A 57671-nucleotide genomic window follows, 5' to 3' on the forward strand; every position below is an offset into this window, starting at 1 on the left:
CCTCCGTACCTTCGGAAGAAGGAGGCCCTGCATCTGGGCAACCAGTTGCAGGGGGCACAGGCCAGGGGGTAGCGACTGTTTAGCAAAAACACAGGACTCTGCTAAGTCGGCTTCAAGACGACGTATAGGGTCTGACGCCTGCCCGGTGCCTGAAGGTTAAGTGGAGGGGTGCAAGCTCCGAAACGAAGCCCAGGTAAACGGCGGCCGTAACTATAACGGTCCTAAGGTAGCGAAATTCCTTGTCGGGTAAGTTCCGACCTGCACGAATGGCGTAACGACTTCCCCACTGTCTCCAGGAGATGCTCAGCGAAATTGAATTCTCCGTGAAGATGCGGAGTACCCGCGGTTAGACGGAAAGACCCCGTGCACCTTTACTGCAGCTTCAGAGTGGCATTAGGAAAGAACTGTGTAGCATAGGTGGGAGGCTTTGAAGCATTGGCGCCAGCCGATGTGGAGCCATAGGTGAAATACCACCCTGTTGTTTTCTGATGTCTAACCTCGATCCATGAAACTGGATCAGGGACCCTCTGTGGCGGGTAGTTTGACTGGGGCGGTCGCCTCCTAAAGAGTAACGGAGGCGCGCGATGGTAGGCTCAGGACGGTTGGAAACCGTCTGCGAGAGTGCAATGGCATAAGCCTGCCTGACTGCGAGACTGACGAGTCGAGCAGAGACGAAAGTCGGTCATAGTGATCCGGTGGTCCCGAGTGGAAGGGCCATCGCTCAACGGATAAAAGGTACGCCGGGGATAACAGGCTGATGATTCCCAAGAGCTCATATCGACGGAATCGTTTGGCACCTCGATGTCGGCTCATCACATCCTGGGGCTGGAGCAGGTCCCAAGGGTTTGGCTGTTCGCCAATTAAAGTGGTACGTGAGCTGGGTTCAGAACGTCGTGAGACAGTTTGGTCCCTATCTGCCGTGGGCGTCGAAATTTGAGAGGAGTTGACCCTAGTACGAGAGGACCGGGTTGAACATACCTCTGGTGTACCTGTCGTGGCGCCAGCCGCGCAGCAGGGTAGCTATGTATGGACGGGATAACCGCTGAAAGCATCTAAGCGGGAAGCCTCCCTCAAGATAAGATTTCACAGAGCCGTGGAAGACCACCACGTTGATAGATCGGATGTAGAAGTGCGGTAACGCATGGAGCTAACCGATACTAATTGCTCTATTCGCGCTTGAAGAGTCCCACCATCAACGACAATCCTGAAGGGGTTGTCCGATGATGTGGATGATATGAAACAGCCATATTGCACGGGCATCGATTGAACCCTTTTTGACCTACGCCGGCTTCATTGCTTGGTGACCATGGCGTCAGTGACCCACCCGATCCCATCTCGAACTCGGCCGTGAAACCTGACAGCGCCGATGGTACTGTGGCTTAAGCCCCGGAAGAGTAGGACGTCGCCAGGCATTGCAGCCGGCGTATGGTCGAAGAAACCCATTCACATGTCGGTGGCGCACGCCACCTGCCCAATTGGCGCGGGATGGAGCAGCCCGGTAGCTCGTCAGGCTCATAACCTGAAGGTCGTAGGTTCAAATCCTACTCCCGCAACCAATAAACGCCCGCTTTCTCAATGAGATGGCGGGCTTTTTCGTGTCTGGAACGGAGCCCTTCGGCCCCCCTGAATGGCGGCTTTGGGGTCGAAAGCGGCCGTTCCCCATCTTCGTCATTCCCGCGAACCCCGGCACACCTTTGTTATAACTCGGTCGGTGCCCGGTTGCGCGTTGTCATTCACGAAGTCGAGAATGCCCATCAGCGAGCCATGCAGCGTGGCATGAACCTCGCCGCGCGCCTCACCCGCATGCAGCACGATCTTGCCGACGAGCGAGCGGATGTCGGTTGACGCATCGAGCCGTGCGTGCGGGTCGTGGAGCGTTTCGGTAAGTCTGGCGACCTTGCGCTTGTAGATCTCGGCGATGCCGGGATGGACATCGGGGATGCCAGCGGGCGCCTCGGCCAGCCGCACGGTGATTTCGGCCTTCTCGCGTTCGAGTTCGGCCATGCGCGCTTTCATGGAGGGCTGATAAAGTCCGTCCTCGATCGCCGCCATGATCCCCGCGATGGCCTTGTCGATCTTTGCCAGTGCACGGCTGTCGGCATCGGCCTGGATGCGGCGCTCGCGGTTCTCGTGGTTGATATGCGTCGCATAGGCGGCGACGGCCGCGTCGATCTTGTCAGCCGATACCAGCCGGTCGGCGATGCCCGCGAGCGCCCGACGCTCCAGTTCCTCGCGCCGGATCGTCCGGCTGTTGGAGCAGGTGCGGCTGCGATAATGGCCGACGCAGCCATAGCGGTCGCTGACGACGATGGCGAAGGTACTGCCGCACGCGCCGCATTCGAGCAGACCCGAGAGCAGATAGGCTGGACGCCGCTTGCCATGCAGCGCCCGCGCCTGCGCCGCTGCCTTGATGCCCTTGTTCCGCGCGGCAAGCGCTTCCTGTTGGCGCTTGGCCGCCTCCCATAGCTCGTCGCTGACGATGCGCAGTTCGGGCACCGCTTTTCGCACCCACTCGGATTCGGGGTTGAGCCGGGTGACCTGCTTGCCGGTGGTCGGATCTTTCACATAATGTTTGTGATTCCAGACGCGGACGCCGACGTAGAGTTCATTGTTCAGAACGCCGAGACCCCGGCGCGGCGTGCCCCGGATGCTCGTGTCGCGCCACGGCTTTCCCGACGGCCCCGCAATGCCCTCGACATTGAGGTCGCGCGCGATGGCGATGGGACTTTTGCCAGCGGCAAATTCTCGGAAGATGCGCTCGACGATCAGCGCTTGCGTGGGATCGACCTCGCGCTCGCCGCGCACCAGCTCACCTTCGCTGTTGAGGCGCCGGACCATGCGGTAGCCATAGCCGACCGCGCCGGCGGAGAAACCTTTCTCGATCCGCCCCCGCAGACCGCGATGCGTCTTCTTCGAGAGGTCTTTGAGGAACAGCGCGTTCATCGTTCCCTTGAGCCCGACATGCAGCTCAGAGATTTCACCTTCGGCGAGCGTGATCAGCGGCACCCGTGCGAACTGGAGATGCTTGTAAAGCGTCGCGACATCGGCCTGGTCGCGCGATACCCGGTCGAGTGCTTCGGCGACCACGATATCGAACTTGCCGCCCTGCGCATCGGCGAGCAGCTTCTGGACGTCCGGCCGCAGGATCATGCTGTCGCCCGAGATAGCGGCATCTGCGTAGCTCGCGACGATCTGCCATCCCTCGCGTGTCGCGCGCTCGCGGCAGAGCCGCTGCTGGTCGGCGATCGAGGCGGCATTCTGCTGGTCGGAGGAATAGCGGGCATAGAGCGCGGCGCGGATCATGACATCTTCCTTTCGAATGGCGGGGCAAGGCCCCGCACAGCCGGGTAAGACAGTGTCCCGCGCCAACACCCTAAGGTCAATGCGTTGGCGCCTTCGGGCTTTACAGAGGCTCGTTGTCGTTCGCCGCCTTGCGGGCACGGATATGCTCGCGGGCGATGTGGCGACCGATCGCTTCGGCGATACGCGTCAGCGCCGCATCGGCAGCGGCGGGATCGACTACGCCATTATCGTTCGCGGCCACGATGCCATCGCGCGGCGCGTCATCCTCTCGCATGACCGGCCCGCTCCGCATCGCGATTGTCATTGTCGGCGCGGTAGGCAGGCGGATCGGCGATCCAGCGGTTGACCGCGGACTCGTGCCACCCGGCACCGTGAACGCTGATCTTCACCTGCTCTGGAAACGTACCGTCGGCAATCTTGCGATAGAGCGTCGAGCGTGAGAGCCCGGTGCGGGCGAGCACAGTCTGAAGGCGGATGATCCGTTCGGGCACAGGCATGGGGGGTTACTCCTTCGGCTGGGGTTGGCTGGGCTCCCTTGGGGCTAGAATTGGTGATATCGCCGCGCCGAACAACTGCCTCCTCGCGGCGTCTCAGCCTGCGCAGGGTGGGGCGTCGTCTCTTGTCGTTTCCTGGCGTCCGCTGTCGTTTGACGGCGGGGCCACAATTTTTTTCCCATGCCGTCCCAATCACGGATTTGGTGCCGCCTGGGGCAGCAGGCGCTTGCCTCTGTGGCCGCGCGACGCGCGCCGAATCGAGTGGACGGAGCGTTTGCCGATGCAGATTCGCTTTTGGGGATCGCCCAGGTTGTGAGGAGATCATTGCATGACGTCATGCGCCAAGGATCGGCGGAACTGCGCCTCCTGGAAACTACGGTTTCAGCGCATCTGGGCGCGTTTGAAGGAATTCAGCGCACGATGTTCGCCAGCAGCTATTGAACGCCACCCCGCAAATCCATTCTCGTTAGTCCGCGCTTCAGCTTTGCGCCCGATGGCAGTCGTTCCAGTGATCGAAAGCCAATCTCCAAAGCTGACGTCGTTGAGCACCCTCCAGTGAATATTGGAGACTTCAGCTTGGAAGTGATGATCGGACCGCTTCCGCCAGTGCGCACATCCCGTCGACCGATGCACGTGGATACAGTGCGCTTTCTCCCACCAGCGGAAAGTGCCCACTTTTTTCCCAGAAGCTATCTGGTTCAAACCTGAATTTCGCTATCAGCCGTCGGCCAAAGTCCATCTCTGCATGAGAATAAAGCAGCTTTTGCTCCGCGGTTGCGCATTCCGGGTACTCTGCCAGGAGGTAGCCTTCCTGTACATGAGGACGCACCGCTGTCGGCGGGCAGACACTCGCGAGCCGCACTGTCTGGATTCCTGCTTCGGCGCTGGCGGTGATCGCCCCACTTATGTTGGGAATACCCAGAACAAACACGAATGCTTCGCCATTGGCGTTATGCGACGCAAATGACGCTGCAATCCGCAGAGACTGAGTCACGTCGAGAAGAGGCGTTGCGCAGATCTCATAGTGTTGGATCATTGCCCAGCGAAGGATGCGCTGACGTTCCAGCCTATCCCGTCCCAGTAGTCCGCGAGCCTTATATTCGGTAACTAACGCGGCTTCCGCTCGCACAAGTCGCTCAAAGCGTTTGTTCAGCGTGGTCTCCGTTGGCACGTGGCTAGATTTCGCGGCACGCAGAAGGGTAGGCTTCAATGAGGTATAGCCGAGCCTGTTCTTGTGGTCGCCAGTCTGGCCCCTGAACATGAGTACGAAATCGCGGTTCCTAAATTGCAGCTCGGCAACCTTGGTGGCGAGATCAACATAGTTACGGACCAAGTGCGCGCGGCCCTTGCGAATGGCGCTAGTGCTCAATCCAGTCGTACTCTCGGCGCCCTCAGGAAATGTCCAGATTTTCTGATTTCCAATGATCTCCATGCTCGGTCACCCCTCCCGGCGGTTGTGCGCAGCGACTGTTCGATATCGAATCATGCCGCATACCTCTCGCGTGACATAAATGGCGAGCGCAAAGGCATTTTGCCCGAATGCACTCCGATCCGGATCAATTTCTCGTCGACACGGCATCGACACAACAATACAATTGTGTTAATGATACCAGCATTGATCGATTTAGGACCACCGACCCCTTGGCCCGTGCTGCCGCCCGGTATCCACGATACCGACTTTGCGGAAATCGAGGTAGTGTTTGCGACGACACCGCATCGCCAGAAACTTTTCGATGGTCTGAAGCGGGCCGCATCAGCGCTCGCGCAGGTAGGGTGCACAGTCCTCTATATCGATGGCAGCTTCGTTACCGGGAAGGACCATCCTGGTGACTTTGACGCATGTTGGGATCATCGCGGTATGGATCTAACCCGGCTCGATCCGGTGCTTTTGACCTTCGCTAACAAGCGCGCTGCTCAGAAAAAGAAATACTTTGGCGAGATGTTTTGGGCGTTCGGGCCTGGGAACGCTGGCGGCACAAGCTTTCTGGAGCTTTTCCAAAACGACAAGGAGTCGGGGCGACCGAAGGGCATCTTGCGAGTTTCGCTCAAGCCTTCTTCCACAGGTACGACGCCATGATCACGAACGAAAAACAGTATCGAACGACGCGGACGCTCGCCGAAAAGCTTCGTTCGTCGCTCGCAGATCTCGACCGGACAGCGAGCGATCTACCTCCCATTTTGATCAAGGCGCATCGGGAAGCGCTCGACAGTCAGGCGTCCGAGCTCGAAGCGGACATTGCAATGTACGAAGACTTGCGCTCGGGCCGCGTCGCGAATTTCGCCGCGGAGACGTTTCAAGATCTGCCCGACATTCTTATTCGTGCGCGCATCGCCCGCGGCATGACGCAAAAGGATCTCGGGGATTTTATCGGCGTCAAGGAGCAGCAGATCCAGCGCTACGAGGCCGAGCGATACCGTTCGGCCAGCCTGGAACGATTGATCGAAGTCGCTGGCGCCCTCGACGTCGAAATCCGGGGAGAAGTGGCACTTGTTGGCGATGGGCGGTTCAATTCGGTCGACCCCTCCGTCTGGAGCAACTTCCCGATCACCGAAATGTATAAGCGGGGGTGGTTCGAAGATTTTTCGGGCAGTTTAGCCGAAGCCAAGAAGGCAGCTCCACAGCTAGTTCCGAGCTTTCTTGCGGCGACTGGCGCGGATTATCTCATGCCTGCAATGCACCGCAAATCGGTACGGTCAAAAGGGAATGTCCTCGAAGCGGCGTTCACGGCTTGGGAAGCGCGAGTGCGCACGCTTGCCGAACAAAATCCGCCCGAAGCCGAATTCGACCCGAAGTTTATCAGCGACGAGTGGATCGGTGCTCTGCGCGCAATGAGCGTTGAACCCGACGGAGTCAGCCGGACGGTCGATCATCTTCGCGACATCGGCATATCGCTGATCGTCGAACGCCATCTACCCGGCACGCTTCTCGATGGCGCCGCGCTTTGCTCGATCCGGAAGCGTGCCATTGTCGCGATGACGCTTCGCCACGATCGTCTCGACAATTTCTGGTTCACGTTATTCCATGAACTTGGGCACCTGAAATTGCACATCGGCACCGGGAAGTTTGCCGCAATCTTCGATGACACCGAGGCGCCGGCGGATTCAGATGTCGAGGACGAAGCGGACCTGTTTGCGCAGGAGGCTCTGATACCGACCGACAATTGGAAGCTTGCTGCCTCGCGGTTCGCCCGTACAGAACGCTCCGTCCTTGTTGACGCGAAGCGCTTCGGTGTCGGGCCTGCCGTTATCGCGGGGCGCATCCGACGCGAAGCCCGAAATTACACATTGCTTCCAGGCTTAGTCGGGTCGGGCGAAGTGCGTCGCAGGTTCGGACTGTGAGGAAGGCGCGATGATCACGCATCTCGATTATGTCCCCGCCTTGAAATGGCGGCAGGGCGAATATCAAGCGCTACTTCGGCTTAGCGACGCACAGAAATTGCGCGTTGTTCCGCTCATCGAAATCACTCCGCCCGAGTTCGATTTCGAACTGTGGGTGCCTAAGAAGACGATCGACGAGCATTTGGCGACGTTCGCGACACGCCTGAAGGCCAAATGGGGGCCCCGACCCGCGCTTCTCGATTGCGGCCTGGTTGAGCCGGCTATGCGAATGGCGGACGGTACGCATCCGTTGTCTTATCTATATGACCGCGCAGCGACACTTGGCGCCAACCTCATTCCTGTGACCAATTTTGAACGCGACGCCGATTATCAGCGCGCAGTTTGTGAGATTGATGCGGTCGGCGGCACCGGCGCCGCGCTGCGATGCGGTATCGAGGACATGCTCGACCCTGAGTTTGACAAAACCCTCGACGGACTCCTTGGCGAGATCGAAATCAATATTTCGGCGCTCGACATCATTCTCGATCTTCGCTCGCCGGCCTTCGAGCCACAAGCCGATCTCGTCGCCATCGTGATCTCCGCGCTTTCAGGGGCGAGTGCAGCGAGCGAGTGCAGAAGCATCACGCTGATCGCGACCTCCTTTCCCGATTCGATGGGAGCGGTGACGCCGCCTCTTCAGTTCTGGCCCCGCCGAGAGTGGCTGCTGTACAAGGCGGTTCGTGCCGCGCTTCCTGCCGGTTTCCGAACGCCGGGCTTTGGCGATTACGCCATCGCCGGCGCTGAATTTGCGCAAATGGATATGCGCGTCGTTAAGCCGTCGGCTACGATCCGCTACGCCGTCGATGATGGCTGGCTCATTGCGAAGGGGGTCAACGTGCGTGACAACGGATTTGCGCAGTGCCGCACGCTAAGCGGATCAATAACCACTTCGCCGAGCTATCTTGGCATTTCGCACTCGGCGGGCAGTGCCTATATCGACGGATGCCGCGCAGGCACTGAGAAGACCGGCAATCTCACGACATGGCGCTGGGTGGGTACGAACCATCATATCGCGAAAGTCGTGTCCGATCTCGCCACCCTTCACGGGCCTTGAGCGTGTCGCGGACCAGTCGAGACAAGGTTCGCACTGAAACCGATCTTGTGAGAAGCCTGTAGAGCTCGGTTCGGGGTGCCCGCAGTGCTCGCTCGCTCTCTCCGCGGCTGCGTAGCATTGCTACGACTTCATCTCGCCAGAGCAGCCGCGCGATCATCATCGGATCAGTGCCGCGGTTGATATGTTCGCCGCGAACACGCTGAAACGTCACCACGCCGGATTTGGAGCGAGCAGCCACGACCACTCCCCACCAATCAGGTAGGATCTCCTTGGCCGCGCGGAGATGGCGCTCGGCGACGATGAGCGTCGCTTTGTCAACGACCGAACCATAGGCCTCGATCTGCCTCGGCAATCGTACGAGCGTGTCCGCTTCAGCTTTGATTTCGAGACCACGGATATGCCCGTTAATGACAGCAATATCGACGCGACAAGCGCCATGACCGAGACCAAGTTCATCAATGATCAAGGTGTCGTCACAGGCTTCGGCATGGCGCAGCAGCTTGCGGTAGGCCGCCCTTCTGATGTCGCCATCCCGGAGTAACGCTGTTTCCATTCTCTGCTATTGGCGCGCCATTCGCGAAGCCGCAACCGATTTGACCGCCGAAACTGTCAATCAGGTGCTATAGTACGAAAATATGGAGCTTTCCGAGCTTAGTGCCTTATCCCCGTCTAAACCACGAAAGTAGGCTGACTAGCCACAGCTTAATCCGCTTGGACCAGGTGGCTTTGCGTGCATAATAGTTATCGCGGCGAGCGTCTTCCGCCGCGCGGCCGGCGGCAACCTGTTCCGCAGACCACGTTGGCATCCACTCCACGCCGCCATCGGTGATATAATAATGGGCGTCGCAAACATTCCAGTTGCCGATTGAGGGGCGCAGCGTCACACCTTTCGCGCCGACGGTGATGCGGTAGTTCTGGTTGTCGACCGGAAGTTGAATCACATCGCCACAACCGCACGCACAACGATGCGCGCACATTTTGAACTCCTGCGAATAGTAAAGAACGCCTGGTTCGATCTGTGCGGGAAACCGTTCGATTTCAGTCAGCTGATATCTCATGCAGCACCCATCATCTTGGACAGCCCCACGCTGAATAGCGAATTAAACAGTCCTGCGTCGTCTGCATAAAAACCTCGCATCTGCTTGTAGCGGATGACGGCTAGCGCCGCATTCAGGGCATTGAGCTCCGCGATCTGGACAAAGGTACGATACGCGCCTTCGCCTTCGTCCTTGTCGAGCGGAACATCGGCAATGGCGCGGTCATAGGTCATCTCATCAAATAGCGTCGTGCGGACCAGGCCATCGAGACGACCGTTCTCCTTTTCGACACCTATGCCGACGTCGATGAAGGGCACGCCGAGCGTTCGAAGCATTGCGCAAATTTCAGCACGCGATTCACCATCGTCAATGCAGATGAATGCGAAAGTGATATTAGCAAAATGTTCCGCGTCGCAGGCGCCCACGCGCAATTGATGGAAATACAACCGGTGGCGGAATGCATCGTACTTTCGGCGATACAGCGCCGTCTTGGCTTGTCCGAACATATCGAACGGAATCTCGCCAGGAGCTCGGAAACCGTTGTGAACGGCGAATGCGTCGAAATCGAAGGCATCGATCGAATACACCGGCGTCTTTACCATGAAGTCGAGGACGAAACCGCCAGTACCGCCGAGGCCGATAATTGCCACGCGCTCGTTCGCGAGATGGGCATTTAGGTCGGTAATCTCCGCGCGCGCGGAGAACGTGTCCGTGACCTTGAACGGCGACGCATCTTCGGAAACTTCGTAGACTGCGCCTGTGCGCGGCGTGACGCTAAATTTTTGTTCGGCCGGACCAGAGATCAGGGCCACATAATGTTCGATCAAGCCGGTGTAGATTGCAAAGCCCTCCGGCGGCTTATTCGAAAGATGCCAAGGGTATTCTGTGCCGCCGATCGAGACATTGTCGACTTTTGCGGCGCCGAGTGGAATTGGCGTCCCGTCGGCAAAGTGCGGGGCGCTCCCGCTCCAGTACATCTGGTGATTTTTGGGTGCGCCGACCTTGTCCTCCTCGTCCAGCGTAAGGGGAGCCCCAAGGCTCCCCTTCGCCAGTTCACCGGCATGGTTGACGTACCAAACGTCATTAACGACGAGGTGCGCGTTCAGGATCGACAGCGAATACCCGCGGGAAAGCAGGTCTTCGAGACCCTTAAGATTCGCCGGTGCGTTTGACACGGAACCGCATCCCTTCACCGATAACCACCGAACCGCCCTTGCTGAGAGTTCCTTCGGGGTTTGCCTTGGGACCACGCTCGTAGACGATGCTATAGGTGGCGTTGGGGTGCGCGGCGTGATCGGGATACGCGATCTCGACCACCCGGCTATAAGTGATCTTGCCCTTGGGCTCGTCGGAATCGGTCGTGTTGACAGTGATGCGAACCTTGTTCCGGCCATCACCGGGATCGCGATCGCCATTTCCTTTATCTTCGTCTGAACTCATTGGAGAGCCTTCCTATCTCGATACCGATTGCGAATCTGCAATCGGTGAGATAGAAATAGGGGGTCAGATAGAAATTGCAATACTGCAATCGATTCTAATTGTGGAATAGGAGATTCATGGCTGAAAGGTTCGACAACGAAGCCTTCTATGCAGCGCTAAACGCGACGCGACTTAGCCGTCAGCTGACCTGGAAAGACGTGGCTGAGCAGGCGGGAATCTCTGCCTCGACATTAACGCGCATTGGCCAAGGGAAACGCCCGGATATAGATGGCCTTGCTGCGCTGCTGCAATGGTCCGGGCTCAAGGCTGAGACCTTTATTCGAGACGGCGAGATTGCCGAGGCTGAACCACTGGCGCGAGTTACCGCCCTGTTGCGTGCGGACCCCAATCTGAGTCCCGAGAACGCGAAGGTTTTGGAAGATATCGTCGCGGCTACCTATTCGCGATTACGAGGCACATAGAAATGGGGTTTGCACGGGGTTTCAAGGCTCATGCCAATCGGATCGCGTTGGGAATTCGCGAGCAGATGGGTTTGGCACCGATCGATCCGATCGACCCCTTCGCGATATGCGCTCGTTACGAGATTGAAGTTATCCAGATGTCGAGTCTGCCGTGCGATTGCTCAGCTTTCAAATCTGGCGAGCAGAGCCGTTTCTCAGCGATGACGGTGCCATGCGGGATCCGGTCCGCCATTGTGCATAACGACACCCACCATCCGCTGCGGCAACGCAGTAACATTTGCCACGAGTTGGCTCACCTCTTTCTCGGGCATGAGCATGTCCCGCCACTGAACGAAGATGGCGAGCGCGCCCATGACAGCGGAATTGAAGCGGAAGCCAATTTTCTCGGCGGATGTTTGCTCGTGCCTAATGAGGCGGCGCTACACATCCTTTCCAACGGTTTGGCGGCGCGGGCCCAACTGATCTATGGGGTTAGCAGGCCGATGCTCGACTTTCGACTCCGAGTTAGCGGCGCCCATGTAAGATATCAGCGTCGCCAAGGCTTAGGTTAGACGCCATCCAAGCCAAATCTGGGTGCGTCGACTTGAGAGCTAGTTGCTTCGCACGCCTCGTCTTGCGACCCATTGGGCACAGGGATTGTCCGCTTCTCGTGCCTCACCGCCAAAAGCCGACAGACCGTAAACGGCCACTTCCGAAGTATAAGTGGCACGCCGATGATGAGGCGCTTCGTTGATTACTAGTACTCCGAAAGACCGAGCCGGACGTAAACGCGACCGGTTGCGTTGACGCCGCCTGGCTCCACGACGTCGTATTCGAACCACGCCAACCCCTTTGCTGCGTTTAGCCGGCGTAGCATGATATCACCGTTAGATGAGAGCGTTGCGCTCAACTGAGCGGAAAATTTTTCCGGTACACGGATTGCGGTCACCTTGAGCTGTCTGTGGTCAATCCCCACGCCGCCGATCGAATAAACTCCGAGGTCATTACACGCGGGCGAAGAAGTTGGACCGGCTCCGATTTGGCAGCCACCGCTCAGCGCCAGGCTGTTGCCGGCCGCGGTACGGCTAATTGACCGCAAATCGGTAACGGCAACGAGACTGTGCGGCACCACATTCGCGACATACCCTCGATCTTGGATGGTGGGCGAAGGAATCTCTGCAAATTCGCGAAAGGCGGCGAGCAGCCTTTCCGTGGTGATCGCATCTGCATCCGTGGTGTCTGGATATCCCCCCCGAGCAAGGTCTTCGATGACGGGAAGAACCACCAAGCGAAGGCCGTGCTGAATATCGGTCGCATGCTGCGGGGTCGAAAGATACGCGTCCACCGCCGCGCCATATCGCGCCAGTAGAGAAGCGATGGCCCGCTTCGCGTCGGATGAGGTTGTCGACATTCGCGAACTGCGATCCAGAATTGCGCGTATGTCAGTTTCGCCGTTCCAATCCACTCGCCGCGATTTCAGCTGCTCGACGACAGCGCCTAACGTGCCGTCGAAAGTGATAGCCGTATCCGCTTGGCCGTAAGAACCAGTGGGGTTGAGGAAGGCAAAGGCCGCGAGTTTCAAATTTAGCGCCGTCACGCGGCGACCAAGCGCAGCCTCGGCAGGGTCAGACATGGCGGGCACCGCCGCGAAAGTCGCAAGCTCGCGGGCGGACATTCCGAGACCGATATTCGCTGCGACCAGATCATCGTCGATCGAATCCAGCAAACCTGTTACTGGAGAAACCACCGTTGCTCCGACCGGTGCCCTCATTGACGCGTAGGCATAGCCGCTCAGCGTATCGAGACCACCTCCCTCCAGAGCGGCGTCTGGCTCTAACGTGATTTGGTCGCCATTGATGTTGTTGATGGCCGTTGGGCCGAACTGGCCTGAAGCGTTTGCAAAAACGCTGACGTCGAAAAGCCGGGTATTTGCCGTAGCGACAGAATCGTAGAATATCCCGCTCTCATTGGTGTCGAATATCATCTCGCCAAGAACTGGCCCACCCACTCCAGCGTAAAAGGAGGTGCCCACTGGCACGGGAGTTGGGGTCGGAGTAGGTGCAGGGGTTGGCGTCGGGGTAGGTGTGGGAGGAACTGTGACAACATTGCCGCCTCCGGAACTCTCTCCGCCGCCGCATGCCGACAGCATCGCAACTGCCGAAATCGCGGATAGCAGCCGCCCGCTAAATCCATTTCGCATTCTGAAACCACCCCCCTGTATTCATCCACCCATAAGGTCTGTTTCGCCTGCGTCGAGACCGTAAATTTGACTGCGCATCGTGATAGGATTCGCCCACTCTTTTTTGCTAACCTTGGCTTTTCAGAAGGCGATCCTCAAACATCCCACGGCTCCGAACGTCCGCTTCTCTAGGTTCGTCGCCTGGAAGCTGAACGTCAGCAACCGGCCAGTTCCGAAGTGCGCTGATAGGCTGGCGATCCTCGGAATGGACTGGTTATCGACGCCCCCCGCAGAGCGCCGGGCAATCTGTTCTTGCCAAGTGACGGGCATTGCCCGAAGATTCCTGCACGCATGCGAACAGACGTCGATCATCTGCCAGCCGCCAAGCAGCGCGAGCTCGAACGCATCGTCGAAATCATCTTCGACGAGTTCGGTGCCGCGACCGAGAATGCGACCGGGCGCCGCAAGGGCGCCCGCATATTGAAGATCATCCTGTTCGGCAGCTACGCGAGGGATGATTGGGTCGACGCGCGGGCGTCTGCCAACCAGTATAAATCCGATTACGATATTCTCGTCATCGTCAGCCAGAAGGAGCTGACTGATCGCGCCGCCTATTGGGCCAAGGCCGAGGAGCGGCTGATCCGGGCGTATACGATCGAAAAGACGCTGCGCACGCCGGTCAATTTCATCGTCCACTCGCTCCACGAGGTCAACGATGGGCTCGCGCATGGCCGGGTCTTCTTCATGGAGGTCGCGAAGGATGGCATCGCGCTTTACGAGGCTGATGATCGTGAATTGGCGACGCCGAAACCGAAGACTTCGGAGCAAGCTTTGGCGACCGCGAGAGAATATTTTGAGGACGGATTCCCGTCTGCGATGAAGCGGTATGAATTTGCACGGTTTGGAATCGACAAGGGGTATTTGAAGGACGCTGCCTTCGATATGCACCAGACCACCGAGCGTCTTTATGCCTGCCTACTGCTGACGCTGACCTATTACACGCCGTACAACCACAACATCGCATTCCTGCGTTCGCTCGCCGAGGGGCTGGACCGCCGCCTCTATGGCATCTGGCCGGAAGCCAATCGCCGCGAACGCGCAATGTTCCAGAAGTTGAAAGAGGCTTACACCAAGGCCCGCTATTCCAAGCACTACCGGATCAGCGAAGAAGAGCTGACCTGGCTCGGCGAGCGTGTCGAGGAACTCGGCCGCGTCGTCCATCAGGTCTGCACCGACAGGATCACGGAGCTCGAAAAGGCCGTGCGCGAATAGACGCGGGCGGCCGCCCGGCTTGCCGGGACTCCCCGCTTCTGGCATAATCCCGCCCACGGGATGGAATGACTGGCGGCCATCCCGAGGAACGTCCTGCCAGCATCATGCTGGTCCGGCCGAGGGTCGGGCAGTTGCTGTAAGCCGATCGATCGGCACACAGCGGACACCGCTTGCACATTCGCGCGCTGACGCGCGGACCGCCGCTGTGCGAGCTCAACATGCATACCCCCAAAGCTAACGACGTTTACGCGCGCGAAGTCCTGATGGCGCGCGTCGGCCATCTGATCCGCCGCAAGCAGCAGGAGGTCGAACGGATCACGCGCATCCTGCGCGCCTGCTTCGATCCCGATGTGGTGCAGGCGCCCGAGCCGGGCGAAATCCGCCGTATCATCTTGATCGGCCCCTATGCGCGGAAGACTTGGTATGAAGACGACGAGACGATCAACTTTTCCGATTACGAATTCTGGATCGTCGTCAATCATCCGCTGTTCAAGGAAGCGGAATGCTGGACCCGCGCCCGCGAGGTCATCGACAGCGAGCTTGGCAACCGCTGCGCTGTCAGCCTCGAACTCTATTCGAAGGCCGACATCCGCGTCGCCAAGGCCGAGCGCGACACCTTCATCCTCGACCGTATCGAGGCGGGCATCACCCTCTATCGCGCGTCGCGCGATGCGCCGTTATTGCCGCGCGAGCGCAAAGGGGTGCGGTCGTGACCGCCCCGGCTTCGGCGGTCGCCTTCGACGCCTTCTATCGGGCCGAACGAGCGCGGGTGCATGGCTTTTTCCGGCGGAAGGTCGGGCGCGACGAGGCGGCCGATCTGACGCAGGAAGCGTTCATGCGCCTTTATGGCAGCGGCAAGCTCGCGACACTGGAATATCCCCGGGCCTATCTGGCGAAGATTTCGCGCAACAAATGGCTCAACCGGCTACGACAGCAGGAACGGCGTGGCATCCTCTATCCCTTGGACGAGGAACGCGATGCTGCCACGCCGCCCGAACAGGAGCGAAGGTTCGAGGGAAAGGAACTGCGACGCGCCTATTGGCGGGCGCTTCGCCCCTTGTCGCGAAAGACCCGGCGCATCTTTCTGATGCACCGGCTACGCGGCATGACCTACCGGGACATTGCCGACGAACTCGGAATAAGCTGCAAGGCGGTCGAAAATCATATCGGGCGCGCGCTGGCGCGATGCCGCAGAGTCACTGCGCGCCTTACTTGAAGTGGCGTCCGGATACGGGCATGTCCGTAGCTTAGAATAGTAAGGGTCATGCCGCCGGGTCCAAGGAGAACAAAAAATGCAAGATGCCGAAGCGCTCGTCACGCTCACCGCCGACATTGTAGCGGCGCACGTCAGCAACAATAATGTGGCCGTGTCCGATCTGCCGCTGGTCATTAAGACCGTGCACGACGCGCTCGCCGGACTTGGCGAGGCCGACGAGCCCGAAGCCAAACAGGAACCGGCGGTATCGCTCCGCGCGTCGACGAAGCCCGACTACATCATCTGCCTCGAAGACGGCAAGAAGTTCAAAACACTTCGGCGCCACCTGATGACGGACCATGACATGACGCCCGAAGATTATCGTGCGAAGTGGAATCTGTCGCCGGACTATCCGATGGTCGCCCCCAACTATGCCGAGAAGCGCCGCGCGCTCGCGAAGGAGATCGGGCTCGGTAAGAACGGGCGCGGCGGACGACCGCGCAAGAAATAGACGTCAGCTCTCGGCGTCGAACGCGCGCTTCCCGCGCCGCTTCCACAGCGCTGCGGCATGGGCGCGCTCGTCGCTCCTGAGCTTGTTCGCCATCCACAGGAAGGCGCCATAGAGCATCGCGCGATCGTCGTCGGTGAGATCGACGAGCTCGGCTTTGACGACGAGACCGCCCAGCTCAATGAGTTGCCGCGTGCGTTCGCGCCGCTTCACTTGCCATTCGCGCATTCCGATCCGTGCCTTCGTCGCTTCAAGCCGATGCCGCATGGCCGTCAGACGCCGTGTCATTCGCCGCACCACGATCAGGTCGCGACGTAGTTTTGCGCGCGCCGTGCCGAAAGAAGCTCGCGCCCGCCTTGCGCCACCCCTCCTTCACGCTTGTATCCTTGGCCGCGACGGCGCCGAGCAATGCGCCGGCGAGCATGTCGGCATCAAGCGCATCGGCACCGGTCGCAATGACGAGTTCGCCGAGCTGGCGAACGCGGCGTTCCTTGAGGGTCTTCGCTTTGGCTTCGAGCGCCTTCAATTCCGAATCGATATCGCGGGGTTTGCGCATCGCAAAGTCTCCATTCTGTGACAATGCTGCCATGATAGAAGAGCGGCGCCCGTGATGCAGTACTGTTGCCGGGACAGCATGGAACAACCCAGTCCCGCACGAGAATTTATTCGAGAAGGGCGCGCTTATACGTCGTGCCGACGTGCGCTTTGAAGTGTAGATGGATTGTCGTTGTGGCAATCTATCACCTCTCGGTCAAAGTCATCAGTCGCGCCGCCGGACGCAGTGCGGTCGCGGCCGCCGCCTATCGCGCAGGCGAACGGCTGCACGACGAACGGCTCGACCGCGACCATGACTTCACCAACAAGCCCGGCGTCGTCCATTCGGAAATCCTCCTGCCCGAGGGCGCGCCCGAACGCTTGGCGGATCGCGAACAGCTCTGGAACGAGGTCGAGGCGACCGAGGTCCGCAAGGACGCGCAGTTGGCGCGTGAGGTCGAGTTTGCCATTCCGCGCGAGATGACCGAGGCGCAAGGCGTCGAGTTGGCTCGCGATTTCGTGCAATCCGAGTTCGTCGACCGCGGCATGATCGCCGACCTCAATGTGCATTGGGATATTGGCGCCGATGGGCTCGCCAAGCCGCACGCCCATGTCATGCTCACGATGCGCGTGGTGAGCGAAGACGGGTTCGGCGCGAAGGTCCGTGATTGGAACGCGACCGTGCAGGTCGAGCAATGGCGCGAACGGTGGGCCGATCACGTCAACGGGCGGCTCGCCGAACTCGACATCGACGCACGTATCGACCACCGCAGCTATGAAGCGCAGGGCATCGGCCTCGAACCGCAGGACAAGATCGGCCCCGCCGCATCGCGCATGGGGACACGCGGGCTGGAATCCGAGCGGATCGAGGATCACCGCGAGATCGCGCGCGCGAACGGCGACCGGATCATTGCCGAGCCATCGGTCGCGCTCGACGCGATCACCCATAGCCAAGCCACATTCACGAACCGCGACCTCGCGATGTTCGTGCATCGTCACAGCGACGGGAAGGAGCAATATGATCGAGCGATGAGCGCGGTGCGCGCGTCGCCCGACCTGATTGCTCTCGGCAAGGACGGGCGCGGCGAGGAGCGGTTCACCAGCCGCGAGATGATCGAGACCGAGCAGCGGTTGCAGCGCGCCAGCGAATTGATGGCGGAGCGCGAACGGCATCGTGTGTCGGAGAACGACCGGGAGCGCGCGCTTCGCACGGCGGCGGCGAGCGGATTGGACCTGTCGGGCGAGCAGCGCGCGGCGTTCGGCCATGTGACCGACAAGCAGGGCTTGAGCATCGTCATCGGCTATGCGGGAACCGGCAAGAGCGCGATGCTCGGGGTTGCGCGCGAGGCGTGGGAGGATGCCGGGTTCCGTGTGCGCGGCGCGGCGCTGTCGGGCATCGCCGCCGAGGGTCTGGAGAATGGCTCGGGCATCGCCTCGCGCACCATCGCCAGCATGGAACATGGCTGGTCGCAGGGGCGCGATTTGCTCACTTCGCGCGATGTGCTCGTCATCGACGAGGCGGGGATGGTCGGCACGCGGCAAATGGAGCGTGTGTTGGCTCATGCCGCCGACGCCGGCGCGAAGATCGTACTGGTCGGCGACCCGCAGCAGTTGCAGGCGATCGAGGCGGGCGCGGCATTCCGATCGATCCACGAACGGCACGGCGGCGTCGAAATCACCGAGGTACGCCGCCAGCACGAAGGCTGGCAGCAGGACGCCACCCGGCATCTCGCGACGGGGCGAACCGGTGAAGCGATCGGCGCCTACGCCGAGCGGGACAGGGTGTTCGCCGCCGACACGCGCGACGCGGCGCGTGGCGACCTCATCGAACGCTGGGATCGCGACCGGCGGGCGGATTCCGACGCCAGCCGGATCATCCTCACCCATACCAATGCCGAGGTGCGCGAATTGAACGACGCGGCGCGCGAGCTGATGCGCGCGTCGGGCGATCTTGGCGATGAGGTTCGCATCAAGACCGAGCGCGGCGACCGGGATTTTGCTGCCGGCGACCGGATCATGTTCTTGCGTAACGAGCGTAGCCTGGAGGTGAAGAACGGCACGCTTGGGGTCATCGAGCGCGTCGGCGAGCAGAATATGGCGGTGCGCACCGACGACGGGCGGAGTATCGCGTTCGATGTCAAAGCCTATCGCGACCTCGATCACGGCTATGCCGCGACGATCCACAAGGCGCAGGGCATGACGGTCGATCGCACCCATGTGCTCGCGACGCCGGGCATGGATCGGCACGGCGCCTATGTCGCGCTGTCGCGGCATCGCGACGGCACCGCGCTGCATTATGGCCGCGATGACTTCCGGGATCAGGGCAAGCTAGTCCGCGCGCTGTCGCGCGAGCGGGCCAAGGATATGGCGCAGGATTACGCCAAGGCCGATCCCGCGCGCACATTGGCCGAGCGGCGCGGGATCGTGTTCGGCGAGCGTGTCGCCGAGATCGTGCGCAAGGTGCCCGAGAAGGCGCGCGGCATCTTCGACGGTTTGCGGCTTTCGGCCAGCAAGCTGGAACGCGATGCGGCAGCACCCGAGCGCGCGCGCTCGATCTTCGCGGACTTCCGGCCAACGCCTCCGTCACAGCAACCGGAACGGAACGACGGGCTCGCCCGCGACGTGCAGCCATCACGCGCCGGTGGCGTTCGCGGCGCGGTGGAGCGCTATGCAAAAGCGCTCGACGCGGTGCAGCAGACCCGCGCCCAAGGGCTCGATCCAATGCCGCACCAGCGCGCGGCGCTCGACCGGGCGAAGGAGTCGCTCGACACGATCCGGTCCCATGCCTCCGCCGATCTTGGCGCCGCCTTCGAGCGCCAGCCCGAGCTCGTCCGCGAGGCGGCGGAAGGACGCAGCCAGGCCGCGCTAAAGGCAATGAGCAAGGAAACGGAGGTCCGCATCGACCCGTTCCAGCGCGCCGACCGCTTTGTGGAAGGCTGGCAGCAGTTGCAGCGGCAGCGCAAAGAACTGGTTCGCGATGGCGATCTATGCGGTGCGAAACGCGTGGCGCAGAGCATGGCTGGCATGGCGAAGAGCCTCGAACGCGACGCCCAGCTTGAGTCGGTGCTCGGCGGGCGCAGCCGCGAACTCGGGCTCGAGATCAGCCGCGACATTGGCCGCAGCCTGTCGCGCGACCTCGCGAACTCCATCCCCTTCGAGTCCGTCCGCGATCTGGGACGCGGAATGGGCATCGGTCATTAGTCAGGAGAAAACAGATGGACGAACAACGATTGCCGTCGAACGCGCCGGAGCCGGACCCCCGCGAGGAAACCGCGGCCGAAGCGTTCGCGCGGCTCGACGGCCGCGTGGCGGGTCTCGACGGGCGCATCGCGCTCATGGCGCGCGCCGTCGAGCATATGGCGGCCGAGCGGTTCGAGGTCGAGATTCCCGACTATAACCCGACGCTGGAAAAGACCAACGCCTGGCTCGCCAACATCCTGCAGCGGCTGGAGACGATCGAGGCGGCGCCGGCGCTTGACGTCACTCCGGAGACGATGGGAGCCCGCATCGCCGCGGCTGCGCACAAGGCGCGCGAGGACGACGAAGCCAGCATCCGGCGCGTGCGGGAGGATCAGCGCGACTCCGTGCAGGCGCTGCGCCAGATCATCGGCCATGCGCGCACGCAGCAAAGCCAGCGCGAGCATCTCTTGTGGGGCATCGGCGGCGGCATCCTTGCCGGGTGCTTGCTCTGGGCGATCCTGCCCGGCATGATCGCGAGCTCTGTTCCAGAGAACTGGCATTGGCCGGAACGGGCCGCGCGCCGCACGATGGGCGAGGCAACGCTATGGGGTGCGGGCATGCGTCTCATGCACGCCGGGAATCCGGAAGGCTGGCAGGCAATCGTTGATGCCGCCGACATGCGGCAGGCGAACCACGACGCCATCGCCGCGTGCGAAAGGGCGGCGGCCAAAGCCAAGAAGCCGGTTCGCTGCATGATGAGGATCAAAGCGCCTCTTTCAAATCGTCAATAGGCGCCAGAAACGGTAGCAATGTGCCAGCGAGGCGCACTCCGCTAGGTCGTGATACGCGTCGCCTATTCGGGCGGGCTCGTTTCCGCGACCCCCTTGATCGCGTCGAGCAGCTTATCGCCAGCATCGGCGGCGATGGTCTGAACAACGCGCTTGCCGGTGGCTGGATCGGTCTGATGGAAATGAAACTCAACGCCTTTGAGGGGTTTGGAGATAAGATCGGCGATCATCAGTTCGCGATGCCGGTTCTCCGCGTTCGCAAAGGGCGCAACCAGATCGACGAGCCACACCTGATCGCCGGACGTCCACTCTTCGAGTGTTAGCCGGTTCTCAGGCTCGATCATGCCGCGGTCGAGCTTGGCGACCGCCTCGGGGGTGCATTTGGCCCACATCGCAAGGCCTACCGGCTGCTGTCCGTCACGAAACATATAGAATTGCTGATGAATGAGTGCGGGCATGACCAGCCATTCGAGGTCACCGATGCTGAAGGCACGATGCAAGGGTGACTGGGTCAGGAGCCAGGTCATTTCACCAAGCAGATGGCTGACGGTCGGTGGCGGGGTCGTGGCCTCCGCCTTGCCCGATGCCTTCTTTCCCGAAGAATTTGGTTTCCTGTTCATATCGTCCCGATCTCAAGCCACCGCAGCGGCAAGCCAATCATGCGGCGCCATTCCATCATTCGGCAGATTTCGCAAGCTGTCGGCGGAGGCCTCGATACCGAACCGGCTCATCGCCTGTGCCAGATTAGACGCCGCGCGCGCCGCGTCCAATTCGTCGATCGACCGCCGCGCATATGGTCCCGTTGGAAGCCCGGGCGAGCGTGCGGCGATCTTTGCGGCTTCGAAGCCAAGCGCTACGCTGCCGATCGTCGCGGTTGTACCATTCTCACGCTTGAAGGTTGCGGTCGACAGGGCGAGGTTCCGTCCAAGCTTGACGCTGTCCGAGGTTGCGGCATTGCGTAGCCCGATCTCGGCGATGCTGAGCTCGGCAAGCGTCTTGAGCTCACCAACCTGCGAGATACCATCACCGTTTCCGTCGGACCACACTTTGAGTTCGCCGAAGCGCGCGTCGTTCTTGTCGAGCTTGCCGTCCTTGTTGCTGTCGAGTGCGGCAAGGCCTTCCCAGCTATTCTTTGCGTCTTCCTTCTCGGAGAGGAAAGAGAGCTCGGATGCGTGGCTGATCTTTCCATCATTGTCGCGGTCGATGACGAGCATACCGTCGCCGCCCGACGCCCAGCCAGTATCGTCGCGAAGGCCATCGCCGTTCATGTCGAAACGCGCCTTCGATTTGCTCGCCCGCTTGGCTTCAAGCCCGTCTCCGTCAATATCCAGCAATATGGTCGACAGCAGCCCATAATCGCCGTTGCGCGTCGAGATCATTGCCGCTCCGGCGACCTGACCTGCCTCGGCCGCCAACGGCCCCTTCGGATAGCGAGGAACGACCCGGACATTGCCGCCTGAAGCATTCAACCGATAACGTTCGGATTTTCCGCCCCAGCTACTCGTCTGGAATTCCACATCAGGCAGTGCCGTCATGGCTTTGAAGGCGAGGCCGACATCGAGAAGTTCACCATCGCCCCCGCCAACGCGGGTGAAGATGCCCTTATTGTATACGATGTTCTTGCCCGACGTTGCCGTTTCACCAGTTGCGACACCGCTCAAATCAATCGCGGCCACACCGGCCTCGGCCAGGCTCAGCAGCTCTCCGGCGTCAGTCTCGCCATTCGAATTGCTGTCGAACCACAGGCGGAACTCGGCGAAGCGGGCGTCATCGCCATTGAGCACGCCATCCCCGTTGCTGTCGAAGGCGGCGAGGCCCTCCAGGTCGGTTTTCGCTCCCTCCTTGTCGCCGACAAAGGATATTTCCGAAACGTCGTCGATCTTGCCGTTGGCGTTTCTATCGAGAGCGAGAAACGCGTCGCCCTGCTCAATCCATCCCGTCTTATCGGCTATCCCGTCGCCGTTCATATCGAAACGGGTCTTGCTCTCCGCCAGTGTCACGAGACCGGCACCGTCGCCATCGAAATCGAGGACGATCGGCGCTGCGATGTCATCGATATCCGAGGGCGCAAATTTCAGGAACACGTCCCCGACCGCGCCGGTGGTGCCGTCGGTCTTCTCGAAATCGGTCGTCGCGAAGATGACATTGTCCTCCTGATCGGGGTCCTGGCCGGTCAGCGTCATGGAAAGGTTAATGGCGCGAATGCCCCATTCTGTCAGCGACTTGAGTTCCCCGGCCTGGCTCACGCCATCCTGGTTGACGTCGCGCCAGATCAGGAAGTTTCCGAAATCCACGTCACCGGTATCAAAATATCCGTCCTTGTCAGTGTCATAAGCACGCAGGCCTTCGAGGTCGGTCGCGGCTCCCGGCGCATCGCCAACGAAGGATATTTCGCTCGCATCGTCGATTGTCCCGTTGCCGTTACGATCGATGACCAGCATGCCATCGTCGGCCCCCACCCAGCCGGTGCGGTCCGCGATGCCATCAAGATCCATGTCGAAGGCGACAGCCGAATTTTCATAGCCGACCAGTTCGATGCCATCGCCATCGAGATCGAACATGATGGGAAGCACCGTTGAGGTGCCATGCTTGAGGAAGGTGACGGTGAAGGTCGACGTACCGGCCACGCCGGATGCGTCGGTCATGCGCACCGTGACCTGATAGTCGAGCTGGTAGTACCAGCGTCCGCCCAACGTCGGATGGTTCTTGATGCCGCCTTCCCATTCGCCATCGCCCGGTACCGCGAAGGAGAGCTTGCCGTCGGCATAGCCAACCGAGAGAGTCGGATTCCCGGAATTATCGACATCCGAACTGCTCCCCGGCGAGAGATGGGATTCGGTCTTCACGATATTGGTGATGGTATAAGTTTTGGCTGCGGCGCCCGTTTCGGGGTCGGTGCCGTACAGCGTCGCGAAATAGCCCTCACCCTGATCGTCCCGAACGATATAGCGGGGCGACCAGTTGAGTTGCGGTCCCTCGTTCACATCGGTGATGGTCGCGGTGAAGGTTCCGGTCGCGCTATGCGTCCCGTCAGTGGCCTTGATCGACAGCTGCTGCGTCGCCAGCGAATGATCACGGACCGGAACGGTCGTTTCCATCATGCCAAAATAGGGATCATAAACGTAGGATGTCTCGTATCGGGTCGTAACCGCTTCATAATCGACCTCGCCCGCGGTCAGATACAGTCGGCCCGTTGATCCTTCGATAGACCATATTCCATTGGTGGACTTGCCGTCCACGAACGTCCAGGTCATCGGACCGTTTTCAGGATCGGAGAGCATAAGCGAACGCAGATCGTAGTAGGCATTGGTCCCACTGACGACAGGATAATCCGGATAGTCTCCTTCCGCTCGGCTCCCGGCTGCATTTTTGAGCGTATGGGCTTCGTTGATATTCGTGATGTTGATCGTGATCGATTTCGACGCCTGCCGATATCCGGCCGCCCCCGCATTATCACGCGCGATTACGGTATAGGTCCCGCTGGGCGTGCCGGTGTCGTAGTCGAGCGTAACCTTGACCTTGATTTGCCCCGTGGTCGCATCGATCGTGTAGCGGCCGTCGCTGCTCGTTGCGCTCGCGGTCGTTCCGTTCAGGAAATAATAGCGCTGCTGGCCGAAGGCGACGGTCGAGGAATCAAGATCGGTCGCCGTAACCGTCCCGACGACCGTGCCCACCGCCTTGTTTTCGGCTACATAGAACGGACCGGTCGTCGTAATGCTGTTAGCCTCATTGAGATTCCTGATCCCAATGGTGACATTCGTCTGCACCTGATGATAGCCCGCGCCGCCAGCATTATCGCGGGCGATCACCGTATAGGTCGCCGAGGGTGTCCCGGCTTCATAGTTGAGCGCCACCCTCGTCGTGATCTGGCCGGTCGTGGCGTTAATGGTGTAGCGGCCATCGCTGCTCGTCGCGCTCGCGGTCGTTCCGTTGAGAAAATAATAGCGCTGTTGGCCGTATGCGACCGCGGAACTGTCGATATCGCTGGCCGCGACAGTGCCGACCAACGTCCCAACCGCGACATTCTCGTTGACGCCAAAACTGAAGCTTGCACCGATGCTGTTGGCCTCGTTCAGATTCTTGATGCCGATGGTGACGCTGGTCTGCGCCTGCTTGTATCCGGCAGCACCCGCATTATCGCGCGCAATAACCGTGTATGTCGCGCTTGGCGAACCCGCCTCGTAGTTGAGCGCCACCTTCGTCGTTATTTTGCCGGTGGTGGCGTTGATGGTGTAGCGGCCATCGCTGCTCGTCGCGCTCACAGTCGTTCCGTTGAGGAAATAATAGCGCTGCTGGCCATAGGCGACCGCGGAACTGTCGATATCGCTGGCCGCGACAGTGCCGACCAACGTGCCAACCGCGACATTCTCGTTGACCGACATTGAATAGCTGGCGGGCAGGCTGTTCGCTTCATTCACATTTTTGACCGCGATCGTCACGCTGGTCTGCGCCTGCTTGTATCCCGTCACGCCGGCATTGTCGCGCGCGATTACCGTATAGGTACCGCTCGGCGTGCCCGCTTCGTAATTCAGGACGGCATTGGTCGTTATTTTGCCGGTGGTCGCGTTGATTTGGTAGCGCCCGTCCGACGAAATAGCGCTCGCGGTCGTCCCATTCAGGAAATAATAGCGCTGGCTCGCGAATGTTCCGGCTCCATCGGGATCGCTCGCCAGCACCGTGCCAACGGCGGTTCCGATGCCCAAATTCTCATTGACTGCGAAACTGTAACTCGCCGGTAGGCTATTCTGCTCGTTCACATTCGCAACCGCAATCGTAACGGTTGTCTGCGCCTGCTTGTATCCTGCGCCGCCGGCATTGTCGCGGGCGATCACCGTATAAGCCACACTGGTCGTCCCGGCCTCAAAATTGAGGGCGCCGGCGACCTTGATCTGCCCTGTGGTCGCGTTGATCGAATAGCGCCCGTCCGAGGAGGTTCCGCTGGCGGTCGTTCCGTTGAGGAAATAATAGCGCTGCTGGCCATAGGCGACCGCGGAACTGTCCAGATCGCTCGCCTTTACAGTGCCCACTAGCGTGCCAACCGCGACATTCTCGTTGACAGACATCGAATAGCTGCTGGGCAGGCTGTTCGCTTCATTCACATTTTTAACCGCGATCGCAAAGCTGCGATCGATGTAGGCACCGCGCGTATCCGTGATACGGACCGTGATTGAATGGCTGGTGGTTGTCTCGAAGTTCAGCAGGGTTCCGTTCGCGACCATTACGGCCCCTGCGGCATTGACAGCGAAGCGTCCGCCCGCGCTATTGACCATGCTGTAGGTCATGGCATCGTTGTCGGGATCGGTGCCAACGACGGTGCCCACAGCCGTGCCGTTGGCGGCATTTTCGTTCACGCTACCGTTCAGGCTCGCGCCCGTCGGCGGCGCATTGACCGATACAGTCAACTGGACAGCCGCCGATACGGCGGTCTGCCCATTCTCGGTCGCGCGCGCCGTTGCCGTCAAAGTCGGATCGGATGACCATCCTACCGGCGCATTGAGCTTGAGATTGACAAGCTGCGCTTGTGTTAGCTTCCAGGTCGAACTGGCGCTGTCGTAGGTTCCCGCGCTCAGCGTGAGTCCCGAGGGAACGCCGGTGATCCAGATTTCATGGGTTTCGGACCCGTCTCCGTCGGGATAGCTGACGTTGAGTGCCAGCGGAATCCCGCCCGCCTGACCCGAGGTGCCTCCTGCACTTGTGAACTGAGTGATCGTCGGCGTATCGGCCACCGCATTCACGACGATGTTGAATTCCCGGCTCGTCGATATGCCGCCGGCGTCGGTCGCCGTTACGCGAATGCGGGCGGTGCCGTTCGCATTCGCCACCGGGTTGATCGTCATCGTGCGAACGCCGCTCGCGTTCGGGGTGCCGAAGCTGATCCCGGCGTTGGTGACCACATTCGTCCCCGAGATGACCTCCGCCGAGAGCTGTATCTGCGTACCCGGCGTAATGTCATCGGTCGCGGTGACCGAAAAGGACTTCGCGACATCTTCGTTGGTCGCCTGCTGGGCGATCGCGGTCAGCGTGGGCGTGGCATTGGAATTCCAATAGGTTGCCCACATCGCTTTGTAGTTGAGGTCCGCCATCAGCGTGTCGCGCGCCGCAGCGGTTGCCGGCTTGGTCTTGGTCGCCATCAGGCCCACAAGACCTTCAATGTTCAGCGTACGGCTATAGGCCGTGCCTGCAACGATGAAGTCGATCTGATGATTGGCGCGACTGTTCGCGTCGGTGACGCCGTACCAGTTGGTGACCTGGACGCTCGAGGTCGTGCCGATGACGCTAATCTTGAGATCATCGCCGATCCGCTCGAACCAAAGGTCCTGGTCGTTTATGGCGCCCGTCGCATCGTTAAAGCCGATGAGGTCGATGTCATCGCCCGACGGATCATAATTGTTGATCGTGTCGGCCCCGGAGGATCGGGTGACGATATAGAGATCGTTGTCGATGCCGCCGTTGAGGATGTCATCACCGGCTCCGCCGTCGAGCACGTCATCGCCCGCTTCGGCGTTGATCGTATCATTGCCATCGCCGCCGAACAGATAATCGTTCCCCGCGCCGCCAAGGATCAGGTCATTGCCCGCGCCGCCATAAATTACGTCCGAGCCAGCCGAACCCGTGATCGTGTCACCAAAGGCGGAGCCCTGCACCAGTTCGATTCCGCTCAGCGCGTCGCCCTGGGCGTGCCCGCCGCTTCCCGTTCCGGTCGCGAGGTTGACCGTAACCGCGGCATTGGATGCGCTGTAGTCGACGCCGTCGAACCCGTCGCCGCCGATTAGTTGGTCGGCGCCCGCACCGCCATCGAGATAATCGTCTCCAATACCGCCATCGAGAAGGTCGTTGCCGTCGCCGCCGACGAGGCCTGCCTGGGTAAATCCGCGCCAGGAACTGGTCCCCGCCGCGCGAACGCCTTCCGACCCGGCCTCGCCGTACAAAAGATCGTTACCCGCTTCGCCGAACAGGCGATCATCGTCGTTGCCGCCGCGCAGCGTATCATTGCCAGCGCCGCCATAGATCGTGTCCGCCCCAACCTGACCGAGAAGCGTGTCGTCGCCATCCTGGCCCTTAATCAGGTCCGCACCGTCGCCGCCATCTATCTGGTCATTGCCGCTGCCGCCCGACAGCGTGTCGTTCCCGGCAAATCCGCTGATGATATCCCGGCCCGATTGGCCGATAATCGTGTCCGCGCTGCTCGTGCCCTCGAATATATCGTCGATATTAGTGACGGCGATCGCGATCGCACGGCTGATGGTGAAGGGGGTACCCGTCCCATCGGTGCCGGTAACCGTGACGGTCACACTCGCCCCCGCCTCATAGTCGAACGACGCATCCTGCTTGAGACGCAATGTCGAGCCGACGATCTCAAAGCGGCTGTCCGATAGCGCATAGCTATAAGTAGCGTTGGGTAGTCCCGCGGTGTCGGGATCGGTTACCGACAGCGTGCCCAGCGCAATTGCCGGCCTCGTGACCTCGCCCGCGATATGATCGCGTTCCGCAACACTGCCGACCGTTGGAGTCCAGTTGAGGCTGATCGGCGCCTCATTGAGATCGTTGATGCCAATCGTCACCGCAGACTGAGCCTGCTTGTATCCGGCGGCGCCGGCATTGTCGCGCGCGATGACCTGATAGGTCTTCGTCGGCGTTCCTGCCTCAAAATTTAGCGCGGCGGCGACGGTAATCTGGCCGGTCGTCGCATTGATGGCATAGCGGCCATCGCTCGACGTTGCCGAGGCGGTCGTCCCGTCCCAGAAATAATAGCGCTGCGAAGCGAACGCGCCCGACTGGTCAAGGTCGCTCGCCGCGACAGTGCCCACAACCGTTCCGACGGCCACATTTTCGTTCACGGCCATATTGTAAGTGGCCGGAAGGCTGTTGGCTTCATTGACGTTGCTGATGCCGATGGTCACGGCTGTCTGAACCTGATTGAAGCCGGCATCGCCGGCATTGTCGCGCGCGACCACTTGATAGGTTGCCGACGGCGTTCCGGCTTCGAAATCGAGCGCCGCGTTGGTGCTGATAATGCCGCTAATGGCATCTATGGCATAGCGGCCATCGCTGCTGACGGCGCTCACCGCGCCGTCGTCCCAGAAATAATAGCGCTGCTGGGCAAAAGCGGTGCCCGCTCCATCGGTGTCGCTGGCGGCTACCGTTCCGACGGCGGTGCCCAAAGCCACATTTTCATTTACCGACCAGTTGTAGCTTGCCGGCAGGCTATTGGCTTCGTTCGCGTCGACGATGCCGATCGTTACCGTCGTCTGCGCCTGATTATAGCCGACGTTGCCCGCATTGTCCCTGACAATGACCTGGTAAGATTTTGACGGCGAAGGCCCTTCGAAATTCAGGGGGCCATTGACGCTGATCTGTCCGGTCGTCGCGTTGATCGCATAACGGCCATCGTTGCTGATCGCAGATGCTGTGGTGCCGTTCCAGAAATAATAGCGCTGCGCCGCAAACGCACCCGACAGATCGAGGTCGCTGGCCGCAACCAAGCCCACCACTACGCCGACCGCGCTGTTCTCCGCAACCGTCATGGAGTAGGCGGCGGGCAGTCCATTGGCCTCGTTGCGATCGAGGACGGCGACGGTGAAATCCTGCTCGCTGGACGCGCCGTGCTCGTCGGTCACCCGCACCCGGACGACATGCGAGGTCGCCGCCTCGAAATTGATCCCGGACGGATCGGCCAGCGTCAGGGTGCCGTTCGCTGTCATGGCAAACCGCCCGCCGGCATCGTTCACCAGAGAGAAGCTCACCGCATCGCCCTCGATGTCGATGCTTTCAAACAAGCCGATGACCGTTCCAACGGCGAGCGGGGCACCCGGCGCGCTTTCGGCGATCTCGAGCACCGCGCCGTCCTTCACCGCAAGCGATCGCGGCGCGTCGTTCACAGGGGCAACGGTCACATGGACCGGGACTTCCACCGATTGGTTATCCGCATCGGTGACGATTACCACGAAGCTGTCCGAGCCGTTGGCTTCGGCATCGGGCGTATAGGTGAGCGCGCCCGTGACCGGATCGAAGCCCGTAATCGTTCCCGAGGTCGGCCCGGCGCCTTCCTTCAATTGATAGCCGACGATGTTGTTGTCATGATCGATGACGCCATAATTACCGTCGATCGTCACCGCGCTGTCTTCGTTGGTCGTCACTATTCTCGGTTCGGCGGGAGCGATCGGCCGCGCCTTGCCACCCTCGTGCCAATAACGCGCCTGAATCTCCGCGATCTCCGAGGGCACCGCCATCGGCACCTCCACAGAGGCCGCGGTCATGGCGGCAATCAGATTGAGCGTGTCCGGATGGTCGAGGAATATCGCATGGGTGCTCGTCAGCACTTCACGAATCCGGGTGGCCCCGGTCGATGAAAAGAAATTGGCAATGGTGAGGACGGTATCCTCGCCAATCACGCCGATCTTCAGGTTCGAGCCCGACTGGGTCATCCAGATCCGGTCATGGGAGATGCCGGTATCGAAGCTGACGATATTGGCGCCCGACGTATCGGTGATGATATCCGCGCCATCGTTCGATTGCACGAAATAGACGTCGTCGCCGACGCCGCCGTTCAGGATATCGGCGCCCGACCCGCCTGCGAGCAGGTCATTCCCGTCGCCACCCGTTAGTGTGTCGTTGCCGGCCTCGCCGTAGATTTTGTCGTCACCGACACCGCCGTCCAGAACCGTGTCGTTGCCGTCGCTGCCGAAGAGTTGATCGTTGCCCCCGTCTCCGCGCAGTTGGTCGTTCCCGCCGCCGCCAACGACGATGTCATTGTCATCACCGCCCCAGACCTGATCGCTTCCATCTCCGGCGCTGATATTGTCTTCACCTGCACCTCCGCGAATCGTGTCGGCTCCGGCTCCGGAAACGAGCACGTCGTCGCCATCCAGCCCGTCGATGATATTGTCGCCATCGAGGGCGTCGATGCGGTTGGCGCCCGCGTCGCCCGTGATGGTGTCGCCGCCATCTTTGGAACCCACGACATTCTCGATACCGAACAGCGTGTCGCCTTCGGCGTCGCCTCCGGATTGCGCCGCCGTCGTTCCAAGGTCGATCGTCACGGCCGCCGAGTTGACATAGCGCACCGTATCACCGTCCCCGTCGACAGCGTTGGCGCCGCCATCGAGACGGTCCGCACCCGCGCCTCCCTCGAGCACGTCATCGCCGTCTTCACCGTAGAGCGCGTCATCTCCCGCGAGCCCGCTCAAAACGTCGTCACCCACACCGCCGTAGAGTGCATCGACTCCAGCACCCGACTGTCCAACGATCAGGTCATCGGCGCTCGTCCCGTGAAGGGCGGCCGAACTGGCTGCCGACAGAATGCTCGCGAGCGAAACCGCCTGGCCGTCGTTGAACTGCAGCGCCTCCACGCCGCCATAGACGGTGAAATGATTCTTGATGGTAATTTGCGTCGCGGCCGAACCATTGTAGCGAATGATCAGATCGGGACCGCTGGCATTGGCAACCCCGCCCAGCGCACGGATGAACGTCAAATCGGAGAGGCTGACCCCCGCCGCAAATTCGATCGTATCATCGCCGCCGCCGCTTACACTCGTATCGAAGCGGTCGCGCGTGACCTGCTGCCCATTCGTCTTGGCGAAGCCGCCCTTCCAGCCTGCAGTGTTCCATGCCGCCGGTGCCGGCATCGCCGTTCCCGCCGCATAGCTGTACAGCGCATAATCATAAACGAGTTCGCCGTCCGGGCCATGAATCTCCAGGCGCCAATAATATTTCCCGCTGCCGGACGATGCGCCCGTATTCGTCCATGACGTGGTATAGCCATTAGCAAGGACGCCTGAGGCAGTGACCGCTTCGTCGACCGTAAAGGCGCCTTCGCGGATCGTATCCGCGCCGCTGCTCGGCGACCAGATATAGGTGTCCTCGCCGGCCCCGCCCATCAGGAGGTCCGCGCCGCTACCGCCATCGATCGTGTTGTCGCCTTCGTCGCCGCCGATGTTGTCCGCAGCCGACCCGCCGGTGACATTTTCGATCGAATCATATTCGTCGCCGGCTGCGTCGCCGCCGTTGTTCGACGAACGTGACAGGCGCACCCGGATCGCGCTCGCGGCGGATGCATAGGATGCCGTGTCGAGGCCGCTGCCGCCGATGAGAATATCCTTGCCCGAGCCGCCGTCGAGAATGTCGTTGCCGGTACCGCCATAAAGGACATCATTGCCGGATTGGCCGCGCAAAACGTCCGATCCGGAATTGCCAGCGATAATGTCGTTGCCCGCGCCGCCAGCGACAACATCGTCTCCAGCCCCAGCCGTCATCCAGTCGGCGATCGCGCTGCCCGCAAGCGGCGTCGTCAGCGAGCCATCGACGCCATCGGTGCCAGCTACCAGATTTGTCGAGCCCGGCGTGACGTCGAGTATGCCGGTCGCATAAAAGGCAAGCTTCTCGATCTGGCCAGGCGAAAGATACCAGTCCTTGATCGTGATGCTGTCCGTGACGCCCCCGATATTGCTCACATCGAGATCGTCGCTGGCCACCGCCATGACAAGATCGTCACCGGAACGGCAGAGAATGACGTCCTGCAAATTGATTCCGGGCGCGAATTCGATCGTATCGATCCCGCTGTTCGCGGTGATCGCCGCACCGGCAGGCGGATTGAAATATTTGAGCGAACCCGTCACGCTGTCGTAGTCGATCCCGCCAACCCACTGGAAATCGGGCTCGGTAGCGGTCCCGAAATTCTTGCGCAGAACCACACCGCCAGGACCCGTCACTTCGCCGGTCAGCGCGTCGTAGTGATAGCCGCCTGCGGTGTTCCATTGCCCGGCGGAGGTCCAGACATCTTCCCAATGGTCGGAAAAATCGTCGAAATAGGTGTCGCGGCCGTCACCGCGCGAAAATTTGAAAATATCGTCGCCGGCACCGCCAATGACAAGATCGCCATCGCCGCGTCCACCGGAAAGAATGTCGCGATCGCCAGCACCATAGAGATAATCCGCGCCTGCATCGCCTGAGATAGCGTCGGCCCCAGCGCCGCCCAGGAGTTCGTCATTCCCCGTGCCGCCGATAAGCAGATCGCGGCCTTCATCGCCCCACACCAGGTCGTTGCCTGAAGCGCCGTTGCCGACATCGTCGCCGCCGAGCAGGAAGAGCTGATCATCTCCGGCGCCGCCATAGACGAAATCGTTGCCGGCGGTGCCGATCAAGACATCGTCGCCCGATCCCCCCACGATGAAGCTCGTGATGTCGCCCACACGGATTTCCGTTCCGTCAGCGAATTTGAGCCACTCGACCCGCTTGAAGGGGTTCGAGAACCAATCCTTGATGGTGAGCTGAGTTCCGCTGAAACTTTCGAGACCCGTCGCGGGGTCGGTCTGCATCACTTGGATGACGAGATCGTTCCCGGGAACCGCGCTGGTGCCGGACCGCTGCATACGGATGTCGCCAATGCCAATTCCGGCGCCAAACACGACCGCGTCTTCGCCGCCCGACACGACACCCTGTTGCACGCCCGACGTCGCGCCGATCCAGTCGGGCCGAATGGCGCCCGCGGCGAGTGGATTGAGTTTCCACGCTTCGATCGCCGCCATGCGCTGCGTGATCGCATCGCCCGTTCCGTTCGAGACCGGCGCCCCGGTCGCATCGTCTTCGGCGATGTCTGCACCATCGCCGAGGCGGATGAGATACTGGTCGTTGCCGACACCGCCCTTCAGATCGTCGCCATCGCCGGCTCCACCGGTGAGGATGTCATCGCCAGCGCCACCGGTGATCGTGTCGATCCCATCGCCGCCTTCGAGCCAGTCCGAACCCTCGCGGCCGCGTAGAATATCGTTGCCTGCACCGCCGGTGAGGTAGTTACCGTCGCCACCAAGGGCCAAGGCATTGGCGGTTCCCGCATCGAGAACGTCGTCACCATCGCCGCCGAACAGCCAGTCGTCGAGCCGACCACCATAAAGTAGATCGCTTCCGGATCCTCCAATCAAGTTGTCTCCATTGTCAGACGCATAAATCGTATCGCTTCCGGCTCCACCATCTATGCTCGCAGCGATCGCGATCCTCAGGGAGCGATCTTCTCGCGCTGTAACGGTGACGGACGCTCCTGCGGCTGCTCGGCTACGTCCGATTGAAGCAAACGAAGTACCGCTTTCTTCATGAACGACTACATCATCGATCCAAACGAAATTGCGAGGATTATCGCCATCTTCGATGATTCTTCCGGTACCATCGCTCGTTTCAGCGCTTTCCGCGAGGAATTCCAAACCGGCAACTGCGCTCGCTTTCAGATTGATCTCCGCCACGACTCCCAACTCATAGCTTGCCGAATTGGAGGGACGCCTGGGTGATACCGCCGACACGGGCACACGCACGAAAAGCTCTGTCACGCCACCGCTGAAGACTGCAACTTGACTCTCAACCCAATTATCGACGCCATTGGCGCTTACCTCCATACCAACCGACAGCGCGTCGCCGTCGGCAGAAGCAAGCTCTAGAATTGACGAGACGACGCCAGCTACGGATTTCGAAAGCGAAATTCGAAATACCACGTACGAATCGGTTGTAGCGACGTAACTATCGCCGACGATCAGATGTGCTTTAGATCCCTTTTCGGCAATGGTCACTACTCCTTGGCGATCAGCGATAAAGAGGTTCTCAGATTCACCGATTTCTAAAGTGAATTTTTCATCCTTCTCGAATATCTGATCCGAGATTATACCTATTTGCGTCGTCGTCCTTGACGAACCCGTTGAGAATGAGATTTGCTGGACGCCCGCTGAGAAATCGGCCGCGTCCAGAGCAATGTCACTGCGAAATTTGCCATTGACGGTGAGCCCAATGATATTGTCAATATCGCCGCCTCGCGCATCAATGACATCATTGGCGCTGCTCCCCACAACACGATCTTGTGCGCCGGTGGCAATCAAATCTTGAAGTTGGAACTCGCCAAAAGTCAGTTTGCGATATAGCTGTCCCGACGCGGTGTCTTCTGAGAGCTTGAAATCGAATGTGTCATAGCCAAACCCGCTTGTTTCTTTAAGATAGCCGAAACCGCCGAACCAATCGGAGCGCGCTCTCTTATCCAAGCCGAGTTCATGACCTCGGGCCAAGGCAATGGCAAATTCCGCGGCCTCCACGGTCCCGCTAGAGACCGAAGCCAGTGAAATCGTCGCAGGCAAGAAACCAAAAACGGCTTCGAAACTGCTAGCGCTGGCTAGATTTCCGAAAAGCTCCGCATTATCAAATGATGCTTGCCCGGATTTTACACGATCTATATAGTTATAGAATGCGCGCTTTATTATTACGCTTCCTCCCCACACGTTGAAATCGCTATCTGTTAGGGCAGTCTTCAGGCCGAACTCCATTAGTTCGGAAGATGCGTTGGCCCCCGAGAACCGCATCGTGATCGCACTCTTTTCTCGGGTCGAGTAGGGACGGTAAACAAACGCCTTCCCACGCATCCCATAGTTTCCGACTTGGATGCTCTCGGGATTCTCGAGAACGCCACCGAGGTAATTCAAGATCGAATTGACCGAGTCTGCAACTCCCGCCGCGATCGAGCGGGCGCTCTCTTTGCTGCCGCCCTTCTTTGAGTAAACATTTGCCACGGTAAATTGCTGGGTGCGTTCATCCCACTTCACATCAGCGCCGGATCGCGGTGTGCCGCCAAAGATTGAGCCAATTAGTCCGCCAACCATGAAGCCCAGAAAAGCGCCAACCGCAGCGCCAACGGGTCCGCCTGCCCATGAAAGGGAACTTAAGAGCTTGGGGAAGGCCGCTGTGATTAGCTTTGCGCCGAATATCGAACCGGCACTGGCACCGAGCGACGAGCCAATTTGGCCACCTATCGTATCAAACGAGATGATCTCGGAAGCAAGTTTCGTACCTATAAACGAACCAATGCTATTTCCTATTGCTCCCCCAATTCCATCAAAAGCTCCGGTCCCATTTATGATATTCTGGACCATGGTGCTTACGACCGAGCCCGCAGAGGTTTGCAATACCTCTCCCGGGACTCCGTCGATCCCAACCGCGGCAATGAGTTCTGCGATCAAATATGATGAAACCGCCCCGGTAAGGTTGCCCGAAAACTCGACCTCGACGTTACCCAGAATTTCAAGTTCAGAGAGCGGCAATTCGGACCATAGATGACCAACACTAGCCGCCTCAAATATATTTTCTAGCGCGGTTCCGAGAGTGCCCTTCAAAACAACCCCAAGCGCTACGTCCTGCCCGGCAATCCGTTCGCCCAGAATCGAACCAAGCGCATTGCCAAGAGACCCAAACATCTCGGCATCTTCGTGAGCGCGAAGTTCGGATCGATAAATCTCCTCAATCTGCGCCGGCGGAAGTTTCGGACGATAGACACCGTCACCGTCGCGCTCTTCGAGCCCGTTCAGCTCTATGTATTCTTTGTAGATTCTCTCAAGAGTGACCTTGTCACTGATGATCCGTTCGCCGGTCTTTACTCCACGACCGTCGATATACTCCATAACAACGGTGCCATCGATATGGATATTAGTCTTGATCGCTAGATTTTCATCTAAACGAAAAAATTCGTCGTAGATACTGCATCGCGCTTCGTTGTGAACACGTAACCCTTCTGCGACCAATGTTGCATGCGGAGCAACCGTGATTGCAAAGACGACCTCGTCAGCATCCTCAACGATATGTTCCGATACCTCAACGCGTTCGCCGTCAGAATTGATCAAATGGGATCCAACTCTAAAGCTATCAGCTGCTTGAAAGTTTCCATCCGCATTCAATAATTTGTGATCATGCGTGCATCGTAAACCGTTTATTGTCACGATCTTCGAAGCTTTGCGCCTCACAATTCCAGAAACGGTTCCAGTAATTAACGGCCCGAAGGGATTGCCTTCATCATAACAGGAGATAGAATCTCCTACCTGTAGGTTTTCGACACAGACATTCTTACCATTTGCGGAAAGGATTTTTGTGCCCGCGGGGAAGCACGTATTCTCCATCGGCCGACTCCCCGCGCTGTTGCCAGGAAAGTCAAAAGCAAACTGTGAAACCTGTTCGAAAAACTGCTCCCTTGGACCGACGGACAGAACTTCGCCAAGGAATTGCGTCAGAGAGTTTGAACCGCCATCATCAAATTTACCAATTATGCTTGCATAGAATGTCTCGATGTCCTGCCGATTGGGCTCAACTCCTTTTGCTTCGACCATAAACGAGGTGAATTGCCAGAGTAGTCGGTCGAATCGCGCACCCCCCTCCACGCGCTGAATGACGGTCGCTATAGCGTCTCCCTCCGGCCCCCCTCGAAGACTTAATAAAATATCTTTGCTGAATCTGCCGAAAATAGAGTTGTTTTTAAGGAAGGATGAACCGGAAATGATACTCGTTACCGAGTGGAACCCATCCTCCGAAACCAATCTATTTATAAAATCAGGATCCGCGTTAATTGCCGAACGCAGGTATCCGATAGTAGTTTCATCTTGCGCATACTGAGACACGCCATTTCCAGCAAAGATGCCCTGCCTCAATAAACGAAACTGCTCTGGAGTAAAGCCGGATGGCAGATTTCCAGGTCCGAACGCGATACCTCCGCTCCCCAGAGCCGCAATTAATTCCGAGAGATTCGATTGGTTCAAAATTAACATCGAATCGCCAAAACTGGACCATGAGAGATCGCTTAGCCATTCGAGCGCTCTCTCATTGCCACCAGCAATTGCATATGCCGCATCGCGATCGCCGCGCGCTACGGCGTCGAGCAAATCTCCAACCTCGTTTTTTGCGGCATCTTCCCCCAGCGTAATGGCCATTTCCTGAGCGAACGCCTCCAGCCCCTCTCGCAGTCTCTTGGCGGCTTTCGCCGGCCCGATTGCGTTCTCAAGGCCACCGATCAAAGGATTCAATTGCCGAAGGAGGCTGTCGTCATATGAGAACGCTTCCGTGCCCGTGAGCCGAAGCGTTTCAAAGATATAGTCGCTCGCATCGACCGTTTGGAACGGTGTAAGTTCCACACGCCACGCAGCGTTATAGTAGGGGTCCGCTGCTACAGCAGGCGATACAAGCGTCGGATCAGCTACACTCAAGTCTGTTATATAATTAACCGAAGCATCAACCAACGATTGAGAAAGCGGATTTGACATGAAGGTTACAGCGGGCAGGCCGAGGGTTACGCTTGCCAAGTTGGCAATTGTCCCGCCATTAAAAGCACCCATAAGAACGATGCTTGCTCCCGGGTTCGACTGGCGAATTTGCTGCACAAGCGACGCCACATATGTTAGACCTGCCCGTGTAGCTGAATCCAATTCGCCGAGAGCAGAGAAACTTTGATTGGATAAAAAGTTCCCGTGTCCGATATTAATGGTTACAACATTCGGCCTGTCCGTCTGCGCAAATGCAGAAATAACTAAACCGTATCTTCCGGCTAATACATTTGCATCCTGGGACACATGCTGTCGAACGGCGGCCATTGCGCGATTGTAAATGGTATTTATGCTTGCCGGATCGCGATAAGGGTCCAGCATAGAGATGTTGCGTACAAGCGGTTCCCAATTAGGATTTTGAGGGTCTTGTCGGTTTACACGTACGCGTGATCTATCGACAACTTCGCCCATCGCGCGCATATCACGCGTGTCGATTACAAACGTTCCGAGACCTTCACTCATAGAACACCCCCAATATCAAACGCTTGCAAATCTTTATCGACAAATATTATTGAATCTCCGATGTCCTTATCGCTATGATAAATGGCGATCGGATCCATGATACCTAGATCTATTTCTTCCAGATAATGAGAATCCTGTATAAACAATTTTTTGACCGCAGGGAGCGAGCTCAGGTCTACGTTTCGATCACATAGATCTATCGGAAGGTTGCAAGATAAAAGATATCCATCGCCCGATGGCTTAGAAATATCGTATTGAAATATCTTCGAGGAGCTTAACTTCGCTGAGCGCGCTCGGCTGAAGGTCAGCTCAATGCGGATTTTATTATTTTCTCCTGTGATGCCACGGCGCCCCTTGCTGCACCGAATAAATGGGTTGAGCAAACGGCGCCTCACGTCGCTTTCGTGGACTGTCAGCAGGACGTGATCTATGGAGCTTTGAGGGAAAACGCACATTGAATTTCCAGAAAGGCTGCGGGTAGCGCTAACGCCGGCGATCCGGGACCGGATTTCGTTCACCATGGCAGCGTAGCTTTCAGGTGTCAGTGCATTCCCCCGCGCTGTGATCGACAACTCAGCCACGGGTAATGACGCGTATTGCACTTCCATATCATTTTTGAAGAATATAACGTTCTGGCGGTTATCTTGTACATGCGGTGTTGGCTTTGAAACTCCCGATGAGATTTCAAGCCTTATGGGCGACGAGACTTGGGCACCGGCTACCGCGCCCTTCCGAACGAAGAGCGCTTGGCCACTCGTCGGGTCAAGTCTAAATTCGGCGAGGTTGAACGGCCCCGAGATTTCACTCGGTCCAAGATAACGTCCAGAGCCACAAAATGCATTGGGAATGTCGGCCGTCGAAATGACGAAACTTGACTTCTCACCGTTGAAGATGATCGTTCGAAAATTTGGTACAGCAGCGGATTTAAGCCCATTTTTCTGATCATGTATTCGAGGACATCTGTAGTACGCAATAAATGTCTCTCCGGTCCCAGTATCTATTGTGATCTTTGTGTTTGGGCCATTCGCATCAGGAGTGCCGAGTGCCTGAATAGCTCCGAATCCCGTAGCTACTAAGATTGAAGCCGCAGATAATAAATGCCAACCGCGTATCATATATGTGCCTTAAATCTGTGGCCACTCATTTGGAATTCTATGGCTTTGCTAGCCTTCATGTCGTCCAGCTATAGACTTGGTCGCTCACTGTGTCGCTTCCTATCGGATACCAAACTCGAGTTGAGCATATTTATCACCAGATCGCACCCGAGTTGCTAGGGATTGAAGTTCGGAATCAACCGCACCCGCCTTAGCGCTTATTCCCGTGCAATTGGCATTGGCGCAGGCAGATGTTAGCAGCATGGTCGGGACAAAGAGCCCAATCCCTAGCGCCGCATTTTCCAACGTGTCTGAGTTTCTCACCGACGCACCGCCCCCACGATCCTGAATATTAATAAGAAGCCGATTTATCGGCGATCGTCAATCACGGGTTTGTGCCGTTCTGGATGTATAAAGGAAATCCGCCAGAAGCCTCTGTGCTGATGCTGTTAGCGTTCGCGTCCTGCCTGCGAAATACTCGTCTGGAGTGGGCTTAATAGATAGCTAATGATTCGCCGAGTTCCGGTCTTCACGTCGACCGTCGCCGCCAACCCAGGCGATAGCGCATATCGCTTTCCATCGGCATCGACGAAACCCCGATCAAGCGTCACCGTGACCATATAGACCAGCCCGAGATCCTTGTCCTGAACAGCATCGCTGCTGATCCTGGCGACGCGTCCGGGCACCGCGCCGTAGCGGGTGAACGGGAAGGCCTCGAGCTTGACTGCTGCCTCCTGACCGACACGAACGAAGCCGACATCCTTGTTGAGCATCTTCGCCCGGACTTCGAGCGCCCCACGCGCGGGCACGACTGTCATCAGCGGCTTCGCCGCTTCGACGACGCCGCCGACGGTGTGAACCTCAAGGTTCTGAACCGTTCCGTCCACTGGCGCAACGAGCCGCTGGAAGCGGTTCATCTGCCGCGCCTTGGTTACCTCTTCGCGCCGCAGGATCGCTTCCGCCTCGGCCTTGGCGAGATCGGCCAACGCGGTGCGTAATGCCTGTTCGCGCGTCTCGCGGATCTGCTGTCCGGCCTTGCGCGCCTCCGCCTCGCCGCGACTGATCTGAGTCAGCGCAACCTCGCGTTCGCCGGCTTCGGCCCGCCGTTGACGCTGGAGTTCAAGAAGTCGTTGCCCGGGCGCATAGCCTTTAGCGTCGAGCCGATTCATCCGTTCGATCTGGCGATCAAGGATCGGCACGGTGTCAGCGAGCCGTGCAGCATTGGCGCGTGCGGCGTTGGCATCCGACAATGCAGTGGCGCGCGCCGAAGCTAGGCTCGCCGCCGTTGCCTCGATCTCGGCGAGTTGCGCCGCAATCAGGCGACGCTGCGTCATCGCGATCTCCGGCGGGGTTCCCGGTGGTGCGATGAAGTTCAGCCCGCGACCCGACAGCGCGTCGGCGATGGCGCGGTTCCTTGCGATTTCCAATTCGGCCGTGGCCAAGGCTTTTTCGGCCGCGGCAAGGTCAGCACCGACGATCGTCGGGTCGAGGTCAAGCAGCGCTTGTCCCTTGTGGACGACATCACCGCCGCGAACGTAGATCGCCCGCACCACGCCCGCGCCAGGTGACTGGACAAGCTTGATATTGCCGGTGGGGATCAGCGTGCCCGGCGCGGAGGCTACGACGTCGACGCGGCCAAAAACCGTCCATGCGATCGTGATGGTCAAGCCGATCATCAGTACCCAGGCGGTGACACGGGCGGTCGGCGACACTGGCTTCTCGGCGACCTCAAGCGCTGCGGGCAGGAAATCCACTTCGCGCGTTGGAATGAAGCTGCGCTTACGCTCGCGCTCCGTCCGCCACGCCTCTTTCAACACCTCCCAATGATAGCTCCATCCGCTCATGCCCTGACGCCCCCGCTCTGCCGCCGATGCAGGTCGGCATAGCGTCCGTTCGCCGCGAGTAGCTGTTCATGCGATCCGCGCTCGACAATACGCCCCGCCTCGAGCGTGATCAGATTGTCGCATTGCCGTACCGCGGACAAGCGGTGCGCGATAATGATAACGGTGCGGCCCGCCGCCATTGCCTTAAGGTTGCGCTGGATGATCTCCTCGCTTTCGGCGTCGAGTGCGCTTGTCGCCTCATCGAGGATCAGAATGCGCGGTTGCGTGACGAGGGCACGCGCGATCGCCAGCCGCTGGCGCTGTCCGCCCGAGAGGTTGGTGCCCCGCTCCTCGACGGGCGTGTCGTATCCTTGGGGCAGCTTGACGATGAACTCATGCGCGCCGGCAAGCTCCGCGGCCGCCATGACCTGTTCGAGCGGCATCGCCGGATTTGCAAGTGCGATATTCTCACGGATCGAGCGATTGAACAGGAGATTTTCCTGGAGCACCACGCCGATTTGCCGGCGCAGCCACGCGGGATCGATCTGAGCGACATCGACGCCATCGATCAGGACTCGTCCCGCTGCGGGCACGTAGAGACGCTGGAGCAGTTTGGTCAGCGTCGATTTGCCGGAACCCGATGATCCGACGATGCCGAGCGTCGTGCCCGCCGGGACGACAAGTTCGATCGTGTCCAGCGTCCACGGACCCTCCAGGCCATAACGGAATTTGACGCCATCGAATTCGACCTCACCCTTCAGCGCGGGCAGGGCAACACGGCTTCCGGTCCCCGGCTCGACCGGCTGGTTCAGGACGTCGCCGAGACGTTCGACCGCAATCCGCACCTGCTGGAAATCCTGCCAGAGCTGCGCCATACGGATCACAGGACCTGAGACGCGCTGCGCGAACATGTTGAAGGCAACGAGCGCGCCGACCGTCATATCCTTGTCGATCACCGCCTTGGCGCCGAAGTAGAGGATCAGCACCATGTTGATCTTCGAGATCAACTGGATGAGCTGGCTGCCGGTGTTGGAAAGGTTGATGACCTTCTGCGAGGCGAAGCTGTAACCTGCAAGCTGACGTTCCCAGCGGTCCTGCCACTGCGGCTCGACCGCGCCCGCCTTCACCGTCTGGATACCGCCGATGCTCTCGACGAGCAGCGCGTTGTTGGCCGCCGATCGCTCGAACTTCTCCTCGATCCGCGCACGCAGCGGACCGGTGATGAAGACCGCGACCGCGATGTAGCAGGGGATGGCCAGCACCGCGACGACGAAGAGCTTCGCCGAATAGAACCACATCACGATCAGAAAGACGATCGTGAAGAGCGGGTCGACGAGGACGCTCAAGGACGCGTTGGTCAGAAATTCGCGGATCGTCTCCAACTGGCGGACGCGCATCGCGACATCGCCAACCCGCCGCGCCTCGAAATAAGCGAGATTGAGGCCAAGCAGATGACGGAAGAGCTTCGCGCCAAGCTCGACGTCGATCTTCTGGCTCGTCTCCGAATAGAGCCGGGTGCGAAGCCATCCGAACAGCGTCTCCCATATCGACACGACGCCGAAGCCAATAACGAGGATCGTCAACGTATCGAGGGTGTTGTGAACAAGAACCTTGTCGATCACATTCTGGAAGAAGAGCGGCGAGGCGAGCCCGAGCAGATTGATCGCCAGCGTAACCAGCAGCACCTCGCCGATCAGCCGGCGATATTTGACGATCTGCGGGATGAACCAGGAGACGTCGAACGCACGCGTCACGCCGCCGATGCCCTCGCGCGTCGTGACCAGCAGAAGTTCGCCCGACCACATCGCCCCGAGCGCGGAGCGCTCGACTTTCATCACTTGCGGCTGGACGCCATCGCTGCTCTTGCACGGCGGCTGGATCAGCGCCTCGTCGTCACCGACGCGCGCGATGATGAACCAGCCCTCCGGCCCGTTCGCCATGGCGGGCAGCGGCGTCTGCTTCAGCTTGTCCCAGGTCGAGCGCACCGATTTCGCGCGCACGTCATCCTGACGCTGGGCAATACGCTTCAGGTCATCGGCATCGATCGCGCGGTCGTGGCCGACACCGTGCCTGAGCTGGTTCGGATCAACCGCGATCCGGTGCAGCGCAAGAATGGTGGCGTAGGCGATCAACCCGCTGTCATCGCGCTCGCCGAGGGCGGATCGGGGCGCCTCGTCCTTGGTCATTGCGCGCCTTCCTCTGAGACGGTGCCGCCGTGCCTGATAAGGTCACGCGGCTGATCGGACGTGCTTGGCGGCAGCAGCTTGTGATCGGTGACGGATGCGGGCCTGTCGATGCGCTGCGGCCGCGCGGCCGGCGCACCAATACTGTCGATCGCGCGGAATACCGCGTCGCTTGGGAGTCCGCCGCGCCGTGCGGCGCGGTGCGTATAGTCTGCCGGATCATAGACCGGCGACGCAGCAAGCAATTGGCGCGCTTCGAGCTTTCCCAAATGGCGAAGCAGAACGGCCTGCGCGACATAGCGGTCGCGCTTGCTGTCCAGCAGGGCCACTTCCGTCTCACGCAGCGAGTTTTGCGCGTAAAGCACGTCGAAGGTCGATCGCAACCCTTCGCGATACTCCTCGTACGTCCCTTCGTAGTAGATTCGCGCCGCCTTGAGCTGAAGCTTCTGCGCCTCAAAGTTGCGATCCGCGGTCACCCACTGGTTCCAGGCATTGATTACTACCTGCACCATCTGCCGGTGGGTCGCTTCGACCCGCAGCGCATCGGCAGTCTGCCGATTCTTCGCCTGCGCAACCAGCGAACGCACGCGGCCGCCCGAGACGATCGGGATGCTCAGAGTTGCTCGACCAGTGAAGGTCACATCATGCTCGCGCCGGTTGAATGGAACCGCCGGACCATTCGTCCCGGCGATGCCCTGGATCGACAGTTGCGGATTGCCCTCGGCCCGCGCCGCGGCGATCCGAGCGCGCGACGATCGTTCGGTCGCGATCGCCGCCGCAAGATCGGGATTTGCAGCCTCCGCCAGAGCGAAAGCCGCATCGGCGCTTTGAGGCAGACCGGGAAGCGCAGGTTCTTCCGCGAGCTTGCCCGGTTCGCGTCCGACGATTGCAACAAAGGCTGCGATGCTCGCTTCCAACTGGGCCTCGGCCGAATTGCGCTGAACGCGCGCGGCCTGCAACTGCGTTTCGGCCTGTGCGATGTCGGTGCGCGTGAGTTCGCCCGCGTCACGCCGCGCTACGATTTCGTCGAGCGTCTCTTCGAGGATGTGCAGATTCTTGAGACGAATGGACAGGGCGCGCCGGTCCCGACGGACGTCGCTATAGGCGGCGATCAGGTCGACGAGCAGATCGCCTTCGGCGCCGCGCAGGACTTCGCGGCCTGCCGCGCTGGCTGCCGTGGCAGCGCGCACTGCTCCGCGCACACGGCCTCCGGTCGTGATCGGTTGATCGATGACCAATTGCGTCGCCACGCTGTTCCGCTGGATATGCGGGTCATTGAGCCGGTCGGAAAGAGGTCTGCCGGCCTGGGTGATCGAGCCGGGCAGGATATAGTCATAATTGCCAGAGACCTGCATTCGCGCGGTGGGCCGAATCCCCGACAGCGCGATCCCGATTTCATCGTCGGTGGCGCGAAGGTCATAACGCCGCGCCGCGAGCCCCGGATTGGATACCAGCGTCTCGGCTATAGCGGCGGCAAGGCTATCGTCCGGCTTGCCGGTTGCGGTCTCCTCGTCGTCGAAAGACAATACAGGTTCGGGATATTTGTCGTGGACGCTGTTGAGTCCCGCTTCCTGGGCCGAGACGGGTGCAATCAAGAGCAACGCCAGAATCGAGGCGATCCCGGCTTTGGCTTGCCAGCTTCGATGATGCCGTGTCACGTTGCGGAGCCGTTCAGGCTTAGACGCCATGACCCGGTGTCAGTACCGCGAACGCTCGTTCGTATTGAAGAAGAAATTACATGCTGACGCCTCAAAACCCGCCAGCGCCGATACTGCCCGCAACGCAAACTCTTGTGCCCCCACACAGGCCCGACGGATCGTCAGGCTGTGGTATTTCAATTGATTACAATTATCTCTGAGTCAATCGGCAGATTGAGCCTATTCGGTTGAATTCAGTAGAGCGTCATTGTGAGGATCGAGATATGTAGTTCGCATTGGCGAACTCGCGTCTAAGAGAAGCCGTCAACCGTAGCCCGGTATTATGGAAAACGGCCGATTTCATGGCGCTGCAGATGGTTCAAATCCCTATCGCGAGCGAGTTATAATAAAGGTGTGCCTGGGAACGCGGGAATCCAGTGTGGGTTAGCCGACGCACGCCTTGGATATCCGCTTTCGCTGGAATGACGATATAAGGCGCAGAATGCCCCTAGCGGTCGTGAACGGACGATAGCGTCTTTTGAATATGCCCAAACGACAGTCGGCTGCTCCAGTCGGGGCTGCTTGGGTGATCGTCAATCGTGCCCGAACGGGATTTGGCGTTTAGCGGCATCGCTTGCTGTAACGCCATGCTCGCGCGAAACGCCGGCGACGCTCGTGCCTGCCCCGAATATTTCGACGATTTCGGCGACGATCGAGAGCGCGAGCGTTGCGGGGTCGCGGGTTGAGGGGATCAGGCCGACGTGCGGCCTGAGCGCGGCGAGCGCCGTGCGGTCGACACCGTTCGCCGCCAGCATCCCGCGCCGCGCGGCCTGCGCGCGCGGGCTTCCCACTGCGCCGATATAGAAGGCGGGCTGCGCGAGCGCCCAGGGGAGCAGCGTCTCCTCCCAATCGCGATCGTGGAACAGAAAGATGAATGCCGTCGAGGCATCCGACCGCAGCGCGGGCAGCCTGTGGCGCGTCGCGAGGTGGCGCGCCGCGATGCCTTGGCATTCGAGCGCGGCGACATCGCGCGGCAGCGGCGAAAAGGCGAGCGTTTCGGCGCCGTAAAATTGCGCGAGCCGCGCGGTCGCGATCAGATCCTCGCCCTGCCCGATCGCGACGATGCGCAGCCGCGGCGGGTAGCGAAGCGCGAAACAGTCGCCGCTCCATCCCGTTTCGACGTCGGCCTGGGCCGCATGGACGCCGCGCGGCGACAGGATCAGTCCGCCGCCTTGCCGCGCGTCGATCCGCGCCAGCGCCGCGTCGATCGCCGCGCGGTCGGGGCGCGGGGTGAAGAGCAGGTCGATGCCGCCGCCGCACGGCAGGCGCACGTCGATATAGGGCGACCCCGCGCCGAAGCGCACCAGCTTCGCCCGATCGGCGGCGAGGACGCCGCGCGCCTCGGCGACCACTGCCGCTTCGATGCAGCCGCCCGAGAAGGAGCCGATCGAACGGCCGTCTTCGGCGACCGCCATCTGCGCCCCGATCGCGCGCGGCGACGAACCTTCGATTGCCGCCAGGGTAACGAGCGCCGCCGCCACGCCCTCATCGGCGCACGCGCCCACGAAGCGCAGAATATCGTCGGGACGGATTGCCAAGCCGGTCATTTGGCTGGCATTCCTGCGGCCGTGCGCAGCGCGCGGCGCGTGGGAGAGCAGGCGATGATCGAACCCGAGGCAATTGCGGCGGTCCTGCTCGCCGCGGGCCGATCGCAGCGCTTCGGCGCGCGCGACAAGCTCGCCGAACCGCTCGGCGGGGTGCCGCTCGCGCTCCACGCCGCGCGGCGTATCGCGGTCCTCGACGCCGGGGTGCGGATCGCCGTGTGCGCCGAGGAAAGCCCGCTCGCCGGCGAGTTCGCACGCCTCGGCTTTGCGATAAAGGTCAATGCGGAGCCCGAGTTCGGCCTGTCGCACTCGCTCGCGCTCGGTATCGAAGCGGCAGCTGTAGCCGGGGCAAGGGCGGCCCTCGTGCTGCTCGGCGACATGCCCTTCGTGCGCACGGACCATTTGCGCGCGCTGCTCGCCGGCTTCGACCCCGACGAAGCGCCCGTCGTGGCGTCGGCGCGCGAGGGCATCGCGATGCCCCCGGCGCTCTTCGCGCGGTCCTTGTTCGACACCCTCCGCGACAGCAGCGGCGATCGCGGCGGCCGTGCGCTGCTCGGCGCGGCGCGGCTCGTCGCGGCGCCGGCGGCCGAACTCGCCGACATCGACCGTCCGGCCGACCTCCGCTGACGGCCCCGCCCGGTCATGCGATCGCGGGCAGTCCGCCCAGCAGCTTGTCGAGCGTGACCGGATAGTCGCGCACGCGCACCCCGGTCGCATTATAGACCGCGTTGGCGACCGCCGCCGCAACGCCGCAGATGCCAAGCTCGCCGACGCCCTTCGCCTTCATCGGCGAGGTCGTCGGGTCGGTTTCGTCGAGGAAGATCACCTCCTGATGCGGGATGTCGGCGTGGACGGGCACCTCATAGCCCGCAAGGTCGTGGTTGACGAAGAAACCGAAGCGTTTGTCGACCGCCAGCTCCTCCATCAAGGCGGCGCCCGCGCCCATCGTCATCGCGCCGATCACCTGGCTGCGCGCGGCCTTGGGGTTCAGGATGCGCCCCGCGGCGCACACCGCGAGCATACGGCGGATGCGGATCTCGCCGGTCGCGGCATCGACCCCGACCTCGCAGAAATGCGCGCCGAAGGTCGATTGCTGATATTTGTCGGCAAGGTCGCCATATTCCATCCTGTCCTCGGCGACGAGGCCGGCATCGCCCGCCGCTTCGCCGAGCGATACGCGGCGGTCACCCGAGCGTATTTCGCCATCGACGAATTCGGCGTCGGCGGCGTTGAGGCCAAGCTTCGCCGCCACCGCTTCGCGCAGCTTGGCGCAGGCGGCATAGACGCCCGCGGTCGAGCTGTTCGCCCCCCACTGCCCGCCCGATCCTGCCGAAACGGGGAAGGCCGAATCGCCGAGTTTCACGACGACCTTGTCGAGCGGCACGCCCATCATCTCGGCCGCGGTCTGCGCGATGATCGTATAGCTGCCGGTGCCGATGTCGGTCATGTCGGTCTCGACCGTCACCACCCCCGCCTTGTCGAGTCGCACCCGCGCCGCGGAGGTCGCATTGATATTGTTGCGGAAGGCGGCGGCGACGCCCATGCCGGTCAGCCAGCGCCCGTCGCGCGTTGCACCGGGTTTCGCGCTGCGCTTCGCCCAGCCGAATTTGCCGGCGCCGGTCGTCAGGCATTCGTTGAGTTGGCGCTGCGAGAAAGGCCGCTCGGGCTTTTCGGGATCGACCTGTGTGTCGTTGAGGATGCGGAAGTCGATCGGGTCCATTCCCAGCTTTTCGGCCATTTCGTCCATCGCGATCTCGAGCGCCATCAGCCCCGGCGCTTCGCCCGGCGCGCGCATCGCATTGCCTTCGGGCAGGTCGAGCACCGCGAGCCGCATCTTCGTCATCCGGTTGGGACCGGCATAGAGGAGGCGCGTCTGGCCGACCGCGGTTTCGGGGCCGCCGCCGGGCAGGTCGCCCGACCAGCTTTCGTGCCCGATCGCGGTGATCTTGCCGTCCTTCGTTGCGCCGAGCCGGATGCGCTGGATCGTCGCGGGGCGGTGCGTCGTATTATTGGCGATGAAGGGGCGGGGCAGGGCGATCTTCACCGGCCGCTTAGCCGCCTTCGCGCCGAGCGCCGCCATCAGCGCGTCGGCGCGGATGAACAGCTTGCCGCCGAAACCGCCGCCGATATAGGGCGAGACGAGGCGGATATTCTCCTTGGGGATGCCGAGCGTCTTTGCCATGTCGCCGACCGACCAGGCGACCATCTGGTTCGCGGTCCACAGCGTCAGCCTGTCGCCCTCCCACGCCGCGATCGTCGCGTGCGGTTCCATCATCGCATGGCTGTGATCGGGGGTCGTGTAACGCGCGTCGAGCGTCACCGGCGCGGCGGCGAAGGCGGCGTCGAAATCGCCGACCGCGGTGTCGGCGATCGTCCCGAACATCGGCTTGGGCGGGGCGGCCGAATCCATCGCGGCAGTAAGATCGAAGGCGCCCCTGGCGCGCGCATAGTCGGCACGGACGAGCGCCGCGGCGGCGCGCGCCTGTTCGAACGTCTCGGCGACGACGAGCGCGATCGCCTGGTGATAATGTTCGATGTCGGGGCCGCCGAGCAGCTTTGCGGTGTTGAAATCGCCCTTGCCGAGCGTGCCGGCATTGGCCGCGGTAACGATCGTCAGCACGCCGGGCGCGGCTTCGGCATCGGCGGTGTCGACCGACACGAGCCGCCCCTTGGCGATCGCCGATCCGACGATGAAGCCATAGGCGGCGTTGGCGGGAATATCCCTTTGCTCATAGGCATAGGGCGCGGCGCCCGTGGTCTTGAGCGGGCCGTCGATGCGGTTTGTCGGCTTGCCGATCACCTTGAGCCGGTCGATCGGGTTGGTCGTCGCGGGCGTGTCGAATTTCATGGCTCAACCCTTCGCTTCGGCCAGCACCCCGGCGAGCGTTCGCTCGACCAGCGGCAGCTTGTAGGCGTTATCGTGACTCGGCTTCGCACCGGCGAGCAGCCCGCTCGCGACGGCTTTCGCGCCGCGCGGCATGTCGGCCTCGGCCGCCTCGACGCGCCACGGCTTGTGCGCGACGCCGCCGAGCGCGACGCGCCCGCTGCCGTCCTTCTGCACCACCGCCGCGACCGAGATCAGCGCAAAGGCGTAGGAGGCGCGGTCGCGCACCTTGTGATAGATATGCGTGCCGCCCATGGGCTTCGGCAGCGTCACCGCGGTGATCAGCTCGCCGGGCTCGAGCATGGTTTCGAGATGCGGCGTGGTCCCCGGCGCGCGGTAGAAATCGGCGATCGGGATCGCGCGCGCCTTGCCCGCCGCGTCGACCGTTTCGACGCTGGCGTCGAGCGCGCGCATCGCGACCGCCATGTCGCTCGGATGCGTCGCGATGCACGCCTCGCTCGCGCCGACCACCGCCAGGGTGCGGCTTACCCCGCCGATCGCGGCGCAGCCGCTGCCCGGCTGGCGCTTGTTGCACGGCTGGTTGGTGTCATAGAAATAGGGGCAGCGCGTGCGCTGGAGCAGATTGCCGGCGGTCGTCGCCTTGTTGCGCAGCTGCCCCGACGCGCCCGCGACGAGCGCGCGGGTGAGCAGGCCATAGTCGCGCCGCACGCGGGCATCGGCGGCAAGGTCGGTATTGCGCACCATCGCGCCGATGCGCAGCCCGCCCTCTTTCGTCGGCTCGATCGTATCGAGCGCGAGGCGGCTGACGTCGATCAGATGCGCCGGCGTTTCGATCTGCAACTTCATCAGGTCGAGCAGGTTCGTGCCGCCCGCGATGAAGCGTGCGCCCGGCGCCTTGGCAAAGGCCGCGGTCGCCCCGGCGGGCGTCGCCGCGCGTTCATAGGTGAAGGCCTTCATGCCTGCCTCCCCGCGACCTCGGTGATCGCCTCCAATATGTTCGAATAGGCGCCGCAGCGGCAGATATTGCCGCTCATCCGCTCGCGAATTTCCATATTCGTCGCCTCGGCAGGCGCGGTCAGGTCGCCGGTGACGTGGCTGGGGATTCCCGCCTCGATCTCTTCGAGCACCGCGACCGCCGAGCAGATTTGCCCCGGCGTGCAATAGCCGCATTGATAGCCGTCGTGGACGATGAAGGCCGCCTGCATCGGGTGCAGGTCGTCGGGGGTGCCGAGCCCCTCGATCGTCGTCACCGTGTCGCCATCGTGCATCACCGCGAGCGACAGGCAGCTGTTGATCCGCCGGCCATCGACGATCACCGTGCAGGCGCCGCATTGGCCATGGTCGCAGCCCTTCTTGGTCCCGGTCAGCTGAAGATGCTCGCGCAGCGCGTCGAGCAGGGTGGTGCGCGTATCGAGTTCGAGTTCGCGCGCCTCGCCGTTCACCGTCAGCGCGATCCTGGCCATCGACGGCGCGGGCTGGGCAGAGGCGGTCTTTGCACGGGCAGCGGGGATGGTGGTCACCGCCGCTGACGCTGCGCTGGCGGCGAGCATGCCGCGCCTGGACATCTCAAAATCTCCTGGGGACTGCATGGCATTCTCCGAGTGTCGCATTTACGAGGAGGCCGTGTGGGTTCGGCGTGCCGCCGTCGGGCGGCTGGAACTTGTCGGGACTGGGCAGGTTCGAATATTCGGGATCGTGGCGCGATGATAGCATGAGCGTCCTCCGGCGGCCAGCGCCGCGTTGGTCGATAATGCACCGACGCTGCGCGGCGATCCTTCGAACAACCAACGCCCCCTCGCGCGGGTTCCGCGAGCGCGGGCATCCAGCCCCTTGGGCTCGCGAGCGCGCCGTGCTAGGCGGCGCGGCCATGCTGACGATCAACGGCCTTACCGTGCGCCTCGGCGGGCGCACCATCCTCGACCGCGCGAGCGCGAGCCTGCCGGCAAAGAGCCGGACCGGGCTGATCGGGCGCAATGGCGCGGGCAAGTCGACCCTGATGAAGGCGATGATCGGCAGCCTCGAAGGCGACGAGGGCGGCATCGAAATGCCGCGCAAGACGCGCATCGGCTATATCGCACAGGAAGCGCCGAGCGGCAGCGCGACGCCGTTCGAGACCGTGCTCGCCGCCGATGGCGAGCGCGCCGAATTGATCGCGGCGTCGGAAACCGAAACCGACCCGCACAGGCTCGGCGACATCCACGAGCGGCTGATCGCGATCGACGCCTATACCGCACCGGCGCGCGCCGCGCGCATTCTCGGCGGCCTCGGCTTCGACGAGGCGATGCAGGCGCAGCCGCTCGATAGCTTCTCGGGCGGGTGGAAGATGCGCGTCGCGCTCGCGGCTTTGCTTTTCTCGAACCCCGACCTGCTGCTGCTCGACGAGCCGTCGAACCACCTCGATCTCGAAGCGACGATGTGGCTCGAAAGTTTCCTGCGCGCCTATCCGGGGCAGCTCGTCGTGATCAGCCACGAACGCGACCTTTTGAACAATGTCGTCGATCATATCCTCCACCTCGAAGGCGGCAAGGTGACGCTCTATCCGGGCGGTTACGACGCATTCGAACGCCAGCGCGCCGAGCGCGTCGCACAACTCGCCGCGGCGAAGGCGGCGCAGGATGCGCAGCGCGCCAAGCTGCAGGACTATATCGCACGCAACAGCGCGCGCGCCTCGACCGCGAAGCAGGCGCAGTCGCGCGCGAAACAATTGGCCCGAATGCAGCCGATCGCCGCGCTCACCGAGGACCCCAGTCTGGTGTTCGATTTTCCGAGCCCTGCCGACGAGCTGAAGCCGCCGCTGATCACGCTCGATTATGCGAGCGTCGGCTATACGCCGGGCGAGCCGGTGCTGCGGCGCCTCAACCTGCGCATCGACCCCGACGACCGCATCGCGCTGCTGGGACGCAACGGCAACGGCAAGACGACGCTCGCGCGCCTGCTCGCGGCGCAGCTCAAGCCCGAGGAAGGCGGGGTGGCGGTCGCGGGCAAGATGCGCGTCGGCTATTTCACGCAATATCAGGTCGAGGAACTCGACGGCGCCGATACGCCGCTTGGAGCGATGACACGCGTGATGGCGGGCAAGACGCCGGGCGCGGTGCGTGCGCAACTGGGGCGCTTCGGCTTTTCGGGCGACAAGGCGACGACCGAGGTGCGCAAGCTGTCGGGCGGCGAACGCGCGCGGCTCGCGCTCGCGCTGATCACGCGCGACGCGCCGCACCTGCTCATCCTCGACGAGCCGACCAACCACCTCGACGTCGATGCGCGCGAGGCGCTGGTGCAGGCGCTGAACGGCTATGACGGCGCGGTGCTGATCGTCAGCCACGACCGCCACATGCTCGAAATGGCGGCCGACCGGCTGGTGCTCGTCGACGGCGGCACCGCGCGCGAGTTCGACGGGACGATGGACGACTATGTCGCCTTCATTTTGGGAAAATCGGCGGCGAACGACGATGCGAAGCCCGCGGCCAAGCCCAAGGATGCCAAGGCGGCGCGGCAGGAGGCCGCAAAGGCGCGCGAGGCGCAGGCGGCGCTGCGCAAGGCGGCGAAGGAACAGGAAGCGCGCGCGGCGGAACTCGCGGCGCAGATCAGCGCGATCGACCGCGCGATGTTCGATCCGGACGGCGCCGAACCCGCGCTCGCCAGTCTGACGATGGGCGACCTCGCGCAGCGCCGCGGCAAGCTGGCGGCCGAGTTGGAGGGGGTCGAGGCGGCGTGGATGGATGCGCTGGAGGCGATCGAGGAAGCGGCGGCGTAGGAAAGGGTTTCACGCGAAGATGCGAAGAGATCGCGCTCGCCGCGAAGCGGCCTTTCGCTTCGACGTCGCATCAAACGCAGCGTGAAATGAAATCGGGACCCATCGGTCCGAGCCATCGTCCTCGCGTCTTCGCGCCTTCGCGTGATTCAAAATTTCCTGCCCCTGCGTTTCTGATCGACGCCGGGAGGGCCGCATTGACTCGTCCGCCTCATTCCCTCATAATAGTTTCAATTGAAACCATATGAGGGAATGACCATGGCCGACCTGTTCGAAAATCCGCTGGGCCTCGACGGATTCGAATTCGTCGAATTCTCCGCCCCCGAAAAGGGGATTCTCGAACCGGTGTTCGAACGCATGGGCTTCACCCGCGTTGCGCGCCACCGGTCGAAGGACGTGCAATTGTGGCGCCAGGGCGACATCAACCTGATCGCCAATTACGAGCCCAGGTCGCCCGCCGCCTATTTCGCCGCCGAGCACGGCCCGTCGGCGTGCGGCATGGGCTGGCGCTGCCGCGACGCCGCCAAGGCCTATGCAGAGGCGATCGAACGCGGCGCCGAGCCGGCCCATGTCAAGACCGGCCCGATGGAACTGCGCCTGCCCGCGATCCGCGGCATTGGCGGGTCGATCATCTATCTGATCGACCGCTATGGTGACGACCTCAGCATCTACGACATCGACTTCGTCTACGAAGAGGGCGTCGACCGCCACCCGGTCGGCGCCGGGCTCAAGGTGATCGACCACCTGACGCACAATGTCTATGGCGGGCGCATGGCGCATTGGGCGGCGTTCTACGAACGTATCGCGGGCTTCCGCGAGATCCGCTATTTCGACATCAAGGGCGAATATACCGGGCTGACCTCGAAGGCGATGACCGCCCCCGATGGCAAGATCCGCATTCCGCTGAACGAGGAAGGTGCGGGCGGCGGCGGCCAGATCGAGGAATATCTTCGCGCCTATAATGGCGAGGGCATCCAGCACATCGCCTTTGCCTGTGACGATCTCTACGACGCGTGGGACAAGCTCGCCGCGCTCGGCAATCCGTTCGCGCCGTCGCCGCCCGAAACCTATTACGAACTGCTCGCCGAGCGCCTGCCGGGGCATGGCGAACCGGTCGAGGAACTGAAGGCGCGCGGCATATTGCTCGACGGCTCGACCACCGAGGGCGATCCGCGCCTTCTGCTCCAGATCTTCGGCCAGACGGTGATCGGCCCCGTTTTCTTCGAATTCATCCAGCGCAAGAAGGATGAGGGCTTCGGCGAAGGCAATTTCACCGCGCTCTTCAAGTCGATGGAACTCGACCAGATCCGCCGCGGCGCGCTGGCGGTCGAAAAGGAACCCGCCGAATGACCAGTCCGATCAAACTCGGCGGCGTTCACCACGCCGCCTACCGCTGCAAGGACGCGAAGGCGACGGTCGAATGGTACGAGGCCATGCTCGGCATGACCTACACGACCGCCTTTGCCGAGGATCATGTGCCCTCGACCGGCGAATATGATCCCTATATGCACGTCTTCCTCGACGCAGGCGGTGGCAATATCCTCGCCTTCTTCGAGTTGCCGAACCAGCCCGACATGGGACGCGACGAAAATACGCCCGCGTGGGTCCAGCATCTCGCCTTCAAGGTCGGAAGCTATGACGAGCTTGTCGCGGCCAAGGCGCATCTCGAAGCGAACGGCGTCGACGTGCTCGGCCCGACGCATCACGGCATCTTCAAGTCGATCTATTTCTTCGACCCCAATGGCCACCGCGTCGAGCTGGCGTGCGACATCGGCTCCGACGAGCAATATGCCGAACTCCGCCGCGTTGCGCCGCTGATGCTCGAGGAGTGGAGCCGGACCAAGAAGGCCCCGCGCCACGCCGACTGGCTGCATGCAGCGGCGAACGAATAGGCGCCGCGATATAATGTCCTGCGCCCCCGCGAAGGCGGGGGCACATCACCCGACTGCGCTATTCCGAACCGGCAGGAGATGGGTCCCCGCCTTCGCGGGGACACACGCGCTGTTGCGACTTGTCCCTATCTCCCCTCCAATCCGATGCTCTCCAGCGTCGCATGGCTGCACTTGTCGGCGGTCTTCTCGCCGCCGCCCGACAGCGCGCCGGCGATCAGGAAGCCGCCGACCACCGCGACCAGAAAGCCGCCCGCGACCCACGCGAGATATTTGTCGATGAACGCCTTGATCGGCGCCCCGAACAGCCGGAACAATATGCCGACGAGCAGGAAGGAAAAGGCGCGGCTCGCGAGGCTCGCCCACAGGAAGGTGACGAAATTCATGTGGATGAAGCCGGCGGTGATCGTCAGCAACTTGAACGGGATCGGCGTCGCGCCCTTCACCAATATGATTTCGGCCCCATAGTCGCGCAAATAGCAGGCCGCGGCGGGGAAGCTGCCGGTCAGTCCGAGCGCGCCGAGCAGCCACAGCCCGACGCTTTCATAGAGGAAATAGCCGATCGCATAGCCAAGGCAGCCGCCCGCGACCGACGCGAGCGTGCAGATGATCGCATAGCGTACCGCCTTCTTCGGCTCGGCGAGGCACATCAGGCCGAGCATCGGATGCGGCGGGATCGGAAAGAAGCTCGCCTCGACGAAGGAGACCAGCGCGAGCCAATATTCGGCGTGCGGATGCGCCGACTTCTCCATGGTCCAGTTGTAGAGATTCTGGATCATCGACTTGTTGCGGGTGGTGGCGGTCATGCGGGTCCTTTGCGTGCGCGGCCGGCGCAGCGCTTCTATGCCGCCCGCGTGGTGCGAAAGAAAGCCCCTGCAAGCTCCACTCGTCGCCCCAGCGAAAGCTGGGGCCGCCATCGGCCTTGTCCAACACCGACGAGCAAACCGCTAGCGGCCCCAGCTTTCGCCGGGGCGACGCGCACTATCGAATCAATGCCGGAAGTGCCGCATCCCGGTGAACAGCATCGCCAGCCCCGCCTCGTTCGCCGCGGCGATCACCTCGTCGTCGCGGATCGAGCCGCCCGGCTGGATCACGCAGGTCGCGCCGGCCTCGGCGGCGGCGAGCAGGCCGTCGGCGAAGGGGAAGAAGGCGTCGCTCGCGACCGCGCTGCCGACGGTGCGTGGGCTTGCCCAGCCCGCGGCCTCGGCCGCCTCGCGTGCGCGGACCGCGGCGATGCGCGACGAATCGCGGCGGTTCATCTGCCCCGCGCCGATCCCCGCGGTCGCGCCGCCCTTGGCATAGACGATCGCGTTCGACTTCACATGCTTGGCGACGGTCCAGGCGAAGAGCGCGTCGGCGATTTCCGCGTCGGTCGGCGTGCGCGTCGTCACGACCTTCAGATCGTCGCGGGTGATGCGGCCATTGTCGCGGGTCTGCGCGAGCCAGCCGCCGGTGATCGTCTTCATCACGAACCCGCCGCGCACCGGATCGGGCAGTTCGCCGGTGAGCAGCAGCCGGAGGTTCTTTTTCTTCGCAAAGATCGCGCGCGCATCGGCGTCGGCATCGGGGGCGACGACGACCTCGGTGAAGATGCCCGCGATCGCCTCGGCCGTCGCGCCGTCGAGCGGCCGGTTCAATGCGACGATCCCGCCGAAGGCCGACACGCTGTCGCAGGCGAGCGCTTCGTTCCATGCCTCGGTCAGCGTCGCCGCCGTCGCGACACCGCATGGGTTGGCGTGCTTGACGATCACGCAGGTCGGATCGGCCTCGCGGAACTCGGCGACGAGATCGAGCGCGGCGTCGGCGTCGTTGATATTATTGTAGCTCAGCTCCTTGCCCTGAACCTGGTTTGCCTGCGCAATGCCGCGCGCGGCGGGGCCGGCGGGAAGGTAGAGCGCCGCCTTCTGATGCGGATTCTCGCCATAGCGCAGCTCGCCGGCGAGCTTCGCGGTGAGCGGCAACGTGTCGGGGAAGAGCTTGCCCTGGTCGGCGAAGGCGAACCAGCTCGCGATCATCCCGTCATAGGTCGCGGTGTGGGCAAAGGCGGTCGCGGCGAGCCGCTTGCGCAGCGCCAGCGTGGTCGCGCCGCCGTTCGCGTCCATCTCCTCGATCAGCGCGGCATAATCCTGCGGTTCGGTGACGATGCCGACAAAGGCGTGGTTCTTGGCCGCCGAACGCACCATCGCGGGGCCGCCGATGTCGATATTCTCGATGATGTCGTCGCGCGGCGCGCCCTTGGCGACGGTCGCGGCGAAGGGGTAGAGGTTGACGACGACAAGGTCGATGGCACCGATGCCATGCGCGTCCATCGCGGCGACATGGCGCTCGTCGTCGCGCACCGCGAGGATGCCGCCGTGGACCGCCGGGTGCAGCGTCTTGACGCGGCCGTCCATCATCTCGGGAAAGCCCGTCAGGTCGGCGACATCGAGCACGTCATGCCCCGCCTCGCGCAGCGCCTTGGCGGTGCCGCCGGTCG

At 61.4% G+C, this 57671-nt stretch carries 39 protein-coding genes, 1 tRNA gene and 2 rRNA genes (2 of these 42 cut by a window edge); 19 read left to right on the forward strand and 23 right to left on the reverse strand.

Translation table 11 applies throughout. The annotated features are described in order from the left end of the window. From KNJ79_RS02620 to KNJ79_RS02630, 3 genes are all read left to right on the forward strand, one after another. Positions 1 to 1181, forward strand: a 23S ribosomal RNA gene (locus KNJ79_RS02620) (it extends 1611 nt beyond the left edge of the window). Positions 1182 to 1296: 115 nt separating this feature from the next. Continuing rightward, positions 1297 to 1411 (forward strand): 5S ribosomal RNA (gene rrf / locus KNJ79_RS02625). Positions 1412 to 1479: 68 nt separating this feature from the next. Then, positions 1480 to 1556, forward strand: a tRNA-Met gene (locus KNJ79_RS02630). A 112-nt stretch (positions 1557 to 1668) separates the two neighbouring features. Here KNJ79_RS02630 and KNJ79_RS02635 read toward each other — a convergent pair. The 3 genes from KNJ79_RS02635 to KNJ79_RS02645 form a co-directional block, all read right to left on the reverse strand. Beyond that, positions 1669 to 3303 (reverse strand): recombinase family protein, encoded by a 1635-nt coding sequence (locus KNJ79_RS02635; protein ID WP_317152687.1) that lies wholly within the window; start codon positions 3301 to 3303, stop codon positions 1669 to 1671. A 100-nt stretch (positions 3304 to 3403) separates the two neighbouring features. Continuing rightward, the gene (locus KNJ79_RS02640) at positions 3404 to 3577 is read right to left on the reverse strand and encodes a hypothetical protein (protein ID WP_317152688.1); all 174 of its coding nucleotides are present in this window, start codon (positions 3575 to 3577) and stop codon (positions 3404 to 3406) included. Next, positions 3564 to 3800, reverse strand: a complete 237-nt coding sequence (locus tag KNJ79_RS02645; protein ID WP_317152689.1) for a helix-turn-helix transcriptional regulator — start codon at positions 3798 to 3800, stop codon at positions 3564 to 3566. The genes KNJ79_RS02640 and KNJ79_RS02645 overlap by 14 nt, the downstream gene beginning before the upstream one ends. Positions 3801 to 4058: 258 nt before the next feature. Here KNJ79_RS02645 and KNJ79_RS02650 point away from each other — a divergent pair, with 258 nt between their 5' ends. After that, complete coding sequence (locus KNJ79_RS02650; RefSeq protein ID WP_317152690.1) at positions 4059 to 4238, forward strand: hypothetical protein; 180 nt, start codon at positions 4059 to 4061, stop codon at positions 4236 to 4238. Positions 4239 to 4368: 130 nt separating this feature from the next. Here KNJ79_RS02650 and KNJ79_RS02655 read toward each other — a convergent pair whose 3' ends face one another. After that, a complete protein-coding gene (locus KNJ79_RS02655) occupies positions 4369 to 5229 on the reverse strand; it encodes an FRG domain-containing protein (protein ID WP_317152691.1) in 861 nt (286 codons plus the stop codon). 171 nt (positions 5230 to 5400) lie between these two features. Between KNJ79_RS02655 and KNJ79_RS02660 the strand changes: the two genes are divergently transcribed. Genes KNJ79_RS02660 through KNJ79_RS02670 form a run of 3 tightly spaced genes read left to right on the forward strand, consistent with a single transcriptional unit; the run spans position 5401 to position 8229 of the window. Further along, entirely contained in the window at positions 5401 to 5874 is a 474-nt protein-coding gene (locus KNJ79_RS02660; RefSeq protein WP_317152692.1) for a DUF6932 family protein, read from the forward strand. Next, positions 5871 to 7136, forward strand: coding sequence for an XRE family transcriptional regulator (locus KNJ79_RS02665; protein WP_317152693.1), 1266 nt, complete (start codon positions 5871 to 5873; stop codon positions 7134 to 7136). Before KNJ79_RS02660 ends, KNJ79_RS02665 begins: the two co-directional genes overlap by 4 nt. A gap of 10 nt (positions 7137 to 7146) precedes the next feature. Continuing rightward, positions 7147 to 8229, forward strand: a complete 1083-nt coding sequence (locus KNJ79_RS02670; protein WP_317152694.1) for a beta family protein — start codon at positions 7147 to 7149, stop codon at positions 8227 to 8229. Here the strand turns inward: KNJ79_RS02670 and KNJ79_RS22485 are convergent. The 4 genes from KNJ79_RS22485 to KNJ79_RS02690 form a co-directional block, all read right to left on the reverse strand. After that, positions 8150 to 8782 (reverse strand): sce7726 family protein, encoded by a 633-nt coding sequence (locus KNJ79_RS22485; RefSeq protein WP_394357146.1) that lies wholly within the window; start codon positions 8780 to 8782, stop codon positions 8150 to 8152. The genes KNJ79_RS02670 and KNJ79_RS22485 overlap by 80 nt on opposite strands. A 106-nt stretch (positions 8783 to 8888) precedes the next feature. After that, on the reverse strand, positions 8889 to 9287 hold the full coding sequence (locus KNJ79_RS02680; RefSeq protein WP_317152696.1) for a DUF6527 family protein: 399 nt from the start codon (positions 9285 to 9287) through the stop codon (positions 8889 to 8891). Then, positions 9284 to 10441, reverse strand: coding sequence for a ThiF family adenylyltransferase (locus KNJ79_RS02685; RefSeq protein WP_317152697.1), 1158 nt, complete (start codon positions 10439 to 10441; stop codon positions 9284 to 9286). Before KNJ79_RS02685 ends, KNJ79_RS02680 begins: the two co-directional genes overlap by 4 nt. Continuing rightward, positions 10416 to 10706, reverse strand: coding sequence for a multiubiquitin domain-containing protein (locus tag KNJ79_RS02690; RefSeq protein ID WP_317152698.1), 291 nt, complete (start codon positions 10704 to 10706; stop codon positions 10416 to 10418). The genes KNJ79_RS02685 and KNJ79_RS02690 overlap by 26 nt, the downstream gene beginning before the upstream one ends. 116 nt (positions 10707 to 10822) lie before the next feature. On the opposite strand from KNJ79_RS02690, the gene KNJ79_RS02695 reads away from it, so the two are divergent. Next, the gene (locus KNJ79_RS02695) at positions 10823 to 11167 is read left to right on the forward strand and encodes a helix-turn-helix domain-containing protein (protein ID WP_317152699.1); all 345 of its coding nucleotides are present in this window, start codon (positions 10823 to 10825) and stop codon (positions 11165 to 11167) included. Between the two features lie 65 nt (positions 11168 to 11232). Continuing rightward, on the forward strand, positions 11233 to 11718 hold the full coding sequence (locus KNJ79_RS02700; RefSeq protein ID WP_317152700.1) for an ImmA/IrrE family metallo-endopeptidase: 486 nt from the start codon (positions 11233 to 11235) through the stop codon (positions 11716 to 11718). 185 nt (positions 11719 to 11903) lie between these two features. On the opposite strand, the gene KNJ79_RS02705 is transcribed toward KNJ79_RS02700, so the two are convergent. After that, a complete protein-coding gene (locus KNJ79_RS02705) occupies positions 11904 to 13130 on the reverse strand; it encodes a hypothetical protein (RefSeq protein ID WP_317152701.1) in 1227 nt (408 codons plus the stop codon). Positions 13131 to 13676: 546 nt separating this feature from the next. Here KNJ79_RS02705 and KNJ79_RS02710 point away from each other — a divergent pair. The 4 genes from KNJ79_RS02710 to KNJ79_RS02725 all read left to right on the forward strand — a co-directional run bounded on the left by KNJ79_RS02710 (position 13677) and on the right by KNJ79_RS02725 (position 16303). Next, positions 13677 to 14597: a HEPN domain-containing protein gene (locus KNJ79_RS02710; RefSeq protein ID WP_184099765.1), complete on the forward strand. Its 921-nt coding sequence runs from the start codon at positions 13677 to 13679 to the stop codon at positions 14595 to 14597. 218 nt (positions 14598 to 14815) lie between these two features. Next, on the forward strand, positions 14816 to 15310 hold the full coding sequence (locus tag KNJ79_RS02715) for a hypothetical protein (protein ID WP_317152702.1): 495 nt from the start codon (positions 14816 to 14818) through the stop codon (positions 15308 to 15310). Beyond that, the gene (locus KNJ79_RS02720; protein WP_317152703.1) at positions 15307 to 15813 is read left to right on the forward strand and encodes an RNA polymerase sigma factor; all 507 of its coding nucleotides are present in this window, start codon (positions 15307 to 15309) and stop codon (positions 15811 to 15813) included. The genes KNJ79_RS02715 and KNJ79_RS02720 overlap by 4 nt, the downstream gene beginning before the upstream one ends. Before the next feature lie 76 nt (positions 15814 to 15889). After that, positions 15890 to 16303 (forward strand): MucR family transcriptional regulator, encoded by a 414-nt coding sequence (locus KNJ79_RS02725; protein ID WP_184099761.1) that lies wholly within the window; start codon positions 15890 to 15892, stop codon positions 16301 to 16303. A gap of 3 nt (positions 16304 to 16306) precedes the next feature. On the opposite strand, the gene KNJ79_RS02730 is transcribed toward KNJ79_RS02725, so the two are convergent. Together KNJ79_RS02730 and KNJ79_RS02735 are read right to left on the reverse strand one after the other, a co-directional pair. After that, positions 16307 to 16528, reverse strand: a complete 222-nt coding sequence (locus KNJ79_RS02730) for a conjugal transfer protein TraD (protein ID WP_317152704.1) — start codon at positions 16526 to 16528, stop codon at positions 16307 to 16309. A gap of 22 nt (positions 16529 to 16550) precedes the next feature. Further along, positions 16551 to 16856: a conjugal transfer protein TraD gene (locus tag KNJ79_RS02735; RefSeq protein WP_317152705.1), complete on the reverse strand. Its 306-nt coding sequence runs from the start codon at positions 16854 to 16856 to the stop codon at positions 16551 to 16553. Positions 16857 to 17029: 173 nt separating this feature from the next. Here KNJ79_RS02735 and traA point away from each other — a divergent pair, with 173 nt between their 5' ends. Both traA and KNJ79_RS02745 read left to right on the forward strand, forming a co-directional pair. Further along, entirely contained in the window at positions 17030 to 20035 is a 3006-nt protein-coding gene (traA, locus tag KNJ79_RS02740; protein WP_317153846.1) for a Ti-type conjugative transfer relaxase TraA, read from the forward strand. A 29-nt stretch (positions 20036 to 20064) separates the two neighbouring features. Continuing rightward, entirely contained in the window at positions 20065 to 20805 is a 741-nt protein-coding gene (locus KNJ79_RS02745; RefSeq protein WP_317152706.1) for a DUF6118 family protein, read from the forward strand. A 62-nt stretch (positions 20806 to 20867) separates the two neighbouring features. Here KNJ79_RS02745 and KNJ79_RS02750 read toward each other — a convergent pair whose 3' ends face one another. The 7 genes from KNJ79_RS02750 to KNJ79_RS02780 all read right to left on the reverse strand — a co-directional run bounded on the left by KNJ79_RS02750 (position 20868) and on the right by KNJ79_RS02780 (position 46716). Then, positions 20868 to 21422 (reverse strand): toxin-activating lysine-acyltransferase, encoded by a 555-nt coding sequence (locus KNJ79_RS02750; protein ID WP_317152707.1) that lies wholly within the window; start codon positions 21420 to 21422, stop codon positions 20868 to 20870. A 12-nt stretch (positions 21423 to 21434) separates the two neighbouring features. Continuing rightward, entirely contained in the window at positions 21435 to 38372 is a 16938-nt protein-coding gene (locus KNJ79_RS02755; RefSeq protein ID WP_317152708.1) for a cadherin domain-containing protein, read from the reverse strand. Further along, positions 38369 to 39487, reverse strand: coding sequence for a hypothetical protein (locus tag KNJ79_RS02760; protein ID WP_317152709.1), 1119 nt, complete (start codon positions 39485 to 39487; stop codon positions 38369 to 38371). Before KNJ79_RS02760 ends, KNJ79_RS02755 begins: the two co-directional genes overlap by 4 nt. 428 nt (positions 39488 to 39915) lie before the next feature. Continuing rightward, positions 39916 to 41310, reverse strand: a complete 1395-nt coding sequence (locus KNJ79_RS02765) for an HlyD family type I secretion periplasmic adaptor subunit (RefSeq protein ID WP_317152710.1) — start codon at positions 41308 to 41310, stop codon at positions 39916 to 39918. After that, on the reverse strand, positions 41307 to 43475 hold the full coding sequence (locus KNJ79_RS02770; RefSeq protein WP_317152711.1) for a type I secretion system permease/ATPase: 2169 nt from the start codon (positions 43473 to 43475) through the stop codon (positions 41307 to 41309). Before KNJ79_RS02770 ends, KNJ79_RS02765 begins: the two co-directional genes overlap by 4 nt. Further along, positions 43472 to 45160 (reverse strand): TolC family outer membrane protein, encoded by a 1689-nt coding sequence (locus tag KNJ79_RS02775; protein ID WP_317152712.1) that lies wholly within the window; start codon positions 45158 to 45160, stop codon positions 43472 to 43474. The genes KNJ79_RS02770 and KNJ79_RS02775 overlap by 4 nt, the downstream gene beginning before the upstream one ends. 542 nt (positions 45161 to 45702) lie before the next feature. Beyond that, the gene (locus tag KNJ79_RS02780; RefSeq protein WP_317152713.1) at positions 45703 to 46716 is read right to left on the reverse strand and encodes an XdhC family protein; all 1014 of its coding nucleotides are present in this window, start codon (positions 46714 to 46716) and stop codon (positions 45703 to 45705) included. Between KNJ79_RS02780 and KNJ79_RS02785 the strand changes: the two genes are divergently transcribed. After that, a complete protein-coding gene (locus tag KNJ79_RS02785) occupies positions 46717 to 47340 on the forward strand; it encodes a nucleotidyltransferase family protein (protein ID WP_317152714.1) in 624 nt (207 codons plus the stop codon). It abuts the gene before it with no gap. A 13-nt stretch (positions 47341 to 47353) separates the two neighbouring features. Here KNJ79_RS02785 and paoC read toward each other — a convergent pair whose 3' ends face one another. From paoC to paoA, 3 genes are read right to left on the reverse strand one after another with little or no spacing between them, the layout of a single operon-like run. Beyond that, positions 47354 to 49561 carry an aldehyde oxidoreductase molybdenum-binding subunit PaoC gene (gene paoC / locus KNJ79_RS02790; protein WP_317152715.1) on the reverse strand — a complete coding sequence of 736 codons (2208 nt, stop codon included), beginning with the start codon at positions 49559 to 49561 and terminating at the stop codon, positions 47354 to 47356. Positions 49562 to 49564: 3 nt separating this feature from the next. Further along, on the reverse strand, positions 49565 to 50515 hold the full coding sequence (locus tag KNJ79_RS02795; protein ID WP_317152716.1) for an FAD binding domain-containing protein: 951 nt from the start codon (positions 50513 to 50515) through the stop codon (positions 49565 to 49567). Continuing rightward, entirely contained in the window at positions 50512 to 51147 is a 636-nt protein-coding gene (gene paoA / locus KNJ79_RS02800) for an aldehyde dehydrogenase iron-sulfur subunit PaoA (RefSeq protein ID WP_089216827.1), read from the reverse strand. Before paoA ends, KNJ79_RS02795 begins: the two co-directional genes overlap by 4 nt. A 278-nt stretch (positions 51148 to 51425) precedes the next feature. Here paoA and KNJ79_RS02805 point away from each other — a divergent pair, with 278 nt between their 5' ends. From KNJ79_RS02805 to KNJ79_RS02815, 3 genes are all read left to right on the forward strand, one after another. Next, positions 51426 to 53309 carry an ABC-F family ATP-binding cassette domain-containing protein gene (locus tag KNJ79_RS02805; protein ID WP_317152717.1) on the forward strand — a complete coding sequence of 628 codons (1884 nt, stop codon included), beginning with the start codon at positions 51426 to 51428 and terminating at the stop codon, positions 53307 to 53309. 255 nt (positions 53310 to 53564) lie between these two features. Further along, positions 53565 to 54656, forward strand: a complete 1092-nt coding sequence (gene hppD / locus KNJ79_RS02810) for a 4-hydroxyphenylpyruvate dioxygenase (protein WP_317153847.1) — start codon at positions 53565 to 53567, stop codon at positions 54654 to 54656. Further along, positions 54653 to 55198 (forward strand): VOC family protein, encoded by a 546-nt coding sequence (locus KNJ79_RS02815; protein WP_317152718.1) that lies wholly within the window; start codon positions 54653 to 54655, stop codon positions 55196 to 55198. Before hppD ends, KNJ79_RS02815 begins: the two co-directional genes overlap by 4 nt. Before the next feature lie 125 nt (positions 55199 to 55323). On the opposite strand, the gene KNJ79_RS02820 is transcribed toward KNJ79_RS02815, so the two are convergent. Together KNJ79_RS02820 and purH are read right to left on the reverse strand one after the other, a co-directional pair. Further along, a complete protein-coding gene (locus KNJ79_RS02820; protein WP_317153848.1) occupies positions 55324 to 55974 on the reverse strand; it encodes a YqaA family protein in 651 nt (216 codons plus the stop codon). Between the two features lie 210 nt (positions 55975 to 56184). Then, on the reverse strand, positions 56185 to 57671 hold the 3' portion of the coding sequence (purH, locus tag KNJ79_RS02825) for a bifunctional phosphoribosylaminoimidazolecarboxamide formyltransferase/IMP cyclohydrolase (RefSeq protein WP_317152719.1). Its footprint extends 106 nt past the window's final position; only the last 1487 of its 1593 coding nucleotides appear in the window; its start codon lies off the right edge, out of view — the gene reads right to left on this strand; its stop codon occupies positions 56185 to 56187.

The sequence above is a fragment of the Sphingopyxis indica genome, from assembly GCF_032879645.1.
Taxonomy (GTDB): Bacteria; Pseudomonadota; Alphaproteobacteria; order Sphingomonadales; family Sphingomonadaceae; genus Sphingopyxis; species Sphingopyxis indica.

Coding starts and splice junctions, on each gene's coding strand:
- KNJ79_RS02635 (WP_317152687.1), bottom strand. CDS start 3,303: ATGATCCGCGCCGCGCTCTATGCCCGCTATTCCTCCGACCAGCAGAAT.
- KNJ79_RS02640 (WP_317152688.1), bottom strand. CDS start 3,577: ATGCGAGAGGATGACGCGCCGCGCGATGGCATCGTGGCCGCGAACGAT.
- KNJ79_RS02645 (WP_317152689.1), bottom strand. CDS start 3,800: ATGCCTGTGCCCGAACGGATCATCCGCCTTCAGACTGTGCTCGCCCGC.
- KNJ79_RS02655 (WP_317152691.1), bottom strand. CDS start 5,229: ATGGAGATCATTGGAAATCAGAAAATCTGGACATTTCCTGAGGGCGCC.
- KNJ79_RS02660 (WP_317152692.1), top strand. CDS start 5,401: ATGATACCAGCATTGATCGATTTAGGACCACCGACCCCTTGGCCCGTG.
- KNJ79_RS02665 (WP_317152693.1), top strand. CDS start 5,871: ATGATCACGAACGAAAAACAGTATCGAACGACGCGGACGCTCGCCGAA.
- KNJ79_RS02670 (WP_317152694.1), top strand. CDS start 7,147: ATGATCACGCATCTCGATTATGTCCCCGCCTTGAAATGGCGGCAGGGC.
- KNJ79_RS22485 (WP_394357146.1), bottom strand. CDS start 8,782: ATGGAAACAGCGTTACTCCGGGATGGCGACATCAGAAGGGCGGCCTAC.
- KNJ79_RS02680 (WP_317152696.1), bottom strand. CDS start 9,287: ATGAGATATCAGCTGACTGAAATCGAACGGTTTCCCGCACAGATCGAA.
- KNJ79_RS02690 (WP_317152698.1), bottom strand. CDS start 10,706: ATGAGTTCAGACGAAGATAAAGGAAATGGCGATCGCGATCCCGGTGAT.
- KNJ79_RS02695 (WP_317152699.1), top strand. CDS start 10,823: ATGGCTGAAAGGTTCGACAACGAAGCCTTCTATGCAGCGCTAAACGCG.
- KNJ79_RS02700 (WP_317152700.1), top strand. CDS start 11,233: ATGGGTTTGGCACCGATCGATCCGATCGACCCCTTCGCGATATGCGCT.
- KNJ79_RS02705 (WP_317152701.1), bottom strand. CDS start 13,130: ATGATATTCGACACCAATGAGAGCGGGATATTCTACGATTCTGTCGCT.
- KNJ79_RS02710 (WP_184099765.1), top strand. CDS start 13,677: ATGCGAACAGACGTCGATCATCTGCCAGCCGCCAAGCAGCGCGAGCTC.
- KNJ79_RS02715 (WP_317152702.1), top strand. CDS start 14,816: ATGCATACCCCCAAAGCTAACGACGTTTACGCGCGCGAAGTCCTGATG.
- KNJ79_RS02725 (WP_184099761.1), top strand. CDS start 15,890: ATGCAAGATGCCGAAGCGCTCGTCACGCTCACCGCCGACATTGTAGCG.
- KNJ79_RS02730 (WP_317152704.1), bottom strand. CDS start 16,528: ATGCGCGAATGGCAAGTGAAGCGGCGCGAACGCACGCGGCAACTCATT.
- KNJ79_RS02735 (WP_317152705.1), bottom strand. CDS start 16,856: ATGCGCAAACCCCGCGATATCGATTCGGAATTGAAGGCGCTCGAAGCC.
- KNJ79_RS02750 (WP_317152707.1), bottom strand. CDS start 21,422: ATGAACAGGAAACCAAATTCTTCGGGAAAGAAGGCATCGGGCAAGGCG.
- KNJ79_RS02755 (WP_317152708.1), bottom strand. CDS start 38,372: ATGAGTGAAGGTCTCGGAACGTTTGTAATCGACACGCGTGATATGCGC.
- KNJ79_RS02760 (WP_317152709.1), bottom strand. CDS start 39,487: ATGATACGCGGTTGGCATTTATTATCTGCGGCTTCAATCTTAGTAGCT.
- KNJ79_RS02765 (WP_317152710.1), bottom strand. CDS start 41,310: ATGAGCGGATGGAGCTATCATTGGGAGGTGTTGAAAGAGGCGTGGCGG.
- KNJ79_RS02770 (WP_317152711.1), bottom strand. CDS start 43,475: ATGACCAAGGACGAGGCGCCCCGATCCGCCCTCGGCGAGCGCGATGAC.
- KNJ79_RS02775 (WP_317152712.1), bottom strand. CDS start 45,160: ATGGCGTCTAAGCCTGAACGGCTCCGCAACGTGACACGGCATCATCGA.
- KNJ79_RS02780 (WP_317152713.1), bottom strand. CDS start 46,716: ATGACCGGCTTGGCAATCCGTCCCGACGATATTCTGCGCTTCGTGGGC.
- paoC (WP_317152715.1), bottom strand. CDS start 49,561: ATGAAATTCGACACGCCCGCGACGACCAACCCGATCGACCGGCTCAAG.
- KNJ79_RS02795 (WP_317152716.1), bottom strand. CDS start 50,515: ATGAAGGCCTTCACCTATGAACGCGCGGCGACGCCCGCCGGGGCGACC.
- paoA (WP_089216827.1), bottom strand. CDS start 51,147: ATGCAGTCCCCAGGAGATTTTGAGATGTCCAGGCGCGGCATGCTCGCC.
- KNJ79_RS02805 (WP_317152717.1), top strand. CDS start 51,426: ATGCTGACGATCAACGGCCTTACCGTGCGCCTCGGCGGGCGCACCATC.
- hppD (WP_317153847.1), top strand. CDS start 53,565: ATGGCCGACCTGTTCGAAAATCCGCTGGGCCTCGACGGATTCGAATTC.
- KNJ79_RS02815 (WP_317152718.1), top strand. CDS start 54,653: ATGACCAGTCCGATCAAACTCGGCGGCGTTCACCACGCCGCCTACCGC.
- KNJ79_RS02820 (WP_317153848.1), bottom strand. CDS start 55,974: ATGATCCAGAATCTCTACAACTGGACCATGGAGAAGTCGGCGCATCCG.